General features: G+C 55.7%; 58 protein-coding genes (2 of these 58 running past the window's edge). 14 read left to right on the top strand and 44 right to left on the bottom strand.

The window, feature by feature from the left end; all coding sequences use genetic code 11:
- The 4 genes from BUC32_RS11195 to BUC32_RS11180 form a co-directional block, all read right to left on the bottom strand.
- Positions 1–205: the 5' end (the start) of an ATP-binding protein gene (locus BUC32_RS11195; protein WP_073252598.1), read on the bottom strand. Its footprint begins 635 nt before the window's first position; the window shows 205 of its 840 coding nt (coding positions 1–205); the start codon lies at positions 203–205; its stop codon lies off the left edge, out of view.
- Positions 206–338: 133 nt separating this feature from the next.
- Positions 339–1313, bottom strand: a complete 975-nt coding sequence (gene tatC, locus BUC32_RS11190; protein ID WP_073252596.1) for a twin-arginine translocase subunit TatC — start codon at positions 1311–1313, stop codon at positions 339–341.
- Complete coding sequence (tatB, locus tag BUC32_RS11185; RefSeq protein ID WP_073252594.1) at positions 1310–1813, bottom strand: Sec-independent protein translocase protein TatB; 504 nt, start codon at positions 1811–1813, stop codon at positions 1310–1312. The genes tatC and tatB overlap by 4 nt, the downstream gene beginning before the upstream one ends.
- 17 nt (positions 1814–1830) lie before the next feature.
- Positions 1831–2064, bottom strand: coding sequence for a twin-arginine translocase TatA/TatE family subunit (locus BUC32_RS11180; protein WP_073252657.1), 234 nt, complete (start codon positions 2062–2064; stop codon positions 1831–1833).
- Between the two features lie 204 nt (positions 2065–2268).
- On the opposite strand from BUC32_RS11180, the gene BUC32_RS11175 reads away from it, so the two are divergent.
- Entirely contained in the window at positions 2269–2940 is a 672-nt protein-coding gene (locus BUC32_RS11175; protein ID WP_073252592.1) for a helix-turn-helix transcriptional regulator, read from the top strand.
- A gap of 63 nt (positions 2941–3003) precedes the next feature.
- On the top strand, positions 3004–3555 hold the full coding sequence (locus tag BUC32_RS11170; RefSeq protein WP_073252590.1) for an NADase-type glycan-binding domain-containing protein: 552 nt from the start codon (positions 3004–3006) through the stop codon (positions 3553–3555).
- A 16-nt stretch (positions 3556–3571) separates the two neighbouring features.
- Here BUC32_RS11170 and BUC32_RS11165 read toward each other — a convergent pair whose 3' ends face one another.
- The 3 genes from BUC32_RS11165 to BUC32_RS11155 form a co-directional block, all read right to left on the bottom strand.
- Entirely contained in the window at positions 3572–4690 is a 1119-nt protein-coding gene (locus BUC32_RS11165) for an ABC transporter ATP-binding protein (RefSeq protein ID WP_073252655.1), read from the bottom strand.
- Positions 4691–4813: 123 nt separating this feature from the next.
- Positions 4814–5947 (bottom strand): hypothetical protein, encoded by a 1134-nt coding sequence (locus tag BUC32_RS11160; protein WP_073252588.1) that lies wholly within the window; start codon positions 5945–5947, stop codon positions 4814–4816.
- A gap of 2 nt (positions 5948–5949) precedes the next feature.
- On the bottom strand, positions 5950–6729 hold the full coding sequence (locus tag BUC32_RS11155) for an SDR family oxidoreductase (protein ID WP_073252653.1): 780 nt from the start codon (positions 6727–6729) through the stop codon (positions 5950–5952).
- Between the two features lie 148 nt (positions 6730–6877).
- On the opposite strand from BUC32_RS11155, the gene BUC32_RS11150 reads away from it, so the two are divergent.
- The 5 genes from BUC32_RS11150 (at position 6878) to BUC32_RS11130 (ending at position 12938) form a co-directional block, all read left to right on the top strand.
- Complete coding sequence (locus tag BUC32_RS11150; RefSeq protein ID WP_073252586.1) at positions 6878–7900, top strand: Hint domain-containing protein; 1023 nt, start codon at positions 6878–6880, stop codon at positions 7898–7900.
- Between the two features lie 53 nt (positions 7901–7953).
- Positions 7954–9561 (top strand): peptide chain release factor 3, encoded by a 1608-nt coding sequence (locus BUC32_RS11145; protein WP_073252584.1) that lies wholly within the window; start codon positions 7954–7956, stop codon positions 9559–9561.
- A 31-nt stretch (positions 9562–9592) separates the two neighbouring features.
- Positions 9593–10369 (top strand): hypothetical protein, encoded by a 777-nt coding sequence (locus BUC32_RS11140; RefSeq protein WP_139280699.1) that lies wholly within the window; start codon positions 9593–9595, stop codon positions 10367–10369.
- On the top strand, positions 10366–11337 hold the full coding sequence (locus BUC32_RS11135; RefSeq protein WP_073252580.1) for a glycosyltransferase family 2 protein: 972 nt from the start codon (positions 10366–10368) through the stop codon (positions 11335–11337). Before BUC32_RS11140 ends, BUC32_RS11135 begins: the two co-directional genes overlap by 4 nt.
- Before the next feature lie 158 nt (positions 11338–11495).
- Complete coding sequence (locus BUC32_RS11130; RefSeq protein WP_073252579.1) at positions 11496–12938, top strand: DEAD/DEAH box helicase; 1443 nt, start codon at positions 11496–11498, stop codon at positions 12936–12938.
- A gap of 70 nt (positions 12939–13008) precedes the next feature.
- On the opposite strand, the gene BUC32_RS11125 is transcribed toward BUC32_RS11130, so the two are convergent.
- From BUC32_RS11125 to BUC32_RS10975, 31 genes are all read right to left on the bottom strand, one after another.
- Entirely contained in the window at positions 13009–14676 is a 1668-nt protein-coding gene (locus BUC32_RS11125; protein ID WP_073252577.1) for a ribonuclease J, read from the bottom strand.
- Entirely contained in the window at positions 14673–15449 is a 777-nt protein-coding gene (locus BUC32_RS11120) for a type III pantothenate kinase (RefSeq protein ID WP_073252575.1), read from the bottom strand. Before BUC32_RS11120 ends, BUC32_RS11125 begins: the two co-directional genes overlap by 4 nt.
- A gap of 21 nt (positions 15450–15470) precedes the next feature.
- Positions 15471–16223, bottom strand: a complete 753-nt coding sequence (locus BUC32_RS11115) for a biotin--[acetyl-CoA-carboxylase] ligase (protein WP_175556925.1) — start codon at positions 16221–16223, stop codon at positions 15471–15473.
- A gap of 107 nt (positions 16224–16330) precedes the next feature.
- Entirely contained in the window at positions 16331–17770 is a 1440-nt protein-coding gene (gene nuoN, locus BUC32_RS11110) for an NADH-quinone oxidoreductase subunit NuoN (protein ID WP_073252572.1), read from the bottom strand.
- Between the two features lie 15 nt (positions 17771–17785).
- Complete coding sequence (locus BUC32_RS11105) at positions 17786–19333, bottom strand: NADH-quinone oxidoreductase subunit M (RefSeq protein ID WP_245815168.1); 1548 nt, start codon at positions 19331–19333, stop codon at positions 17786–17788.
- The gene (nuoL, locus tag BUC32_RS11100; protein ID WP_073252568.1) at positions 19333–21474 is read right to left on the bottom strand and encodes an NADH-quinone oxidoreductase subunit L; all 2142 of its coding nucleotides are present in this window, start codon (positions 21472–21474) and stop codon (positions 19333–19335) included. The genes BUC32_RS11105 and nuoL overlap by 1 nt, the downstream gene beginning before the upstream one ends.
- A gap of 5 nt (positions 21475–21479) precedes the next feature.
- On the bottom strand, positions 21480–21785 hold the full coding sequence (gene nuoK / locus BUC32_RS11095) for an NADH-quinone oxidoreductase subunit NuoK (RefSeq protein WP_073252565.1): 306 nt from the start codon (positions 21783–21785) through the stop codon (positions 21480–21482).
- Between the two features lie 38 nt (positions 21786–21823).
- A complete protein-coding gene (locus BUC32_RS11090; protein ID WP_073252564.1) occupies positions 21824–22429 on the bottom strand; it encodes an NADH-quinone oxidoreductase subunit J in 606 nt (201 codons plus the stop codon).
- Positions 22426–22833: a carboxymuconolactone decarboxylase family protein gene (locus BUC32_RS11085; RefSeq protein ID WP_073252562.1), complete on the bottom strand. Its 408-nt coding sequence runs from the start codon at positions 22831–22833 to the stop codon at positions 22426–22428. Before BUC32_RS11085 ends, BUC32_RS11090 begins: the two co-directional genes overlap by 4 nt.
- Positions 22830–23324, bottom strand: coding sequence for an NADH-quinone oxidoreductase subunit NuoI (nuoI, locus tag BUC32_RS11080; RefSeq protein ID WP_073252560.1), 495 nt, complete (start codon positions 23322–23324; stop codon positions 22830–22832). The genes BUC32_RS11085 and nuoI overlap by 4 nt, the downstream gene beginning before the upstream one ends.
- 3 nt (positions 23325–23327) lie before the next feature.
- A complete protein-coding gene (gene nuoH, locus BUC32_RS11075) occupies positions 23328–24368 on the bottom strand; it encodes an NADH-quinone oxidoreductase subunit NuoH (RefSeq protein ID WP_073252558.1) in 1041 nt (346 codons plus the stop codon).
- 6 nt (positions 24369–24374) lie between these two features.
- Complete coding sequence (locus BUC32_RS11070; RefSeq protein WP_073252556.1) at positions 24375–24803, bottom strand: hypothetical protein; 429 nt, start codon at positions 24801–24803, stop codon at positions 24375–24377.
- 3 nt (positions 24804–24806) lie between these two features.
- The gene (gene nuoG, locus BUC32_RS11065; protein WP_073252554.1) at positions 24807–26819 is read right to left on the bottom strand and encodes an NADH-quinone oxidoreductase subunit NuoG; all 2013 of its coding nucleotides are present in this window, start codon (positions 26817–26819) and stop codon (positions 24807–24809) included.
- A gap of 3 nt (positions 26820–26822) precedes the next feature.
- Positions 26823–27260 (bottom strand): DUF5333 family protein, encoded by a 438-nt coding sequence (locus BUC32_RS11060; RefSeq protein ID WP_073252552.1) that lies wholly within the window; start codon positions 27258–27260, stop codon positions 26823–26825.
- A complete protein-coding gene (locus tag BUC32_RS11055; protein WP_073252550.1) occupies positions 27260–27661 on the bottom strand; it encodes a DUF5333 domain-containing protein in 402 nt (133 codons plus the stop codon). Before BUC32_RS11055 ends, BUC32_RS11060 begins: the two co-directional genes overlap by 1 nt.
- 89 nt (positions 27662–27750) lie before the next feature.
- On the bottom strand, positions 27751–28155 hold the full coding sequence (locus BUC32_RS11050) for a hypothetical protein (protein WP_083599310.1): 405 nt from the start codon (positions 28153–28155) through the stop codon (positions 27751–27753).
- Between the two features lie 6 nt (positions 28156–28161).
- Positions 28162–29457, bottom strand: coding sequence for an NADH-quinone oxidoreductase subunit NuoF (gene nuoF / locus BUC32_RS11045; RefSeq protein ID WP_073252548.1), 1296 nt, complete (start codon positions 29455–29457; stop codon positions 28162–28164).
- A 5-nt stretch (positions 29458–29462) separates the two neighbouring features.
- Positions 29463–29690, bottom strand: coding sequence for a DUF5337 domain-containing protein (locus BUC32_RS11040; RefSeq protein WP_073252546.1), 228 nt, complete (start codon positions 29688–29690; stop codon positions 29463–29465).
- A 3-nt stretch (positions 29691–29693) separates the two neighbouring features.
- Positions 29694–30833, bottom strand: a complete 1140-nt coding sequence (nuoE, locus tag BUC32_RS11035; RefSeq protein WP_073252544.1) for an NADH-quinone oxidoreductase subunit NuoE — start codon at positions 30831–30833, stop codon at positions 29694–29696.
- Entirely contained in the window at positions 30833–32056 is a 1224-nt protein-coding gene (locus BUC32_RS11030) for an NADH-quinone oxidoreductase subunit D (protein WP_175556927.1), read from the bottom strand. The genes nuoE and BUC32_RS11030 overlap by 1 nt, the downstream gene beginning before the upstream one ends.
- Positions 32056–32661 (bottom strand): NADH-quinone oxidoreductase subunit C, encoded by a 606-nt coding sequence (locus BUC32_RS11025; protein ID WP_073252540.1) that lies wholly within the window; start codon positions 32659–32661, stop codon positions 32056–32058. The genes BUC32_RS11030 and BUC32_RS11025 overlap by 1 nt, the downstream gene beginning before the upstream one ends.
- The gene (locus tag BUC32_RS11020) at positions 32658–33185 is read right to left on the bottom strand and encodes a NuoB/complex I 20 kDa subunit family protein (RefSeq protein ID WP_073252538.1); all 528 of its coding nucleotides are present in this window, start codon (positions 33183–33185) and stop codon (positions 32658–32660) included. The genes BUC32_RS11025 and BUC32_RS11020 overlap by 4 nt, the downstream gene beginning before the upstream one ends.
- On the bottom strand, positions 33185–33550 hold the full coding sequence (locus BUC32_RS11015) for an NADH-quinone oxidoreductase subunit A (protein WP_073252536.1): 366 nt from the start codon (positions 33548–33550) through the stop codon (positions 33185–33187). The genes BUC32_RS11020 and BUC32_RS11015 overlap by 1 nt, the downstream gene beginning before the upstream one ends.
- A gap of 436 nt (positions 33551–33986) precedes the next feature.
- Entirely contained in the window at positions 33987–34772 is a 786-nt protein-coding gene (locus tag BUC32_RS11010; RefSeq protein ID WP_073252534.1) for a crotonase/enoyl-CoA hydratase family protein, read from the bottom strand.
- A gap of 57 nt (positions 34773–34829) precedes the next feature.
- Complete coding sequence (locus tag BUC32_RS11005) at positions 34830–35687, bottom strand: hydroxymethylglutaryl-CoA lyase (RefSeq protein WP_073252532.1); 858 nt, start codon at positions 35685–35687, stop codon at positions 34830–34832.
- Positions 35680–36339, bottom strand: coding sequence for a glutathione S-transferase family protein (locus tag BUC32_RS11000; protein ID WP_073252525.1), 660 nt, complete (start codon positions 36337–36339; stop codon positions 35680–35682). Before BUC32_RS11000 ends, BUC32_RS11005 begins: the two co-directional genes overlap by 8 nt.
- Complete coding sequence (locus tag BUC32_RS10995; protein ID WP_073252649.1) at positions 36336–38288, bottom strand: acetyl-CoA carboxylase biotin carboxylase subunit; 1953 nt, start codon at positions 38286–38288, stop codon at positions 36336–36338. The genes BUC32_RS11000 and BUC32_RS10995 overlap by 4 nt, the downstream gene beginning before the upstream one ends.
- A 72-nt stretch (positions 38289–38360) precedes the next feature.
- A complete protein-coding gene (locus tag BUC32_RS10990) occupies positions 38361–39968 on the bottom strand; it encodes a carboxyl transferase domain-containing protein (RefSeq protein WP_073252523.1) in 1608 nt (535 codons plus the stop codon).
- Between the two features lie 18 nt (positions 39969–39986).
- The gene (locus BUC32_RS10985) at positions 39987–40490 is read right to left on the bottom strand and encodes a lysozyme inhibitor LprI family protein (protein WP_073252647.1); all 504 of its coding nucleotides are present in this window, start codon (positions 40488–40490) and stop codon (positions 39987–39989) included.
- Between the two features lie 50 nt (positions 40491–40540).
- Positions 40541–41704, bottom strand: coding sequence for an isovaleryl-CoA dehydrogenase (locus tag BUC32_RS10980; protein WP_073252521.1), 1164 nt, complete (start codon positions 41702–41704; stop codon positions 40541–40543).
- Positions 41705–41964: 260 nt separating this feature from the next.
- Positions 41965–43158 (bottom strand): DegT/DnrJ/EryC1/StrS family aminotransferase, encoded by a 1194-nt coding sequence (locus tag BUC32_RS10975; RefSeq protein ID WP_073252645.1) that lies wholly within the window; start codon positions 43156–43158, stop codon positions 41965–41967.
- Between the two features lie 150 nt (positions 43159–43308).
- On the opposite strand from BUC32_RS10975, the gene BUC32_RS10970 reads away from it, so the two are divergent.
- Positions 43309–44619, top strand: a complete 1311-nt coding sequence (locus BUC32_RS10970; protein ID WP_073252519.1) for an MmgE/PrpD family protein — start codon at positions 43309–43311, stop codon at positions 44617–44619.
- On the opposite strand, the gene BUC32_RS10965 is transcribed toward BUC32_RS10970, so the two are convergent.
- Positions 44592–45263, bottom strand: coding sequence for an HAD-IA family hydrolase (locus BUC32_RS10965; RefSeq protein ID WP_073252517.1), 672 nt, complete (start codon positions 45261–45263; stop codon positions 44592–44594). The genes BUC32_RS10970 and BUC32_RS10965 overlap by 28 nt on opposite strands.
- 132 nt (positions 45264–45395) lie before the next feature.
- On the opposite strand from BUC32_RS10965, the gene glmU reads away from it, so the two are divergent.
- The 4 genes from glmU to BUC32_RS10945 are packed head-to-tail and all read left to right on the top strand — an operon-like array spanning position 45396 to position 49802.
- Positions 45396–46751 (top strand): bifunctional UDP-N-acetylglucosamine diphosphorylase/glucosamine-1-phosphate N-acetyltransferase GlmU, encoded by a 1356-nt coding sequence (gene glmU / locus BUC32_RS10960; RefSeq protein WP_073252516.1) that lies wholly within the window; start codon positions 45396–45398, stop codon positions 46749–46751.
- Complete coding sequence (gene glmS, locus BUC32_RS10955) at positions 46751–48574, top strand: glutamine--fructose-6-phosphate transaminase (isomerizing) (RefSeq protein WP_073252515.1); 1824 nt, start codon at positions 46751–46753, stop codon at positions 48572–48574. Before glmU ends, glmS begins: the two co-directional genes overlap by 1 nt.
- A 3-nt stretch (positions 48575–48577) precedes the next feature.
- Positions 48578–49135, top strand: coding sequence for a pyridoxamine 5'-phosphate oxidase family protein (locus BUC32_RS10950; protein WP_073252511.1), 558 nt, complete (start codon positions 48578–48580; stop codon positions 49133–49135).
- The gene (locus BUC32_RS10945) at positions 49125–49802 is read left to right on the top strand and encodes a DNA alkylation repair protein (RefSeq protein WP_073252509.1); all 678 of its coding nucleotides are present in this window, start codon (positions 49125–49127) and stop codon (positions 49800–49802) included. Before BUC32_RS10950 ends, BUC32_RS10945 begins: the two co-directional genes overlap by 11 nt.
- Before the next feature lies 1 nt (position 49803).
- On the opposite strand, the gene BUC32_RS10940 is transcribed toward BUC32_RS10945, so the two are convergent.
- Positions 49804–50253 carry a hypothetical protein gene (locus BUC32_RS10940; protein ID WP_073252507.1) on the bottom strand — a complete coding sequence of 150 codons (450 nt, stop codon included), beginning with the start codon at positions 50251–50253 and terminating at the stop codon, positions 49804–49806.
- 42 nt (positions 50254–50295) lie between these two features.
- Here BUC32_RS10940 and moaA point away from each other — a divergent pair, with 42 nt between their 5' ends.
- The gene (moaA, locus tag BUC32_RS10935) at positions 50296–51303 is read left to right on the top strand and encodes a GTP 3',8-cyclase MoaA (protein ID WP_073252505.1); all 1008 of its coding nucleotides are present in this window, start codon (positions 50296–50298) and stop codon (positions 51301–51303) included.
- Positions 51303–52580: a 3-deoxy-D-manno-octulosonic acid transferase gene (locus BUC32_RS10930; RefSeq protein WP_073252504.1), complete on the top strand. Its 1278-nt coding sequence runs from the start codon at positions 51303–51305 to the stop codon at positions 52578–52580. The genes moaA and BUC32_RS10930 overlap by 1 nt, the downstream gene beginning before the upstream one ends.
- A 171-nt stretch (positions 52581–52751) precedes the next feature.
- Here the strand turns inward: BUC32_RS10930 and BUC32_RS10925 are convergent, their stop codons facing one another.
- The 4 genes from BUC32_RS10925 to BUC32_RS10910 all read right to left on the bottom strand — a co-directional run.
- Positions 52752–54209: an NAD(P)(+) transhydrogenase (Re/Si-specific) subunit beta gene (locus BUC32_RS10925; RefSeq protein WP_073252503.1), complete on the bottom strand. Its 1458-nt coding sequence runs from the start codon at positions 54207–54209 to the stop codon at positions 52752–52754.
- Between the two features lie 13 nt (positions 54210–54222).
- Complete coding sequence (locus BUC32_RS10920) at positions 54223–55794, bottom strand: Re/Si-specific NAD(P)(+) transhydrogenase subunit alpha (protein WP_073252499.1); 1572 nt, start codon at positions 55792–55794, stop codon at positions 54223–54225.
- Between the two features lie 135 nt (positions 55795–55929).
- Complete coding sequence (locus BUC32_RS10915) at positions 55930–56382, bottom strand: methyltransferase family protein (protein WP_073252496.1); 453 nt, start codon at positions 56380–56382, stop codon at positions 55930–55932.
- A gap of 179 nt (positions 56383–56561) precedes the next feature.
- On the bottom strand, positions 56562–57195 hold the 3' portion of the coding sequence (locus tag BUC32_RS10910) for an MBL fold metallo-hydrolase (RefSeq protein WP_073252643.1). The gene runs 320 nt beyond the window's last position; 634 of the gene's 954 nt are visible here — the last part of the coding sequence; its start codon lies off the right edge, out of view; its stop codon occupies positions 56562–56564.

Below are 57195 nucleotides of genomic sequence, written 5' to 3'. Positions count from 1 at the left end.
TATTCTCCAGCAAGGTATCGCGGGACCGGTCCACCCCAATCAACAGCGCAAGATCGACCCGATTGACCTTGGCCACAGGCTCGAGCCGGTCAGGCTCAACATGCCACACAAACGCGTCTGCTGCTGAAAAATCAGGGGCTTCCTGTGGCGCAGGCGACATACGTTCCAGCGCGTCAGCAATGCGGGTCAGAGCGGTTTCGTCCATTGGGCATCTCCGAAGAAAAGGGTGGTGTTTAAAAACCATGTTCCTTGGCGGGCGACAAGGCCACACCAGCCAGCTGCAAAAGGAAAACGCGCCGGAAATCCGACGCGTTTTTGATAATCATAGAAACGAGAGATTACTTACTGTTCTCAGTATCACCTTCGTCATCCTCGTCATCTTCGTCAAAGGTCTTCATCAAAGGATCATCTTCGTCTTCGTCGTCTTCAAACCAAAGACCTTCGGCCTGCAGCTTTTTCTTACGCACCTTCTCAACCCGTTTTACCAGAAAAATGGACACCTCATAAAGGCCGTAAACCACAACAAACAAAATCAGCTGAGTAACAACATCCGGAGGTGTCACAAGTGCCGCCAGCACCAAAATGCAAACCATCGCATATTTACGCACACTGCCCAGACCTTCGGAGCTGACCAAGCCAGCCTTTCCCATAAGCGTCAAAAGCACAGGAAGTTGAAAACACATCCCAAACGCCAGGATGAATTTCAGTGTAATATCAAGGGTTTCATTCACCTTACCAAAGAAGGTAACCTTGATACCCTCTTGAGTTTCAGGAACGACTACGGCGTCAGTCGGCAATTCCTGGGCCGACCCGGGTAGCAGGTTTGCAAAAATCGAGCTGACATCTGCAAAGCCCAGAAAGAAAGACATCGCTAACGGCGTCACGACGAAATGGGCAAAACTCGCCCCCAGCAAAAACATAAGCGGCGACGCGAGCAGAAACGGCAGGAATGCGCCCTGCTCGTTCTTGTAGAGGCCCGGCGCCACGAAACGCCACAACTGAAAAGCGATGACTGGAAATGCCATGGCAAACCCGAACACCATCGAGATCCGGAATAGCGTGAACAAATACTCTTGCGGCGATGTGTACTGAAGGGTCGGAGACGGATCGCCCATGGCCCGCAGAGATTCTTCAATCGGCGCCAACAGGAAGTTGAGGATATGAACCGCAATAAAATCGCCACCGATGGGTATAAAGCAAATGGTGATGCCCGCGACCAAAGCCAATACAGATCGGATCAACCGGGTGCGAAGCTCGGTCAGATGCTCAATCAACGGGGCCGAGCTGTCTTCGATCTCTTCGGTGTTGCTCATGCTTTTTCCTCAGGTGCTTCAGAAGACGTTTCTGAGCTCTGACGTGCAGCCTCTGCACGGGATTTGGCCTCGGCGGCAGCGTCTTCTGCGGCCTTGGCTTCGGCGTCCAGACGCTCTTGGGCTTTCTTGGCGCTATTTTCACGGATTTTGCGGGCATCTTCCGCCCGCTCTGCCGCCAGTTTGCCAGTGTTGCTTGTCGGATCAATACCCAGATCGGTCACAGACTTCAGCGCATCCCGCGCAGAGTCCGCGGTGGCCTTCACCGGGTTTGAGACTTTGCTGAAAGTATCGGTTGTCGACTTGAGCGTATCGGTCACGTCTCTGACCCCTGAGGAATCCGCCGCCTGGTTCATCGCGCTGGAAAACTCTCGGGCCATGCCCTTGGCCTTGCCGACAAACTTGCCGACCTGCTGAAACAACATTGGCAGGTCTTTCGGCCCAACGACAATCAACGCAACAACGCCGATCACCAGAAGTTCTGGCATTCCGATATCAAACATGGCTTTTCAGCCCCCTATCAGGCGTTGTCTTTGTCTGTGGTTTCGCTTGGCGTGACGTCCTTGGCTTTTTCAGCCGCGTCTGCCGCTTCTTGCTCAAGCTCGGCCTGACCTTCGTTGATACCCTTTTTGAAAGACGTGATGCCTTTGCCCACTTCGCCCATCAAAGACGAGATTTTGCCGCGCCCAAAAAGCACCAGCACAACAACTGCAATCAGCAGGAGGCCCGGCAGACCAATATTTCCAATACCCATCGTATTTCTCCTTAGCATCGGGGCGACGAGATGCGCGCCTCCGGAAATGACCAGACCTAAATAGGTCTTCACACCCGGAACGGAAAGCATCAAATCAGTGTCAAACGTGTCTTTTAGGGCAGTTTTTTGCATCTCCATTGTCAACAGCTTGTCAGTTGACAGGTTTTTGTCAGTAATGGGCCTGAAACTTCAAGAGAATCACTTATGAAACGTTCTGACCGGCTCTACTCCCTGATCCAGATTCTAAAAGACGGGCAATTGCATCGCGCCGAAGACATCGCCCGTGATCTCAGTGTCTCTATCCGCACGATCTATCGCGACATGGACACTTTGATCGCCAGCGGCATCCCTGTCGAAGGGGAACGTGGCCTTGGCTACTCGGCGCGCGCGGCGATCACCCTGCCCCCTTTGAACCTAACCGAAACCGAACTTGAGGCGTTGCACCTTGGCCTTGCCGCAGTTGGCAACGGTGTCGAAGGTGATCTGAAAGAGGCCGCAGAATCCCTTAGTGCCAAGATTGACGCGGTGCTGCCCGAGGACCGCCACGGCGCGCCAAAATCATTTGGCTTTGCGGTTTACCCATTTTCTGATGCGGTGCATGGATTTCGCCACCTGCAGACCTTACGTGCCGCGGTCCGCAACCGGCAAAAACTTCAGGTGACTATGCAAGACGGTCAAATCCGCGATGTGCGGCCGCTCAAGCTGGACTATTGGGGGCGGGTCTGGACCTGTCTTGTCTGGTGCGACACAGAGGCCGCGTTTGCCACCCTGCGCGCAGATCAAATGGCAATTGCCGCTGTTTTGCCTGGCCTGTTTGTGGATGAACCCGGCAAGCGGATTGAGGACTACCATTACGAACGTTCAACCGACTCATGACCGGTATCAATGCCCGTTACACAAGGACATGCTAGAATTACCTTATCAATTTGGAGGGAACCGATGGTCCAAGTAAAAGCAGCCCTTTTTTGCCTGATGACAGCCACCCCTGTTCTTGCAGCCGGGTCCGAGTGTGTCACAACAAACGCCACCCAAGCCTTTAATCGCGAGACCGTCTGCACCAGCTCGCATCTCGCCCCCCAGGCGGGCAACCGATACAACACACACTCCATGAGCGACGACGATATGCGCACCGCTTGGTGCGAAGGCGTTTCAGGCAACGGCATCGGCGAAGCGCTTGCGATCGAATGGGACGGCGCAGGGCCTCTGCAAACCCTCTGGATTTCCAATGGCTACGCCAAGAATTCGGGCTCGTTTTCCAATAATGGGCGGATCAAAGACGTGACCGTTGCGCTGTGGCGTGCCGGAGCATCGGACTCTGATTACACCACGTTTCAGTATCAGCTTGAGGATCATGGTGTAGAACAGCCGATCAACATGCCCTTCCCCCAGAACGAATTACGTCGGCTGGTCTTAAGGATCGACAGCGTTTATCCCGGCGCAAAATGGCAAGACACATGTATTAACGAAATCTGGACAGACTTTGGCTTTTAGTCGCAAAGTCGAACGGTTAATCCTTGGCCGGAAACACAAAACAGCGATCACGGCGGATCGTCAGCCACAAAGGCGTGCCCACTGAAGGCAGGAATACATTGGGCACAATCGCTTTCATAATCGAACCATCATAGTCCATTCGAAACTCGACCAAACTTTCGTTCCCCATAAACCGCGCGCGCTCAACCACGCCTCGTGCCGCCGTGCCGTCCGTCATCGTGGGCAAAGGCCCTTTGCCCGCACGGTCAAAATCCAGTTTGAGGTGCTGCGGACGCACCACAATATCCACTTCGGCCCCATCGGCCACACCCGGAGTGAGAAAATGTCCAAAAGGCGTGTCGGTCAACGCGCCTTGGCTTTTACCTCTTATCGCATTGATATCACTGAAAAAGGAAACGGCAGCTTTGTCCAAAGGTGCGTTGTAAATGTTGTAAGGTGCACCTTGTTGCACAATCCGCCCATCGCGCATCAGCGCAATTTCGTCCGCCATGCGCATGGCTTCTTCTGGCTCGTGGGTAACCAGTAAAACGGCCGTATCTTCTTCTTTCAGAACAGACAACGTCTCATCGCGGATGTCATCGCGCAACCGGTTATCAAGCCCGGAAAACGGCTCGTCCATCAGCATGATGCGCGGTCGCGGCGCCAGGGCGCGGACCAGAGCAATGCGCTGCTGCTCGCCACCGGACAACACATGTGGAAACTCATCAATCGCGCGATACAGCCCGACTTTGCGCAAAAGTTCTTCGACGCGGGTGCGCTTTTCGTCCTTGCTGCCTTTCAAACCGAAAGCAACGTTGTCGGCCACTGACATATGCGGAAACAGGGCGAAATCCTGAAACATCAATCCGATATGGCGCCGTTCGGGCGGAATGCGAAAAACCGTGTCACAGACCAGATCACCATCCACGTAAATTTCGCCGGAATCTTGCATTTCCACACCGGCGATCATGCGCAGCGTGGTGGATTTTCCGCAGCCCGAAGGCCCCAACAAGCATGTCACATGCCCAGGCATAATCGTGAGCGAGACATCATCCACCACATCACGATCGCCAAAGCGACGTCTCAGGTTCCGAATTTCAAGTCGGGGAGTGGGTGTTGACACTTTGGCCTCGCGCGAATGTCCGATGGTTTCCATCGGGTTTTTTCTTGCCATACCAGCCCCCTATCCATGTCGCAAGACCAGAGCCCATTCCAAATGGAGTAAACTCCCCTGGGTGAGCATTGAAAAGCCCTGTAGTTTCAACGTGAGGGGCAGCCCCTAATCCTGCTTTTCATACACATCAAAAGTTACCTCACCCAAGGGGCGACCATTGACCTGAACCGCCAGACTGTGAGGCCCCGGGTGCAACCGGAAAGTAGTGGCGTCTCCCTTTAAGACATGTCTTTTTGTCAGATGCAGTGGAGTTTTCTTAGAAACAACCGTTTGCTTTAGTTTGAAGACCTTTTGACCTTCGCGCCCATTTGGGCGGTGAAACCGGATCAAATAGTCGACAATCACTGGCGTATCGGCGTCGGCCTCAAGGCTCACAGACACCTCCAATGCGTCCCCTATACCAACACGTTGATTTGCCAGAGACAAATCGCTCAACCTGACCGGTGCATCGGCATGAAATCCCAACAAGGCCAAAGCCCCCGCATGGCCCTGTTTTACAAGAGTACGCAAGGCATGACGGGTCATCCAGTCAAGCTCCTTCGTGCTTTGGTCGCCGTGCCCACGCCATAGCGCCAGCTGCGCCACAACCGTCTCTGCGTCAATTTTTGCGATATCATTCAAATGATTAGCAATCGACCGTGTCACATATCGGGTTTGGTCGCCGTGCAACTGGTCCAACAAAGGCAAGGCCCGCATCGGATCAAGTGTGATGGCTTTGGCCCATGGCAGCTTGGGGCGGGTACCTTCAGTCACCAGCCGACGGACATGGTAGTTGTCATCTCCGGCCCAGTCATGCAATCGCGCCAGCGTCTCTTCCGGCCACCGATTGAGAAACGGGCGGATATAAAACTCCATCGAAAATCGGCGGGTCGCCGCGTGGAGCAGATCAAAAGCCCTGTCGCGATGCCTTTCAAGCCCATGCCGGACTGCCAGAATCCCCGGCACGGCATGGATAAACCGACCAAAATCGTCATCCTTCAGTCTAGGATCCAATTGTCTGGGCATTGCGGCCTCAAGCTGATCCGCCATTTGCAAAAAATCTGCAGACAGTCGTTTTTCGATACAATCGGCGATCCATTCCAGCCGCTGCATCAGCTCACGGCCCTCAAGGCCCGCGACCACCTCATCATGAAAATCCTTGCCGTCAAAATCAGGTAAGGCGGCAGAATATTCTGCCGCCAAATCACTTAAACTATCAGGATTAAATAGCTGATCCTTAAGAGAAAACCCTTGCGCCATGATCAGATTGTAGCGTTCACATTGCCACCATCCAAAAGGATATTCTGCCCCACCATATAGCCCGCAAACTGCGAGCACATAAAGGCGCAGGTCGCCCCGAATTCCTGACGCGTTCCGTCCCGGCCTGCCGGTATAGTTGCCTGACGAGCCGCACGCGCTTCGTCAACAGAGGCACCGCTGTTTCCGGCCGCTCCAGCGTCTAACGCAGCAATCCGATCGGTTGAGTGACTGCCGGGAAGAAGGTTGTTGATGTTGACCCCAAACTGAGCCACTTGCCGCGAGGTCCCCGCCACATAGCCAGTCAGTCCAGCGCGCGCCGAATTGGACAAACCCAATACCGCAATTGGGGCTTTCACAGACTGCGATGTGATATTCACCACCCGTCCCCAACCTTTTTCAATCATGCCCGGTACCAGCGCAGACATCAGCGCAATCGGTGTCAGCATGTTGGCATTCAGTGCAGACAAAAAGTCCTCGCGTTCCCAATCGGTCCACATTCCCGGAGGAGGCCCACCAGCATTATTGACAAGAATATCAACGCCTTTTGCGGCCCTAAACACCTCGGCCTGGCCTTCTGGTGTCGTTACATCGGCGGCAACGGTCACCACATCAATCCCGAAACGGTCGCGCAGGTCCCGGGCCGACGCTTCCAGCGCCTCAGCACCGCGTGCATTCATCACAAGATTCACACCGGCCTCGGCCAATGCTTCGGCGCACCCCAGCCCCAATCCCTTGGACGATGCACAGACCAGTGCCCGCTTACCTTTGATCCCCAGATCCATTTGTTGCTCCCTTGAGTTTTGAATCATCCGCATCTAATGCACTTTTTTTACCTATAGCCAGTAAAATGCCGACCACACCGCATGAAACCGCCACATTCATAAGGCAATGAGATTGCAAAGAGCAGACAAAAAGTGAGATATTGACCGGATGTCAACGCCCCCCACACCTTCGGCAAACCCGTCCCAACGTCTCCCGGTTTATCGGGCTGAACAGCTGCGCGTGACGGACGGAGCCAATCTTGGGGATTGCCTGTCATATGCAGACGAACTTGTTCCGGATGACGTCTATGAGCTTCGGTATGGTGCCGAAGTACAAAGCCTTTTTTTTGAGGTTGGCGATGGCTCTCATTATCGCATCAGCGACGAAGGTGGGTTGGGCGTAGCCGGCGCCTCATTGGTCGCCGACAGTGTTTTGACCGTGATGCCGCCAACCGGAGAAACCGTTGAAATCCTTGTCCTTGTCGAAGTGGATTCCGAAGGTCATGTGGTTCAGATATATGCAGCTCCGCTCGCCCCGCTAAATGAAAAGACCCCCTATAGCCTGGTCGGTCTGGACAGACAGACCGCGCGTTTGAGGATGGCCCAAATGGCGTGTGTCAGCTTTACAAGGGGAACTCGAATAACGCTGGCGTCCGGAAAACAATGCCCTATTGAAGACTTAAAAACCGGCGACCGGGTGCTCACTCGTGACGACGGCGCACAAGAAGTGCGCTGGATCGGCAGCCTGACCATGCGCGCAGTCGGAGAGTTTGCTCCGATCTTGATCACCGCGGGCACTCTGAACAACACAGGCGATCTGATGGTCAGCCCGGACCACCGTCTGTTCATCTACCAACGCCGAGACCGTATTGGTGCCGGTCGGTCCGAATTGCTGGTGCGCGCCCGTCATCTTGTGAACGGTGACACAGTAAAAAATGTCGAAGGTGGATTTGTCGATTATTTCCAACTTCTGTTCGACACGCATCAGATCATTTTCGCCGAAGGCATTTCCGCCGAGACAATGCAGGCCGATCAACGCACCCGGCCGGTTTTGCCCGCCGACATAAAACAAGCTTTACAACAGCCTGGTCCCGGTCAGATCTCGGATCGACATCAGGCCTTTGAAGTCAACGAGAAACTCCTTAGTCGCCCGGACGCCGCTGACCTTCTGCGGCGCGCGTCGACGAAGTAACACCTTACCAATCACACATTGCACCACAGGCCCCTCACAGCTATACGGCGCCCATGCTAGACGTGACTCCAAACCGCCCCAATCTGCCGGCTGAAATTGCCTGCCGCCGCACCTTTGCGATCATTTCGCACCCGGATGCGGGTAAGACAACTTTGACCGAAAAGTTTCTGCTTTATGGTGGCGCCATTCAGATGGCCGGACAGGTGCGCGCCAAAGGCGAAGCCCGCCGCACGCGGTCCGACTTTATGAAGATGGAGCAGGATCGCGGTATTTCGGTCTCGGCTTCGGCGATGTCGTTTGACTATGGCGAATTTCGCTACAACCTTGTGGACACGCCGGGCCACTCGGATTTTTCCGAAGACACCTACCGCACGCTGACTGCCGTGGATGCAGCCGTGATGGTCATCGACGGCGCCAAAGGGGTGGAAAGCCAGACCCAAAAACTGTTTGAGGTATGCCGCCTGCGCGATCTGCCGATCCTCACGTTTTGCAACAAAATGGACCGCGAAAGCCGCGAAACATTTGAAATCATAGACGAAATCCAGGAAAATCTTGCCATTGATGTTTCTCCGGCCAGTTGGCCCATTGGGGTCGGTCGTGAGTTTATCGGGTGCTATGATTTGCTGAACGACCGGCTGGAACTCATGGACCGCGCGGATCGGAACGTTGTTTCAGAGTCGATCAAAATCAACGGGCTTGATGATCCTTTGCTGACCGAGCACGTGCCCGCCCATCTTCTGGAGCAATTGCTGGAAGAGGTTGAAATGGTCCGCGAGCTTTTGCCGCCTCTGGACCCTCAAGCCGTGCTGGAGGGGCATATGACCCCGATCTGGTTTGGCTCTGCGATCAACTCCTTTGGTGTCAAAGAACTGATGGACGGGATTGGTGCCTATGGCCCCGAACCGCAGCCACAATCGGCCGAGCCGCGACAGATTTCACCTGACGAAAAAAAGGTTGCCGGTTTTGTTTTCAAAGTTCAGGCCAACATGGACCCAAAACACCGGGACCGCGTGGCTTTTGTGCGCATGGCGTCAGGGCATTTCAAACGCGGCATGAAACTAACCCATGTGCGCACCAAAAAACCCATGGCAATCTCTAACCCCGTTCTGTTTTTGGCATCAGACCGCGAACTGGCAGAAGAGGCGTGGGCGGGCGACATTATTGGCATTCCCAACCACGGCCAATTGCGCATCGGCGACACGCTGACCGAAGGCGAAGCGCTGCGCGTAACCGGCATCCCGTCGTTTGCACCGGAACTTTTGCAGGGCGTTCGCGCAGGCGATCCGTTAAAGTCCAAGCACCTCGAAAAGGCGCTGATGCAATTTGCCGAAGAGGGCGCTGCCAAGGTTTTCAAACCGATGATCGGGTCCGGCTTTATTGTCGGTGTGGTAGGACAACTTCAGTTCGAAGTGCTCGCCAGCCGCATTGAGATGGAATACGGGCTGCCAGTGCGGTTTGAACAAAGTCAGTTCACCAGCGCACGATGGGTGAATGGTTCCACACAGGCCATTGATAAATTTGCTGAATCTAACAAACAGCACATTTCGTATGATCATGACGGGGATGTTGTCTTTCTGACCCGCTTGCAGTGGGATATCGACCGCGTCGGGCGCGATTATCCGGACATCAAACTAACTGCGACCAAGGAAATGATGGTCTAATCCAAAGGGCGATTGCACGGGATTTGAAGCCGTGCAATCATACGATATGTCGAGCGACGAACATACATATGAGGCCGGGCTACAGGGACTACGGGAACGCTATAACTCTCGCAGAGAACCCTTTGTTTTTTATAAAGAAGGTCTCCCCTCTGTCGATGTGGATTTGGACGTTCTTGCGCGCAAAACCGTCCCTGAAACGGCCACATCCTGGCAAAAAGGCGAGCCCGTAAAGGGGTCGTCCTGGGCCACCAAGCGACGCGCGATTGCGGCAGAGTTTGTTGGCAATTCGCAGTTGGCCTACCTGAACGCAATGCTGATATCGAACCTGCGCAAAACCGGTGCTCCCGCGCAGGCAGCGCCATTGTTTTTGCGCTTGTGGGAAGAACAGCACGTGCATTTGATCGCAAAGCTGGATCTGCGCTGGCAGGTGTCCTCGATCATGACCTTCGCGGACCATGGCAAAAATGACGTGCAACGCCAGGTCGGACAAGCCCTGCGTATGCTGTTCGGCGTTATGAAGATGTACGAATTCGAACGTCGCTTCAGCGGCTTATCCCCCGAAGTTCCTTTCGATTTACAAGGTCGATCCAGAGCAAGTTTGCCAATGCAAATGGAACCCTTTGCCTTGCAGACTGGTGGATTGGATATCAACATACTGGCCCCTGTCTGGGATTTGGCGTTGACCGATCCGGGTATCGCGCCTTTGGCCAATAATCTGATGGAAGAATTGAATCGCGATCCGCGCACTGTATTTCGCCGCATCAAAACGATGCGACAACAGTACATCAAACAAAAGCGCGGCACATGACAACCTGGGGTGTTGTCGCAACGATCAAAGCCCGCCCAAAGGAAGTGCTGAGCTTTGTTGCCTACCATCTTGAGCAAGGCGCTGATCACCTGTTCATCTTTCTCGACAATGAAAACCCGGTTGCCGAAGCCGCCTTGCGCGCAGATGATCGCGTCACCGTGACCCGCACGCATGACCAGTATTGGCGCGATCGTCAAAGAAAACGCCCGGCCAAACATCAGGTGCGGCAAACCGTTAACGCCACTTTTGCCTATGAAAATGCCGGGCATTTGGACTGGCTGATTCATATTGATGTGGATGAGTATCTGTGTCCTGCCCGGACAATTCATCAAACCTTGTCCGAGATCGCATCAGACGTTGTTTGCGCCCGAGTTCACCCAGCCGAGGCCCTGGCCACCGATGGGATAGATGGGCTCGATCCAAAGGCCACCTATTGCAAGGCCTGGATGCCAGCAGACTTCAAAAGACGCGACCTCGAAGCGCAGATATATCCAAATTTCGGCGGCTATATCCGGGGCGGGTTCGTTAGCCATTTTGTGGGCAAGATTTTTGTCCGTACCGGACAGAAAGACCTGATTTTTCGCATCCACCGCGGCACCGTCCATGGTGACGAGATTGCCCCTCAGATCGCGCTGAAAGATATTGAACTTTGCCATCGTCACATCACCGGCTGGGAGTCGTGGAGAAAAGTGATGGATTACAGGATGAGCAAAGGCAGCTACCGATCTGAACTAAAACCGACCCGCCCTGCCGACGTGGGTGGCATGTCGCTGCATGATCTCTTTACTTTTCTACATACCCAAGGTGGCGAAGCATCACTGAGGGCATTTTTTGAAGAAGTCTGCTTGGCAAGGCCTGAATTGCTAAAAACGTTGCAATCCCATGACCTGCTTCGGGTTTATTATCTGGGTCTCGACGCTGCACGCCGGAAACATTTCCCAGATTGGCGCCGAAATGTTGCCAAATAAGCTACAAAACGCCCGTATTCCTGCAGTTTGATTGACCGCAAGCCGCCTTTCCGCTACATACCGCGCGTGGGTCATATATGTGGCAAACCACGGGACCATCAGGGTCCGACCCCCACCATACGCTACGGGCCAGATGTGTCCGTAAACCACGGATACACATGACAAAATTTTCCGACTTGAACCTTAACCCGAAGGTGCTGAAAGCGATCAGCGAAGCGGGCTATGAAACCCCCACTCCTATTCAGGCGGGTGCGATTCCCCCGGCGCTTGAAGGGCGCGATGTTTTAGGTATTGCCCAAACCGGCACCGGCAAAACAGCCAGCTTTACGCTTCCAATGCTGTCGCTGCTGGCTCGGGGGCGTGCCCGCGCGCGCATGCCGCGCAGCCTGGTTTTGTGCCCGACCCGCGAGTTGGCAGCCCAGGTGGCCGAAAACTTTGACACCTATTCCAAACATCTCAAACTAACCAAGGCTTTGTTGATCGGCGGTGTGTCTTTTAAAGAGCAAGACCGATTGATCGACAAGGGCGTCGATGTTCTGATCGCCACCCCCGGTCGCCTTCTGGACCATTTTGAGCGCGGTAAGCTGCTGCTGACCGGTGTTCAAGTGATGGTTGTCGATGAAGCTGACCGGATGCTGGATATGGGGTTCATTCCTGATATCGAACGCATTTTCTCGCTGACGCCGTTTACCCGCCAAACCTTTTTCTTCTCGGCCACCATGGCTCCCGAGATTGAGCGGATCACAAACACCTTCCTTTCGGCCCCGGCCCGCATCGAAGTGGCGCGTCAGGCAACCGCCTCCGAAACCATCGAACAACGTGTTTTGATGTTCAAAGCCAGCCGTCGTGACCGCGAAGCCAGTGAAAAGCGTCGTGCACTTCGGGACCTGATCGAAAGCGAAGGAACCGGCTGCACAAATGCGATCATCTTCTGCAACCGAAAAACGGATGTAGATATCTGTGCAAAATCGCTCAAGAAATATGGCTATGATGCATCGCCGATCCACGGCGATCTGGATCAGTCTCAGCGCACCAAAACGCTCGATTCATTTCGTAATGGCGAATTGCGTTTTCTGGTCGCCTCGGATGTTGCCGCACGTGGTCTTGATGTTCCGGCTGTGAGCCATGTGTTCAACTTTGACGTCCCCGGTCATGCCGAAGATTACGTCCACCGGATTGGCCGCACAGGCCGGGCAGGCCGTGATGGCAAGGCGATCACAATCTGTGTGCCGCGCGACGAAAAGAACTTTGATGCCATTGAAAAGCTGATCCAAAAAGAAATTCCACGTATTGAGACCGAGGCCAAACCGGAACCGCGCAAGTCTACGCGGAAAAAAACCACCGATAAGCCTGGGGAAGAAGCGCAAAAGCCGGTGGAAGCTGCCGTCGAAGAAAAACCGCGCGACGCACAGCCTCGTAAGGAAAAGCCCCGTCAGGACAAGCCGCGCAATGAACCGCGCAGTGATGAGTCCAAAGCCAAAAACACGCGTGGACGTGGCAGGGGCGGTTCGGACCGTGGCAACGACAATAAGGTTGTCGGCATGGGGGATCACCTGCCCAGCTTTATCGCGCTAAGCTTCGACGAACGCCGCGCCGGATAAATATCTGAAAACAAGCATAAAAAAGCGCGCCCTTTGAGGCGCGCTTTTTTGTTTCCAACGTATGGTATCGTTATCTCAGTCGGCTAATGATCATGGTCACTTCTGGCTTCTTGCCGATTTCATCATTACAGGTGTTGCGCGCTATCCGACGCAGTTCCATTTCCAATTTGTCATCGTCACCCAGCGTCTTTTCACTGGCACGTCCAAGGAATTGGCTTAGGTCTTCTTCCAATACGTCCACCAACGGAGCCTGAGATCGCCCTTGTTCCGGCAGACCTTTGACTTCACACCACGCCTCACCCAACGGTTCATCTTCTTCGTCGAGGATAACCGTCACCACCACATGGCCGTTCAAAGCCATACGAATGCGATCCCGCACAATGCCATCCATCGCGCCGATCTGCGTCGCCCCATCCAGATATGTGCGTCCGGTTTCGACAAAACCACAGACCATCGGGGCATCGCCAGTGATGTCCACCATGGTGCCATTCACGGCCACCACTGACCCGCGACCCCGCTCAAGCGTTAGCCGCGCGTGTTCACGCAAATGGCGGTGTTCACCGTGGTTCGGAATGACCATCTGTGGGTTTACAATGTCTTGAAGGCGCTCAAGATCGGGGCGATTGGCATGCCCTGACACATGATATCGCCCGGATTCATCGTCCACGATATCAACACCCATCTCGGAAAACTGGTTCATGATGCGGATCACGCCACGTTCATTCCCCGGAATTGTTTTGGACGAGAACAGGAACAGATCTCCCTCTTTCAATTGAATGCCGTTGTATTTGCCGCGGGCGAGTTGCGCACTGGCCGCCCGGCGTTCGCCTTGCGAGCCCGTGACCAACAGCATCAGGTTTTCACGCGGAATGGTGCGGGCGTCCTCGGGGCTGACCACTTTGGGAAAACTGGTCAACACGCCAGTTTGGATCGACGCCTCTATCATACGACGCATCGCACGCCCCATCAGGCAAATCGACCGCCCTGCCCGCTCACCGGCTTCGGCCAGCGTTTTCACGCGCGCAACATTCGACGCAAAAGTTGTCGCCACCACCATATTCGGCGCATTGGTGACCAGATCGACGATCTCGGGGCCAACACTGGCCTCTGAACGGCCGGGGGTCCGCGAAAACACATTCGTGCTGTCACAGATCAACGCCTTCACACCGTCCTTACAGACATCCGCCCACAGGTCCGGGTCAAACGGCTCACCCACGACAGGTGTCTCATCCAGCTTGAAATCGCCCGAATGAATCACACGCCCCGCCGGCGTATCAATCACAAGTGCCGCACTTTCCGGGATCGAATGGCTGATCGGCAGGAAGCCCACCGAAAACGGTCCAGCTCTGGTCATCTGGGGCCATGGTGAGACGATTTTGATCTCTTCTTCTGGCTGGCCGCGGTCAGCCATCTTGTGGCGTGCAAGATTGGCGGTAAAGGCCCGCGCATAAACCGGCACACCCAGCTTGTCCCAATAATGGCCCACGGCCCCAACATGGTCCTCGTGACCATGGGTGATGAAAACGGCCTCAAGCCGGTCTTTGTTCTCAGCCAGCCATGTGATGTCAGGAAAAATTAGATCAACACCGGGGCTGGTGTCCATATCGGAAAACGTCACCCCCAAATCCACAAGGATCAGGCGTTCTTTGTCCTGCGCTCCATAGCCATATACATAGGCGTTCATGCCTATTTCGCCTGCGCCACCCAGGGGCAGGTAAATCATTCGGTCACTGCTCACGCGGCGTGTTCCTTATTATAATCATGAATCACGGTCAGACCGTGCATTGTCAGGTCTTCGTCGAAACTGTCGAACAGTTCTACGGATTGCTGGAACAAAGGCGCCAGCCCGCCTGTCGCAATAATCTTCATCGGGCGTTCGCGCTCGGCTTTGATCCGGTCACATATCTCGCGCACAAGGCCCACGTACCCCCAGAATATCCCGGATTGGATACAAGCCACCGTATTGGTGCCAATCACCGCCTGTGGTTTGGCAATATCAACATGCGGCAAGGCCGCGGCCGCGTTGTGCAACGCCTCGAGACTAAGGTTCACACCCGGCGCAATCACGCCGCCGATATAGGCCCCATCTTTGGCCACCACGTCAAAGGTCGTCGCTGTGCCAAAATCCACCACGATCAGATCGCCACCATAGCGGTTATAGGCTCCTGCAGAATTGACCAACCGGTCCGGGCCCACAATCGTGCCCGCATCCACCCGGGCCTCGGTTGGCAACAGGCATTCCGGTTTGCCCACCACCAGAGGGCGACAATCAAAGAAACGATCGGCAAAGACCCGCAGGTTGAACACAACGCGCGGCACAGTGGACGAGATGATCACCTCGGTGATATCGGTCTCGATCCCATAGTGCTTAATCAGTGTGGAATACCAGGTGAAATAGGCGTCTGCCGTCCTTGCGTGGTGTGTCGACGTGCGCAGCGTGCACAGGAAAGTTTCACCGTCCCAGATAGAAAAGACCGTGTTGGTATTACCGCAATCAATGGCCAGAAGCATATCCCGTTCCCTCCGGGGCTCTTAGAAAAACACATCCGCCGCCGGAATGGCGACATATCCTTGCGGGGTTTTCAACACCAGATTGCCGCTGGTGTCCACCGTTTCAAAGGTGCCAACAGTTTCGTCACGCGACGTTCGTGCTGTAATCACCTCTCCCAAACGTGCGGCCCGTGCCAGCCAGGCCTCTCGGATTGGCGCAAACCCATACGTCGAAAACTGCGTCTCATAACGGTCGTAGGACAGCGCCAATGCATTCAAAAATTCCTCGGGCGTAACGGCCGCCCCGGTTTCAGACAACAAGGCCACAGGATGTGTGGCACCTGCCTCTACATTTTCAGGTTCTGGCGCTGACACCAGATTGACACCTATCCCAATCGAAAGGTGGCTCATGCCCCCGCCCACCGCTCCGGCGCTTTCCAACAGAATGCCTGCCACCTTGCCCCCGTTCAGCAACACATCATTCGGCCACTTGAGCGCGAAGGCGTCAGGTCGCCCGCTGACCGCGACAAAAGCATCATAGAGCGCTAGGGACGCCACAAAAGATCGTAAGGCAATCTGATCAGGTGTCTCAACCGGACGCATCACCAAAGTTGCCGCAAAATTGCCCGCAGGATCATTCCATGGCCGCCCACGCCGACCGCGACCTTTGGTTTGGCGCAATCCCAGTATCCACTCCGGCCCGGTCAGTGACGCTGCAATACGTGCCGCCTCTGCATTGGTGCTGTCCACCTCCGCCAAAACCCGTTTTCCATATCCCGATGGCCAATCCTGCAAACGCCCATCCTTCATCTTGCCAAAAATACTCTCGCCGAAGGCACCGCCAAAAACAGCAACGCGCCCTATTAGGGCGCGTCACATTTCAAAACGGGTGGCTCAAAGATCTACTGAACCAGCGTTGCTGCCGCAGCCTGCGCGATCCCTTCGATCCCAAAGAGGTTCACAACCCCCAGAACCATGATCGCAGCCGAGCCCATCAACATCGCCCAAAGAACAGGCGAGCCACCTTTGTCCAGCTCTTCGCCTTCTTCGCCAAAGTACATGTAGTACACAATGCGCAGATAGTAGAAACAGCCAATCACCGATGCGATCACACCCAAGACCGCAAGCCATCCAAGACCCGCGTCATAAGCGGCACGCAACACATAGAACTTACCGAAGAACCCAACCAGCGGCGGCACACCTGCCAGCGAGAACAACAGAACCAGCATGGCAATCGCCTTGCCGGAATGGGTTTTGGAGTACATGTTCAACGCGCGAATATCCGTCACTGGCTGACCGTCTTTTTCCATGCTGAGAATAAAGGCAAAGGTGCCAACATTCATCGTTACATAGATCGCAAGATAGATCAGTAGCGCCTGCACACCAAAGGCTGTGCCAGCGGCAAGCCCCATCAACGCATACCCCATGTGGGCAATCGACGAATACGCCATCAGACGTTTGATGTTTGTCTGACCAATCGCCGCGATCGAGCCCAAGAACATCGACAGAACCGAAAGCAGCGCAATGATCTGCTGCCAGTCTGCCACAACACCGCCGAAGGCATCATGCAGAACACGGGCGAACAAGCCCATCGCCGCCACTTTGGGGGCTGTGGCAAAGAACGCTGTGATCGGTGTCGGCGCGCCTTCATAGACGTCCGGCGTCCACATGTGGAACGGAACCGCAGAGACCTTGAACGCCAGACCAGACACGACAAGCGTCAGACCCAACAAAAGCCCCAACTCAACATGACCGTGGCCAGCCGCCTTGATAATTCCTGCAAATCCCGTGGTTCCCGCATAGCCATAAACCAGCGACGAGCCGAACAGCAGCAGACCGGACGACAAAGCGCCCAGAACGAAGTACTTCAGACCCGCTTCGGACGATTTCAGGCTATCGCGGCGCATTGAGGCCACCACATAAAGCGAAAGCGACTGCAGCTCGAGGCCCATATAAAGCGCCATCAGGTCGCCAGCGGAGACCATCACCATCATGCCGACAACCGCCAGCGTCACAAGGATCGGATACTCAAACCGCAGCATGTTACGGCGGCTCATGTAATCCTGCCCCATCACGAGAACGGCAGCCGCAGATAGCAGCATGGTCACCTTGGCAAAGCGCGCGAACCCGTCGTCGTTGAACATGCCGTCAAAGGCGACGTTCTCGCCCTCACCGGTCAGCCCAATCCACGCCGCGATCAACACAAACAGACCTGCGGTCAGCAATGTCAGCATCGGCGCGATTTTGTCCTTGCCCGTATACACCGCCGCCAAAAGAGCGATCATCGCATAGAGCGCCAGAAGGATTTCCGGCAGGATAATATTCAGATCAGCCTGGATCATTTTCTCAAGCTCTCCTTAGTGCGATGCGGCTTCGGCGCCCGAAGTCGGGAGATGCGCCAGAGCGGTTTCATAGTTTTCGATCAGTGCCTCAACCGATGGCCCGATGATATCGGTGATCAGCGGCGGGTAGACACCCAACAACAGGGTCATGGCCACCAGCGGCGCAAAGATCCACTTTTCGCGGGATGTCATGTCGGTGATCGCCTTGAGGCTCTCTTTGATGAGATCGCCAAAGACTACCCGACGATAAAGCCACAAAGCATAGCTTGCCGACAGGATCACACCAGAGGCTGCAAACAGCGCCACCCAGGTGTTGGCCTGGAAGATACCCAGGATAATCAGGAATTCGCCAACAAATCCGGAGGTGCCCGGAAGCCCGACATTGGCCATGGTGAAGAACATAAAGATCAACGCATAGGCCGGCATCCGGTTCACCAGACCACCATAGGCGTCGATGTCACGTGTGTGCATGCGATCGTAAATCACACCCACACAAAGGAAGAGCGCGCCCGAGATAAAGCCGTGGCTGAGCATCTGAAAGATCGCCCCATCAAGGCCCTGTTGGTTGGCCGCAAAGATACCCATCGTGACGTAACCCATATGGGCCACCGATGAATAAGCAATCAGCTTTTTCATGTCTTCCTGAACCAATGCCACAAGCGAGGTGTAGACAATCGCGATGGCCGACATCCACAAGACCAGATCGGTCATCACAGCAGATCCAACCGGGAACATTGGCAAGCTAAAGCGCAAGAAACCATAGCCGCCCATTTTCAACAGGATCGCAGCCAGAACAACCGAACCGGCTGTTGGCGCCTGAACGTGTGCATCCGGCAACCAGGTGTGCACCGGCCACATTGGCATTTTCACTGCAAAGCTGGCGAAGAAGGCCAGGAACATCAGCGTCTGCATGCCACCCACAACCTGAATACCCAAGAGCGAGAACGCCTCAGAGCCAAACTCGTGGTTCATCAGCGTTGGAATGTCGGTCGTGCCCGCATCAGCAAACATCGCCACCATAGCCACCAGCATCAAAACCGAACCAAGAAAGGTGTACAGGAAGAACTTGAAGCTGGCATAAATGCGATTGGCGCCACCCCAAATCCCAATGATCAGGAACATCGGGATCAGGCAGGCCTCGAAGAACAGGTAGAACAGAACCAGATCCAGCGCCATGAACACGCCGAGCATCAGCGTTTCCAGCAACAGGAAGGCAATCATGTATTCTTTGACACGATGCGACACATTCCAGGAGGCCCCAATCACCAGCGGCATCATAAAGGTGGTCAGCATCACAAACAGAACCGAAATTCCGTCGACGCCCAGTTTATAGTGAAGACCCATCAGCCATTCACGTTCCTCGACGAACTGGAACCCTGTGTTTGACGGGTCAAATTCGAACAGGATCGCCAATGACACCAGAAAGGTGATGACGGTCGCAACCATCGCAACCCATTTGGCATTACGCTGAGCCGCTGCCTCTTCCCCGCGCAGGAAGATCGCAAGGATCGCCGCCGCAAGTGCAGGGATAAAGGTGACTAGGGAGAGCAAGCTGTCGTTCATTAGTGCGCTCCTCCGCTGAGCGTCATCCATGTGATCAGGACCACAAGGCCAATCACCATGGCAAAGGCATAGGTAAAGATGTAACCGGACTGTGCGCGACCTGCGAGGCGTGTGAACCAGGGCACGATGCCCATGGCGACGCCATTCAGGAAGCCGTCAATCACATTGCCGTCGCCCTTTTTCCACAAGAAGCGGCCAAGAGCTTTGGCAGGACGCACGAACAGGTAATCGTAGATTTCGTCAAAGTACCATTTGTTCAGCAGGAACAGGTACAGTGGGCGTTGGTTCTCGGCCAGCCACTTGGGCATGGCAGGGTTCCAGATGTAGAACCACATGGCGGTGATGAAACCAATAACCATGGCAATGAACGGCGAAACCTTGACCCATTTCGGAGCGTGGTGTGCGTCGTCCATCACGTGGTTATCCGGGCCCATAAAGATCGCGCCCTGTGGGGCTTGTCCGTGGTGGGCCGCCATAACCGGCGCGTGCGCTGGATCATCGTGATTGGTCGCATGCTCATCGGTCGCGTGCGCGTCCTCTTCGCTGTGACCGGTATCTGCAGCAGCGTGATCGTCGGTTGCTTCACCGTGATTACCCTCGGCCGCAGCGTGCGATGGAATGCCGTAGAATTTGTTGACCTGATCGTGGTCACCAAAGAACGAGCCATACCACAGCATGCCTGAGAAGATTGCGCCCAGTGCCAGAACTCCCAGCGGGATCAGCATGGTCATCGGGCTCTCATGAGCATGGTCATGCGCATGTTTGTCACCACGCGGCGTGCCATAGAAAGTCAGGAAGATCAGGCGCCACGAGTAGAACGATGTGAACAGCGCCGCGATCACCAGCATCCAGAAGGCATAGCCACCGCTTGTGCCTGCAAAGGCGCTCTCGATGATCGCGTCTTTCGACAGGAAGCCTGCGAAACCAATCGTGGTCAGCGGGATACCGACACCGGTGATGGCCAGCGTGCCAATCATCATCGCGCCGAATGTATAAGGGATTTTCTTACGCAAACCGCCATAATTGCGCATGTCTTGCTCGTGATGCATCGCGTGGATCACCGAGCCCGCACCAAGAAACAACATCGCTTTGAAGAAGGCGTGTGTGAACAGGTGGAACATCGCGGCGGAGTAGACGCCAACACCTGCTGCCACAAACATGTACCCCAGCTGAGACATTGTTGAGTAGGCAATCACGCGTTTGATGTCGTTCTGTACCAGACCAATGGTGGCCGCGACAAATGCCGTGGTGGCCCCAAGGAAGGTGATAAAGGCAGTCGCCTCAGGCGCGTATTCCATCAGCGGCGACATGCGGCAGACAAGGAACACACCCGCCGTCACCATGGTCGCAGCGTGGATCAGGGCAGACACAGGTGTTGGGCCTTCCATCGCGTCTGGCAACCAGGTGTGCAGGAACAATTGTGCCGATTTACCCATGGCACCAACGAACAGCAGGAAGGCCAAAAGGTTGGCGGCATTCCAGTCGGTCCACAAGAAGCGAATGTCCGTTTCAGCCAGCGCAGGCGCGGCTGCAAAAATGTCGTTGAAGTTGATGCTTTCGGTCATAAAGAACAGACCAGCGATCCCGAGGGCGAAGCCAAAGTCGCCGACCCGGTTGACCACAAAGGCCTTGATTGCAGCGGCGTTGGCCGACGGTTTGCGATAGTAAAAACCGATCAACAGATACGAGGCAACGCCCACACCTTCCCAGCCAAAGAACATCTGCACAAGGTTGTCAGCAGTGACCAGCATCAGCATGGCAAAGGTAAAGAACGACAGATAGGCAAAGAAGCGGGCCTTGTAATGCTCGCCATCTTTCCAGTTTTCGTCATGCGCCATGTAGCCAAAGCTATAAAGGTGCACCAGCGCCGAAACCGTGGTCACAACGATCAGCATGATCGCGGTCAGACGGTCAAGTCGGATCGACCAGGCCGTGTCCAGTGTGCCCGACTGGATAAAGTCGAGAACATGAATGATGTGGGTTTGACCGTCGTGGCCAAGGAAAACGACCCACGACAGCAGACAGGCCAGGAACAGCAGCCCGGTGGTGACGTATTGCGCGCCCTTCTCACCGATAAACCGCCAACCAAAGCCGCCAATCAGGCTACCGATCAGTGGAGCGAACAGGATGATCTTTTCCATCTGTCTTAGCCTTTCATCACATTGACATCTTCCACCGAGATCGTGCCCCGGTTGCGGAAGAAGGAGACGAGGATCGCGAGGCCAATCGAGGCCTCAGCAGCCGCCACGGTCATCACGAACAGTGCGAATACCTGCCCAGTCAGATCGCCCGAATAACTCGAAAACGCGACCAGGTTGATGTTGACAGAGAGCAGCATCAATTCGATCGACATCAAGAGGATGATGACGTTCTTCCGGTTCAGGAAGAGGCCAAAGATACCAATGACAAACAGCACAGCCGCCACGGTAAGATAATGTTCAAGTCCGATCATTTTGTCCCTCGGTCCTTATTCTTCCAACAGCGAGCCTTTTACAGACCCTGCCCCGGTTTTACGTCTTTCAATTCCATCGCATCTTTTGGGTCGCGCCACATCTGCTCAAGCACGTTTTGGCGCTTGATGTCTTTGCGGTGGCGCAAGGTCAGAACGATGGCGCCAATCATGGCGACCAGCAGGATCAGACCAGCCAGTTGGAACAGAAGGAAATATTGGTCATAGATGATGAGCCCCAAGGCGGCGGTGTTTTCCACACCCTCCGGCGCCACAGCGGCACGTTGCGCCTCAGCCACTTCGGACACCTGCCAGTTGCCCACGGCCATGCCGAACTGCATCAACAGGATCACACCGATCAGCAGCGCCAGCGGCATATACTGCGCCATGCCTGCCTTAAGTTCGGCAAAGTCCACATCCAGCATCATCACCACGAACAGGAACAGCACAGCGACGGCGCCCACGTAGACGATGATAAGAAGCATCGCGACAAATTCAGCGCCCAAAAGCACAAACAGCCCTGCCGAAGACAGGAAGGCCAGAATGAGCCAAAGCACCGAATGCACCGGGTTGCGGCTGATCACTGTGAACAGCCCGCCGATCACGGCGCAAAGCGCGAACAGGTAAAAGGTCAGAGCAACAATCATGTGTCACTATCCTCGTTTTCGGCCATGACACCTTGGGCAATTTCCATTGCACGGGTCGTGGCGGGTATGCCGGCGAACATCGACATTTGTCCGATGGTCTCGACGATTTCTTGTTTCTTTGCACCAGCCTCAAGCAGGTGGCGCACGGTCATACGGATTTGGGCGTCGCCTTGCGCACCCAGAACGGTCAGTGCAGCCAGCGTCAACAACAGGCGGGTCTTGGCGTCCAGCCCATCCTTGTTCACGGTGTTGCCAAAGAACATTTCCATCACGTCTTTGGGCATGGTCGGCCACAGGGCCTCAAACCCTTTCGGGGTAAACGACTCCAGCGCAGGGTTCATCGCCTTGGCCATGTCCTGATACTGCGCGATCATCGCTTCAAATGGGTTTGAGTTGTCGGTCATCGGTACGGTGCGTCCAGTTCCAGATTGCGGGCAATTTCGGCTTCCCAGCGTTCACCGTTATCCAAGAGCTTGGCTTTGTCGTAAAACAGCTCTTCGCGGGTTTCAGTGGAAAACTCGAAATTCGGACCTTCGACAATCGCATCCACCGGGCAGGCTTCCTGGCAGAAACCACAGTAGATGCATTTGGTCATGTCGATGTCGTAACGCGTTGTGCGGCGGCTGCCATCTTCGCGGGGTTCCGCGTCAATGGTGATCGCCTGTGCCGGACAGATCGCTTCGCAAAGTTTACAGGCAATGCAACGCTCTTCTCCGTTGGGATAGCGACGCAGCGCGTGTTCCCCGCGAAAACGTGGGCTCAGCGGGCCTTTTTCATGCGGATAGTTGATCGTGACTTTGGGTTTGAAGAAATACTTCATGCCCAACCGGAATCCGGCAATCACGTCCGTCATCAGGAAATAGCCAGCGGCGCGTTTATAGTCGATATTCGCCATCTATCAGCCTCCAATCGCCCAGCGGGCATAAGCCCCGCCGAAAAGCTCGAATTTTGCAAGGAACGACACCAACACAACCCAGATCAGCGACATCGGCAGGAACACTTTCCAACCCACACGCATCAGTTGGTCATAGCGGTAACGCGGAGTAATCGCCTTGACCATCGCGAAGACAAAGAACGCGACCAGCATCTTGGCAATCATCCACAGGATGCCATCCGGCAGACCCGGAATTGGCGATAGCCAACCACCAAAGAACAACAGCGATACCAAGGCACACATCAGAACCACGGCCACCAGTTCCCCGATCATGAACAGCAGGAACGGTGTGGACGAATATTCCACCTGATAACCCGCCACCAGTTCGGATTCTGCTTCAGGAAGGTCAAACGGAGGCCGGTTGGTTTCGGCCAGCGCCGAGATGAAGAACAGGATCAGCATTGGGAAGTGCGGGATGAAGTACCAGTTCAACAGCCCCAGATTTCCGTCCTGAGCAGCCACGATGGCCCCAAAGTTCATCGACCCGGTCGAAATGATGATGCCGATAATGATCAGACCCAGGCTAACTTCATAAGAGATCATCTGCGCGGCAGAACGAAGTGAGCCGAGGAACGGGTATTTGGAGTTTGACGCCCACCCCCCCATGATCACGCCGTAAACCTCAAGCGAAGACACCGCCATGACATATAGGATCGCGACATTGATGTCGGCCAGAACCCAGCCATCGTTGAACGGGATCACCGCCCAGGCAATCAACGCCATCACCAGTGAAATCATCGGCGCCAGCAGGAACACGACCTTGTCGGCGCCCGCAGGGTAAACCACTTCTTTCACGATGTATTTCAGGAAATCCGCGAAACTTTGCAGCAGGCCAAAGGTGCCCACAACGTTCGGGCCTCGGCGCAGCTGAACAGCGGCCCAGATTTTGCGGTCCGCGTACATCAGGAAGGCCAAGGCCACCAGAAGCGGAACAACAACCAACAAGACCTGTCCTACGATCAGCAGGAAGATCCCCAAGTTTGTGGTGGTAAAGAATTCAATCATGGGTCCTCACACCGTAGGTATCCGGTTTTCTTTGCAATCCGAGACAATGACTTCTGCATCAATTGTCTTCAAACCGCCGGGCAGAGCAGACGAGATGGTATACGCAGCATCCCCTCGCCAAATTCCCCCGTCATAATTCACATTGGTGCGCACATGGCGCGCAAATCCGAAACCCCGGATCAACGCGTATTGCGCAGCGGCACATTCCGCATACCGGGCGACACCATCTGGCGCCTCCGGATCGTCTTTTTCTCCGCCCATGGCAACCTGGAAGCTGACCAGATCATCCGCAAGCAGTCGGGTTTCCACGCCAAGATACGTGGGCTCTGCCTGTGTGCCCGCACAGTTCACACCATCCTCACAGGTCGGCGCGCAGGCCGATACACTCAGCGCAAGCGCCGAAAGGATTGGGGATATGAGAGCATTCAGGTGCATCAGTTATTCAGCCGCAATCTTGGTTTCGGCGCGGGCCTTGGCATTGGCCGAAAGTTCGGCCATCAGCTCGCTGGCGCGGGCAATTGGGTTTGTCAGATAAAAATCATCGACAGCTGCAAAGAATTTCCCGGCACTCAGGTTCTTCACAGGCAAGGGAGTCCATTCGTTCTCGACAACTTGATCGATCTTGGCCAAATGCGGGACCTCGGCCACCAACGCCTGGCGCAGCTGCGCCAGTGTGTCGTAAGCCAACGTCGCGTCCAGTTCAGCGCTCAATGCGCGCAGGATGGCCCAGTTTTCCTTGGCCTCGCCCGGCGCAAACCCGGCGCGCATCGCCAATTGTGGGCGGCCTTCCGTGTTGACGAACAGGCCGTTTTCCTCGGTGTAGGCCGCAGCCGGAAGGATCACATCCGCGCGGTGTGCGCCGCGATCTCCGTGGCTGCCCTGATAAATCACAAACGGACCTTCGGCGACTTCGACTTCATCCGCCCCAAGGTTGAACACAACCTCAGCGCCCTCAAGAGCGACGTCCAATCCGCCTTCGGTCACAGCACCGACATCCATCGCACCAACACGCGAAGCCGCCGTGTGCAGCACCATCATCTTGCCACCCAGTTTCTCGGTCAGTGCCATGCAAGCACCCAACACCGCGATACCGTCGCCTTCGTTGATGGCACCCTGCCCTACAATAACAACGGCATTGTCAGCCTTTTCCGCACCTTCAATCATGCCCTTGATCATCCGGCGACCGGGACCATGGTCGGTCGTTTCATACGTCAGATCGCCACTCTTGACGCCAACCGAATGAACTTCCGCGCCATTCAACCATGCTTTGCGGATACGCGCGTTCAGAACCGCGGCCTCATTACGAGGGTTGGTGCCAATCAGGTAAATAGCCTTGGCGTTATCAATGTCTTCAATCGCAGCAGTGCCCACATAAGCCGAGCGATTATCCGCCGGCAGAACTGCGCCGTTGGTGCGGCATTCCATGGTGCCTTCCAGACCGTCCACAATCTGCTTTAGCGCAAACACAGCTTCGACCGGGGCGAGATCGCCAACCAGACCAGCCACTTTCTTGCCCTTCATTGCTTCCGCAGCCACGCCAAGAGCTTCGCCCCATGTGGCAGGCTTCAGCTTGCCATCGACGCGTACATAAGGCGTGTCCAGACGTTGACGACGCAGGCCATCCCAGACAAAACGTGTTTTGTCCGAAACCCACTCTTCGTTCACACCATCATGGTTGCGCGGCAGGATACGTTTGACTTCGCGACCTTTGGTGTCGACCCGAATGTTCGACCCCAAACCGTCCATCACGTCGATGGTTTCGGTTTTGGTCAGCTCCCAAGGACGGGCCGAGAACGCATAAGGTTTGGACGTCAGCGCTCCGACCGGGCACAGGTCAATGATGTTGCCCTGCAGGTTGCTATCCAAAGTCTGGTTCAGATAGCTGGTGATTTCCGCATCTTCGCCACGACCGGTTTGCCCCATCTGGGTGATACCGGCGACCTCAGAGGTGAACCGCACACAGCGCGTACAGCTGATACAACGGGTCATGGTGGTCGACACAAGCGGGCCGAGGTTCAGATCATCCACAGCACGCTTAGGTTCGTTGAACCGCGAGTCCGAGATGCCATAGGCCATCGCCTGATCTTGCAGATCACATTCGCCACCCTGATCACAGATCGGGCAATCCAGCGGGTGGTTGATCAACATGAATTCCATCACGCCTTCGCGGGCCTTTTTGACCATCGGCGAATTGGTTTTCACCACCGGCGCCTGACCTTCGGGGCCGGGACGCAAATCGCGCACCTGCATCGCGCAGGAGGCGGCTGGCTTGGGCGGCCCGCCGACAACCTCAACCAGACACATCCGGCAGTTACCGGCAATTGACAGACGTTCATGGTAACAGAACCGCGGAATTTCCACGCCAGCCTGTTCACAGGCCTGGATCAGCGTCATCGCGCCGTCTACTTCCACTTCGGTTTCGTCAATAACGACTTTGCGCAGGTCAGACATTTGTTACTTCACCTTCATAAACGAACCAAGGAGCGTCTTCTTTTGGACTTCCTTGTTCAGTCTTTTACAGAGCTTCTCTGCATCGTTTTTATGCAGAGTCAGCCCTTGGCTGTTTGCATACTGTTCAGCGCCTTCTGGGCCTTTTCTTCGCTCTATCGCGTCTTTAAAGATTTTGTTGCGATCTTTTTCACCAATCCCTGCTTTATAGAGAGATTTGTCGAGCCGCGAGTAAGCTCTATTAATCGCAGATTTATCTTTGCGTAGTTCCGGGCAAGCAAACTGCAGCCAGTAGGCCGAAGAACTTGCATTAGCAAATTGGTCAATCTCTTTTTTCAACGAATCGACGCCAGCTGCGTGCCCCAAAGAAGTGCCTGCAAACCAAAAAGCGAGTACTGTGGCAAGCACCGCAAAAACTTGACGATATGAAACCAAGGCCACCACTACTTCGCCCTCAAAAGCGCGCCGATCGCGCTGTTCTTTGCAATTTCCGCACGGCCGACCGCACAGAAGGTTTCAGGTAGCCCATAGATCGCGCCGTGGGCCTTGAGATAAGCCTCGCCTTTTGCGCGCATCCGGGCCTTTTCGGCCTTGGACTCGACATATTCTTTGATTTCAGCGTCCGTATAGCCAAGCGCGTTGGCGCGTGAGCGCAACTTCCACGCCCGGCTCAGAGCTTTCAGCTTCCTGGGCGAGATGCTGTCGCATTTGTTGGAGATTTCAAAACCAACAGCGGCAGAAAACAAAACGTCTTCAATTTCAGCGACTTGACTCAACGGTGGCTTGGCCGCCGCGGCCCCTGCCAAAACAGACACACCCAGTACAACAGGCAACATAATACGCATATTTCCACTCCTCACGACGCGCGCACGGGGATCGCGCGCGGGTGCGTCATTAGAGGAGCATTCAGCCGCCGTTATGCAATAACACGCCGTCATATCTTGCAAATGCCCTCTAACCAGAGGTCACCGTCGATCAACGTCAAAGTATCATTTTCCTGGTCCGGACCAGCAATCCAGTGAATCTTGGAAGACCCGTATTGTTCGATGCAATAACGTGTCGCGCCGTAACCGCCTGCTTCTTTGGCGCCGTTCAGCGACTGGGTCGCCTTGCGCACTTCGATTTTGAAGTGGCTGCGGTCTTCCTTGTCAACTTTTTCGACTTTGGTTTTGAACTCGATCCCGTCAAAGGCGAATTCAGTCTTTTTGCCGGGGCGTTGAATTTTACCACAGCTGGCAGTGCCAAGAGCAAGGGACAACATAACGGCAACGCCAAACGAGCCACGCAAAATGCTGCGGCCTGTTCGCGGTGTCAGAATGTCTTGCTGCCCCAAATTCATGTTTTTCTACTCCGCCGCCATCGCGCCCATACGGCCGGTTTTTTGCGCTTTGATGCGATCTTCGATTTCATTGCGGAAGTTCTTGATCAGGCCCTGAATAGGCCAGGCTGCCGCATCCCCCAGCGCACAAATGGTGTGACCTTCGACTTGCTTGGTCACGCTGTGCAGCATGTCGATCTCTTCAAGTTCGGCCTCGCCGCGCACCAGACGATCCATCACACGCATCATCCAGCCTGTGCCTTCACGGCATGGCGTACACTGGCCACAGCTTTCGTGTTTGTAGAATTTGGACAAACGCCAGATCGCTTTGATCGGATCGACGCTTTTGTCCATGACGATCACAGCCGCAGTGCCCAAAGACGACCCCACATCACGCAGAGCGTCAAAATCCATCACCGCGTCGCGCATGTTTTCACCGCGCACACATGGTACGGACGACCCACCGGGGATCACAGCAAGCAGATTGTCCCAGCCACCGCGAATACCGCCGCAATGCTTTTCAATCAGCTCTTCGAACGAAATCGACATCGCCTCTTCGACAACACAGGGGTTGTTCACGTGGCCCGAGATGCCAAAAATTTTGGTGCCCGCGTTGTTGGGACGGCCAAACGATGAGAACCACTCAGGCCCCCGGCGCAGGATGGTCGGCACCACCGCAATCGATTCCACGTTGTTCACCGTGGTCGGGCAGCCATAAAGGCCCGCGCCCGCTGGGAACGGTGGCTTCATGCGTGGCATGCCTTTTTTGCCCTCGAGGCTTTCCAGCAATGCGGTTTCTTCACCGCAGATATAGGCCCCTGCCCCGTGGTGCAGAAACAGGTCGAAATCCCAACCGGAACCAGCGGCGTTTTTGCCAAGCATTCCGGCGTCATAGGCCTCATCAATGGCGTTTTGCAGCGCTTCGCGTTCACGAATGTATTCGCCGCGGATGTAGATGTAGCACGTGTGCGCATTCATTGCGAAAGACGCGATCAGGGCGCCTTCGATCAATGTATGCGGGTCATGACGCATGATCTCGCGGTCTTTACAGGTGCCGGGCTCGGATTCATCAGCGTTGATAACCAAAAACGCCGGGCGTCCGTCGCTTTCCTTGGGCATGAACGACCATTTCAGGCCGGTCGGGAAACCCGCACCACCACGACCACGCAGGCCAGAGGCCTTCATCTGGTCAATGATCCAGTTACGGCCGTTCTGGATGATCTTAGCCGTGCCATCCCAATGGCCGCGTGCCTGCGCGCCTTTCAGCGAGCGGTCGTGCATCCCATAGAGGTTGGTAAAGATACGGTCCTGATCTTTCAGCATCTTCGTTACCCTTGCATTCCCTGACGCGCGCGCCAGATCTGATAAATGTTCACGAGCGCCCAGACCAAAGCTGCGATAACAGCAAAGTCAAACAGCAGTGCATAGCGCCCCGGCAAGCCCAGAGACTTGCCAACAACCTGAGCCGCCATCCAGAGCAACATGCTACCGGCAATCACCACGGCGACCATGCGCCCTTTGCGTGCCATCTGCTGCTCTATCTGCTCACCCGTCATGTTTTAGTCCTCGTAGACGTCGCCATCAGCGACTTTTTTGGAGAACTCAGTTTCTTCGCCAGAAGCGAGTGTTTTGGCCTGTTCAACCCAGCCATCACGCTCAATTCGGCCTTTGAACGACAGCTTGTCATCCATATCGACGATATCGTCCGCACCCCAGGCCGCGATCTGCGCAAAAGAGGTCACTCCGTTCTCGTGCAATTTTTTCTCCAACGCCGGCCCGACGCCCTTGAGTTGCTTGAGATCATCCGCGCCAGCTACCGCCGGAGCCGCCTTGGCTTTCTTGGCTGGCTTGGCTTTGGCCTTTTCCGCTTTCGGCTCAGCTTTCGGCGCTTCGGCCTTCTTGGCATCTTCCGCCTGCTTCACCGCCGGTTTGGGTGTTGCAGGTTCCGCCGGAGCGGCAGCAGACGAAGCCCGTCCGGCCACAACACCATCTTCACCAATCCACGGCGTGCGAAGCGGGACTTCGGTGCCGTCGATGCGTTTCACGGTATCGCCAATATCCGTCGCCAGCTGGGCCGACGCGTTATATTTGGTCTTCCCGCTGTCGTATTCCTTCAGCGTGGTCAGGCCTGACAAAGGCTCAGACGCGAACCGACCGTTCATCGGACCCGGAGCAGGCACCTTGCCCGCCGCCAAATCGTCCAAGAGTTGGGAAAACCCCTCGACGGTCATGTCTTCGTAATAATCTTTGCCGATCTGGGCCATGGGCGCGTTGGTACAGGCGCCCAGACATTCGACTTCTTCCCAGGAAAACTTGCCATCCGCCGACACAACATGCGGCTTGTCAGCTATTTTCTCTTTGCAGACGGCGATCAGGTCTTCGGCACCACAGATCATGCAGGACAAGGTGCCGCAAATCTGGATATGCGCGACCGATCCAACGGGCTGCATCTGGAACATGAAATAGAAGGATGTCACTTCCAGAACGCGAATATAGGCCATGCCCAACATATCGGCGATGGCCTCAATCGCAGGCTTTGTGACCCAGCCTTCTTGTTCTTGCGCGCGCCACAACAATGGGATCACGGCGCTGGCCTGACGGCCTTCGGGGTATTTGCTGATTTGCCCCTTGGCCCAGGCCAGGTTGGCATCAGTGAAAGCAAAGCTTTCGGGTTGTTCGGGATGAAGTCGACGAAGCATTAGCGGTCAATCTCTCCAAATACGATATCAATGGTGCCAATAATGGCAGCGACATCGGCCAGCTGGTGGCCAGTGGTAATATGATCCAGCGATTGCAGGTGCAGATAGCCCGGTGCGCGCAACTTGGCGCGGTATGGCTTGTTGGTACCATCGGCCACCATATAAACGCCAAATTCACCTTTGGGCGCCTCAACGGCTGCATAAACTTCCCCCGCAGGCACGTGGAAGCCTTCGGTATAAAGTTTGAAGTGGTGGATCAGGCTTTCCATCGAGGTTTTCATGTCATCGCGTTTGGGCGGAGACAGTTTGCCCCGCGCCATCACGTCGCCAGTGGCTTCGCGCAGTTTGACAATGGCCTGACGGATGATGCTGGTTGACTGACGCATTTCTTCGACACGCATCACATAGCGGTCATAGCAGTCGCCGTTTTTGCCAACCGGGATCTGGAAATCAAACTCGTCGTAGCATTCATAAGGCTGCGCACGGCGCAAATCCCATGCCAGACCAGCCGAGCGCACCATGACGCCGGAATAGCCATGCTCAAGGGCCGTATCCACATCCACAACGGCGATACCGACGTTGCGCTGCTTAAAGATACGGTTTTCCGTCAGCAGACCTTCGATATCATCCAGAACCTCAGGGAACCCGATGGCCCATTCTTCAATATCGTCGATCAGCGCATCAGGCAGGTCCTGATGGACACCGCCGGGACGGAAATAGTTCGCGTGAAGACGCGCACCGCAAGCCCGTTCATAAAAGATCATCAGCTTTTCGCGCTCTTCAAACCCCCAAAGGTTCGGAGTCAGCGCCCCCACATCCATCGCCTGCGAGCAGACGTTCATGATGTGGTTCAGCACACGGCCAATTTCGCAGTACAAAACGCGGATCAACTGAGCGCGACGTGGCACTTCTACGCCACACAGCTTTTCAATGGCCATGCACCATGCATGTTCCTGGTTCATCGGCGCCACGTAATCTAGGCGGTCGAGATACGGCAGGTTTTGCAGGTAGGTGCGGCTTTCCATCAGCTTTTCGGTGCCACGGTGCAGCAAACCAACGTGCGGATCGCAACGTTCCACGATTTCGCCGTCAAGTTCGAGCACCAGACGCAAAACGCCGTGCGCCGCAGGGTGCTGCGGGCCAAAGTTGATGTTGAAATTGCGGATTTTCTGTTCGCCGACCAACGCATCTGTGCTGCCGTCGTCATATCTGGAGCCGTCCATCATTTCGCCTCCCCCTTCTCGTCACCGGGCAGGATGTATTCGGCACCTTCCCATGGCGACATGAAATCAAACTGGCGGTAATCCTGCGTCAGCGACACAGGTTCATAAACCACGCGCTTTTCAACTTCGTCATAGCGCACTTCGGTATACCCGGTGGTCGGGAAGTCTTTGCGCAACGGATGACCACGGAAGCCATAATCTGTCAGCAGACGGCGCAGGTCCGGGTGGTCGGTAAAGACGATGCCAAACATATCGAACGTTTCACGCTCGAACCAGTTGGCGCAGGGGTGAATGTCTGTCACGGATGGCAGCATTTCGTCCTCGCGCACGGCGACCCGAAGGCGAATGCGGCTGTTTTGGTACATCGACAACAGGTGATACACGACCGTGAACCGCTTCGCACGGTCCGGGTAGTCTACGGCTGTGATATCCACCAGAGTTGCGAATTTGCAGGTACGATCCGCTTTCAGAAACTCAACAAACCCCGCGATATTCGCCGGGGCCACGTCTACGTTCAATTCGCCAAAAGCAATATCCCAGCCCAGAACGCAATCCGGGCGCTTCAGCTCAAGATGTGTACCCAGTTCTTTCAGTGCTTCGCTCATCGTTCAATAGTCCCCGTGCGGCGGATCTTACGGTGCAGTTGCAATACGCCATACAAAAGCGCCTCAGCCGTTGGAGGGCAGCCGGGCACATAGACGTCAACCGGCACGATGCGGTCACAGCCACGTACAACGCTGTAAGAATAGTGATAATAACCGCCGCCATTGGCGCATGAGCCCATCGAGATCACATAGCGTGGCTCGGGCATCTGATCGTAAACCTTACGCAGCGCTGGGGCCATTTTGTTGGTCAGCGTGCCCGCAACAATCATCAGATCAGACTGACGAGGGGAGGCGCGCGGAGCAGTGCCGTAACGCTCAAGGTCATAGCGAGGCATCGAAGTGTGGATCATCTCAACCGCGCAACAGGCCAGACCAAAGGTCATCCAGTGCAGCGACCCTGTGCGGGCCCAGTTGATCATGTCCTCGGTCGAGGTCAGCAGAAAGCCTTTGTCCTGCAGTTCGCGGTTCAAAGCCTGGGTAGTGCCGTCTTTATCAGCACCAGCAGCAATGTTTGTGCCGGTCATTACTCCCATTCCAGAGCTCCCTTTTTCCACTCATAGGCAAATCCGATGGTCAGGACCGCCAGGAAGACCATCATGGACCAGAAGCTGACCATTGAGATGTCCTTGAACCCGACAGCCCATGGGAAAAGCATCGCGATTTCGAGGTCGAAAATGATGAACAGGATCGACACAAGGTAGAACCGGACATCAAATTTCATCCTGGCGTCGTCGAAGGCATTGAAACCGCACTCGTAAGCACTCACCTTTTCAGGATCGGGGTTTCTAACGGCTAGGACGACAGCGGCAAGGATCAATACGAGGCCAAGTGCGATCGCGATGGCCAGAAAGACGAGAATGGGAAGGTATTCCCTAAGCATCTCTTCCACGTGGTGGCTCCTTTCATGCACGGATCAAATGACGTGCAGTCAGATGGCTGTTTTGACTAAAGGGGGTTTACCTGCGCCCCTTGTCAGGGTCAACCAAGCCGAAACACATTCAGTTTTTGGAAATCGTTGCATTTACCCCCTGCACACAAAGGTATACAGCCCTTTTGAAGACGCCTGCGTCATTTGGTCTGCATCATTTTTCCACTGTATTTCAGTGAGTTGAAGGGATCCAACCAGCCAAGTCGGACTTCTGCACTCAGGGTAGGCCAGAAAATGGCCCTGTCAGCCGCCAAACACGCGTGCAGGAAATTTTGCAGACAAGAGCGGGGTTTTTCGTCGCAGCATCGCCGAGGCGCCACTCAATGTGTGGCAGAGTCGTTTACAGGCCAAGCGCTTGGCGCTGTCAATGCAGGTGAGTCTTGGGCAGACCCTGGCTCTACGCTTTGCTCCAGTCCGGTTTACGCTTTTCAAAGAAAGCCCCAATGCCTTCGGCAGATTCCGGGCTGTTCCAGCGCGCGACCAGTGCCTCAATCGTATGATCGATTGTCGCCTCGTCAATTTGAGGGCCCAGCGCGCGGGTCAGCGCTTTGGCATCGGCCACCGCCCCCGGTGCGCAGGACAGATAAGGTTTAATCTCAGCTTCTATAGCGGCGTCCAGGTCTTCGGCTGGTACAACGCGGGCCAGCAAATCCAGTCGAACCGCTTCCTCGGCGTCAAACAGACGGGCCGACATAAACACACGCCGCGCCTTGGCCTCGCCCATACGGGCAATCACATAAGGCCCGATCGTCGCCGGGATCAGCCCCAGCCGCGTTTCTGTAAGCCCCATGGTCAGACTGTCCACACCAATCGCGACGTCACAGACGCTGGCCATGCCAACGCCGCCACCAAACGCATTGCCCTGCACCCGCCCAATCAAAGGTTTCGGCAACGTGTTCAGCGCTTGCAACATCTCGGCCAGAATGCGCGCCTCGCGACCTCGGGTCTCAAGATCCATGCTCATCTGCTCGCGCATCCAGCCCAGATCACCGCCTGCGCAAAAAGATTTGCCTGCCCCGGTCAGCACCACAACCCGAACCGCGTCATCTGCGCCTAACGCCGCTGCGGCCTGCTTCAACTCGCGCAACATCTGCCCTGACATGGCATTGTGTTTTTCCGGGCGGTTCAAGGTCAACGTCGCAACGCCCCTTGTGTCGATCTCGGTGGTTATCGTCTCAAACATGTTTTTCTCTTTCTGCGGTGAAAACTCTTCCAGGCAACCTTCTTTAAGAAGAATGTTCTACGCCGTGGTTCTCATTTTCGTTGCCATACCAGCGGCTTGAGTTAACACGCTGGCATCCAGACCGGTGTGATATCCCAAAGTGGTAAGCCGTTCATGCACAGCCTCTGTGGCCACGTTCCCCGCCGCCCCCGGCGCATAAGGACATCCCCCCAAGCCGCCAACTGCCGCATCGAACACCCGCAGGCCCAGCGCCAGGGAGGCTTCGATATTGGCCAGAGCGCGACCGGCGGTATCATGATAGTGCCCGGCCAACATGCTGGCAGGCACCTCTTGCAACACGGCCTCAAGCATAGCGGTGATTGTCTCAGGCGTTCCCTGACCAATCGTGTCGCCCAAGGAAATCTCATAGCAGCCAGCGTCTCGTAACATCGCGACCACGCGGGCCACTTGTGCGGGAGGTGTAGGACCATCGTAAGGGCAATCGGTCACGCAAGACACATAGCCCCGCACCGGAATGCCCGCCGCCTTCCCCGCCTCGGCCACAGGCACAAGACGCTCAAGCGATTCCGCGACTGTGGCGTTGATATTGGCTTTGGAAAACCCTTCAGATGCCGCACCGAATATGGCAATCTCGTCCGCCTTGGCGTCCACCGCCCGTTCGAACCCTTTTAAGTTTGGTGTCAGAGCCGCATAAGAGATACCCTCTTTGCGGTGAATACCCGCCAGAACCTCGCCTGAATCCGCCATCTGCGGCACCCACTTGGGGCTGACAAAGCTCGCCACTTCAATGCGCCTGAAACCGGCTTTGCTCAGACAGTCGACCAAAGCGATCTTGTCTGAGGTCGGAATTTGACGCTTTTCGTTCTGTAGCCCGTCGCGAGGCCCCATTTCAAAGATTTCGACGTATTCAGACATCTGGAACCTCGTAGAACTCTTTCTTGTAAAACTCCTGGATGCCGTCCAAGGCACGCGCCACTTGGTAAGCAGATCGCTGTTCGATCCGCTCGACATAGGCCTGCACATGCGGGAAGCGATCCATATGCACGTAATACGGCGCCGAAAACAGGTTGAACCCCATCATCGTATCCGCCGCCGAAAACCCGCTGTCCAAAAGCCAATCGCGATCGGTCAGCGTATGGTTCATCGCCTTCAATGTCGCGCCCAAACGGGCCGCCTCCAGCTTTAACACCACCGGCGATGCCGGCGTTGGGTCGCCCATAAACAAATGTTGCATATTCAGCGACGCCAGAATGCTGGCTTGCGTTTCGGCAAATCCCAACCATTCAAGAAACGCCACCCGCTCCGCGTCCCCGGCCAACCGCCCGAGCCCGTGTTCCGGGCGGGTCTCGGTCAGGTATTCAACGATAGCGCTGCTTTCGTAGATGGTGATCCCGTCAATCTCGAGAGCAGGCACACGGCCCACCGGAGAAATCGCCTTGAACTCTGCCGCCCGCAGCGATCCGTCGGTGATCGAATAGGGCCGCAAATCGGCCTTTAACCCCATTTCTTCGAGCAACCACAAAATGCGGAACGACCGTGAGAATGGAATATGATGAAGACGGATCATGCGGCGTCTTCCTCTTCTTCTTCGACCAATACGACCAAAACAGCCCCATCCTGCACCTGATCGCCCTCATGGGCCAGAACCTGATCAACCACGCCATCGCGCGCCGCCAACAGCGAATGCTCCATCTTCATGGCCTCAAGAATGGCCAGCCGGTCGCCCTCTTTGACCTCTTGTCCGGACTTGGCAAAAATTGCTTTCACCAAACCCGGCATTGGAGCAACGATCACATTCCCGGCGGCGGCGGAATCCGCTTCAACCTGCAAGGGATCGACGCGCCCATATTCTATCCCATAATGCGCAAATACGGTCACGGTTTCGTTTGCCACAGAAACCGGCGCTGTACGCTTTCCGCTCACATGCCAGCCACCGCCAATGCGCTCGGCCACCACCGAGGTGCCATCAACCACGACTTCAGCCCTGTTGGCCCCCTGCATCATCACTTTGACGGGGTGCAGGTCTTCGCCAATCCGCAAAGCCACACTGCGTTCCAACGGTGCCCAAAGCGAAAACCCTTCTTCTGCTCCAGCCGCCTTGTGCAGGCCCAAAGCGGCCATGCCAGCCCATGCTGTCTGCGCAACAGACGGCACCGGAGCCTGAACCAAATCCTCCAGATCACGCGCGATCAACCCGGTATCAACCTCGCCCTTGGCAAAGCCTGCATGGTCACAAAGTGCGCCAAGAAAGGCCAGGTTGGTGACCGTGCCGCCAACTTGGGTTTCGGCCAGTGCCGTGCGCATTCGCGACAAAGCCACGGCGCGCGTTGGCCCATGCGTGATAATCTTGGCAATCATCGGATCATAAAACGGGCTGATCGTGTCGCCTGCCCGCACGCCACTGTCTGACCGTGCTCCTTGCGGGAACTGCAGATGCGACAGGGTGCCAGTGGCCGGTAAAAATCCCTTGGGCACGTCTTCGGCATAAAGCCGCACTTCAAAGCTGTGACCGTAAATCGTCAACTCTTCCTGCTGGGCTGGAAGGCTTTCGCCAGCAGCCACACGCAATTGCCACGCCACCAGATCGACTCCGGTGATCGCTTCGGTCACCGGGTGTTCCACCTGTAGACGCGTGTTCATTTCCATGAACCAGAACCCGTCGGGGCGCAGCCCGTTAGAACCATCGACAATAAACTCAATCGTGCCCGCGCCGTTGTACCCGATAGCCTCGGCGGCGCGCACAGCCGCGTCGCCCATGGCTTGACGCACATCCAGCGTCATGCCCGGAGCAGGCGCTTCTTCAATGACTTTCTGATGGCGACGCTGCAGCGAACAATCGCGCTCAAACAAATGCACCGCCTGCGTGCCGTCGCCAAAGACCTGTACTTCGATGTGTCGGGGCTGCTGGATGTATTTCTCGATCAATACGTCCGGGTTGCCAAAGGCTGTGGTCGCCTCGCCCTGCGCACTGGCCAGCGCGTCGGCAAACTCTTCTGGCGCTTCGACCAGACGCATGCCCTTGCCACCACCGCCTGCAACAGCCTTGATCAAAACCGGATAGCCGATCTCGCCTGCCTGCACTTTCAGGAAGTCCGCATCCTGATTGGCCCCATGATACCCCGGCACAACCGGCACACCGGCCTCTTCCATCAACACTTTGGCAGCGTCTTTCAGACCCATTGCCCGGATTGCTTTGGCAGACGGTCCAATAAACACCAGACCTGCCGCCTCGACCGCCTCAACAAAATCGGGGTTTTCCGACAGAAACCCATAGCCCGGATGAATCGCCTGCGCGCCAGTCTCCTTGGCAGTGGCAATAATTACATCGCCCTTCAGATAACTCTCGGCAGGTGTGGACCCACCGATATGCACAGCCTCATCCGCCATCGCAACATGTTTCGACAACGCATCTGCGTCTGAGTAAACAGCAACTGTTTTCACACCCATAGCGCGCGCTGTTTCCATCACCCGGCAAGCAATCTCGCCACGGTTGGCTATCAGAATTTTATTGAACATCATACGGCCTCCCGACCTGATCCTTCATCTTGGCAAAAATACTCCGGGGTTGTGGGGGCTGGCCCCCACGCCTTACATCCGGAACACACCAAACTTCGTTTCTTCAATCGGCGCGCACAGCGACGCGCTCAACGACAAGGCCAGCACATCGCGGGTCTTGCGCGGGTCGACGATGCCGTCATCCCAAAGCCGTGCAGACGCATAAAGCGGATGGCTTTGCTCTTCGAACATATCCAGCGTTGGCTGTTTAAACGCGGCCTCTTCCTCTGCTGACCATTCGCCACCCTGCCGCTCAATCGCGTCGCGTTTCACGGTGGCCAGAACGCCGGCGGCCTGTTCGCCGCCCATCACCGAAATCCGGCTGTTCGGCCAGCTCCACAGGAACCGAGGGCTATAGGCGCGCCCTGCCATGCCATAGTTGCCCGCCCCAAAAGAGCCACCAACCACCATGGTGATCTTTGGCACTTTGGTGGTGGCCACAGCCGTCACCATCTTGGCGCCGTGGCGCGCGATGCCCTCAGCCTCATACTTCTGCCCGACCATAAAGCCGGTGATGTTCTGCAAGAACACCAACGGAATGCCGCGCTGCGAGCAGAGTTCAATGAAATGCGCCCCCTTCTGGGCACTCTCGGAATACAGCACGCCATTGTTGGCCACGATCCCGATAGGGCACCCTTTGACATGCGCAAAGCCGGTCACCAAAGTCTCGCCATATCGCGGCTTAAATTCATCAAAGCGGCTGCCATCGACCACGCGGGCAATCACCTCGCGGATATCATACGGCGTGCGCAAGCCCCCCGGCACCACGCCCAGGATTTCTTCCGGGTCATAGGCAGGTTCTTCTGACGCCTGCCATTGCACGGTCTGCGGCTTGCCCCGGTTGAGATGTTCGACCGCGCGACGCGCCAGCGCCAACGCATGCGCGTCATCCTCGGCCAGATAATCCGCCACGCCGGACAAACGCGTGTGTACGTCCCCGCCGCCCAGATCCTCGGCACTCACGACCTCACCTGTCGCGGCTTTCACCAAGGGCGGGCCCGCCAAAAAGATCGTGCCCTGTTCTTTGACAATAATGGTCACATCCGACATCGCGGGCACATAGGCACCACCTGCAGTGCAGGACCCCATCACCACCGCAATCTGCGGAATGCCCTTGGCCGACATATTGGCCTGATTGTAGAAAATCCGCCCGAAATGCTCGCGGTCCGGAAAGACCTCATCCTGCTGCGGCAGGTTGGCCCCGCCCGAATCCACCAAATAGATACAAGGCAACTGGCATTGCTCGGCAATTTCCTGCGCCCGCAAGTGTTTCTTGACCGACATCGGATAATAGGTGCCGCCCTTCACGGTGGCATCATTGCACACCACCATAACCTCCTGGCCCATCACATGACCGATCCCGGCAATCACCCCCGCACAAGGGGCCGCCCCACCGTACATGTCATGCGCCGCCGTGGCGCCAATTTCCAAAAACGGCGACCCCGGATCCAGCAAATTGGCCACCCGTTCGCGCGGCAACATCTTGCCGCGGCTGACGTGACGATCACGCGACCGCACTCCCCCGCCCTGGGCCGCGATTGCCGCCACTTCAGAGACAATGCCCAACGCCTCAAGATGCGCGGCGCGATTGGCCATAAAGTCGTCCGAGGTTGTGAGGGCCTTTGAAATAAGTTTCGACATGATTTCAGCCTTGTAAAGTTAGTGTTCGAGACCGGTTTCTTCTAAGAAGAGCGCTTGTTCGGCGGTCAGGACCATGTGGCAGGACACAGTCGCCGGACCGCCTCCCGTGCCTCCCCCCCATTGCGCGCGTTCGAAGTCACATTTTGCGTCGCGAAAGACGATCCACGCCCGTTGCATTGCCAACAACGCTTCGGCCTGAGACGGGGCCGCAGACCCAAGCTCTTTCATCTCGGCGTCAATCTCTTTGGCATCCCTGCGCACGCGCTTGTAAGCCGCGTTCAGGCGCCCATCCCAGTACTGCAACTCTTTGTCATAGCAGCCGCCCATACCAACTGTTGAAAACCCGCCTTCTGACTCGTTCATGCAGATGTTGGCAGATTCGCCCACGCAATCCATTGGATCGCCAATGTGGCGCTGTTCTTCAATGCAGTGCTCTGTTCCGTACGGAGAAAACTGCAGCTCTTGTGCGCTGGCAGTTGTGCAAATCACCGCTCCCAGACAGAGCGCACTTGCGCCAAGCATCACCGCCGGTCCCTTTGTGATACCGCAAGCAGCACTTGCCCGCATCGCGCTCACGACTGCGCCGTCATCAGTTCGCGGCCAATCAGCATGCGGCGAATTTCGGACGTTCCCGCACCGATCTCCATCAACTTGGCATCGCGGAAAATCCGGCCCACAGGGTTGTCGCTCAGATACCCCGCGCCACCCAGCGCCTGCACCGCCTGATGCGCCTGCGTCATTGCCACTTCCGAGGCATAGAGACAGCACGCTGCCGCATCTTGGCGGGTGATCCGGCCCGCGTCACAGGCTTTGGCACATTCATAAACATAGGCTCGCGCCGAGTTCATTGCTGTGTACATATCGGCAATCTTGCCCTGCATCAGCTGGAAGTTCCCGATCGGCTGACCAAATTGCTTGCGCTCAACCATATAGGGCATGACCTCGTCCAGACAGGCCGCCATGATGCCAGTGCCAATGCCCGCCAAAACCACACGTTCATAGTCCAGACCCGACATCAACACGGCCACGCCGCGTCCTTCTTCTCCAAGGATATTTTCAAACGGCACTTCGCAATCATCAAAGATCAGCTCTGCCGTGTTTGACCCACGCATGCCCAGCTTGTCGAAATGCGGGCTTGTGCTGAACCCCTTCATCGATTTCTCTACGATAAAGGCCGTAATGCCTTTGGCGCCCGCGTCCGGATCGGTCTTGGCATAGACGACAAGAGTGTCAGCGTCCGGACCATTGGTGATCCAATATTTGTTGCCATTCAGGATAAAGCGATCGTTACGTTTTTCGGCGCGCAGCTTCATCGACACAACATCGGACCCGGCAGACGGCTCTGACATCGCCAGCGCCCCCACATGCTCGCCCGAGATCAGACCGGGCAGATACTTTTGCTTTTGCTCTTCGCTGCCGTTCAATTTGATCTGGTTCACACACAGGTTCGAATGTGCGCCATAAGACAGCGACACCGATGCACTGGCTCGCGCGATCTCTTCCACCGCGATCACATGTGCGAGGTATGACATCCCTGCCCCGCCATATTCTTCCGGGGTTGTGATGCCCAGCAGGCCCAGATCACCAAACTCTTTCCACAGCTCATTTGGAAATTCGTTTTTCTGATCCACCTCAGCGGCAATAGGTTTGATCCGCTCTTGGGCAAAGCGGTGCACCATCTCGCGCATCGCATTGACGTCTTCGCCTAGATCAAATTCCATCGTGTGCATGAACATTGTCAGATCACTCCCGTTATTGAACGCTTGTTCATATAACTAGGGGAAAGCATCCCGCCGATCAAGAAATTTCACCACCCCCCGTATTTTTACGAAGGGCTCTCCTGTGAATCAGGGTCTCGGCGAGTCCTGTATGTTTTGCAAAAAGCTATGCATCCGACGAAATTTTGAGCAAAACCTTTGCGCAAACTCGGCTCCGCAAATTGTACAAAACGGATATTTGGCCCAATAGTTTTGTACAAAACGGGCAAAACAGCCTTTTAGGTGGCCTGCCAGACCGCGCTCACCTCGGCCCGGATGATCCGCGCAATCGTTGCGCAATCTTTCACGCTAAAGGTCAAAGGCAACCGCATGTCCACAATGCCTTTCAACACCCGATCGCTCTCTGGCATCCGTTCGGACGGGGCATAGCGCCACGAGTCATAGCGGGATGTAAAACCCGCCGGTTCTGCGCCACCAAACCACTTAAGTTCAACTCCGCGCGCCGCACATCTGCGCAGCACCTCGTTGACTTTTTTTTCATGCCAGTCGAGCAGCAAAAACTGTATCGACGAGCCGACATAAACCTCTTGTTCGGGGCGCTCGACCACGGTCAAACCCGGCGTCTCGCGCAGGCCCTTTTCCGTTTCGCGGTATAACGCATTCCACCGGGCGCATTGCGTATCAAGGTCTCGCAATTGTGGGCGCAGAATTGCTGCGCGCAGATGATCCATGCGCCCCGAAATATTGGGCGTGACATATTTCACAGCCTCAAAAACCTCGACCGGAGGCCGCGCCAAATGGCGCTCATATAACATGTACGACCCGGACAGCATGATGGCACGTGCCATCAAAACATCGTCATCCGAGATCAGCAATCCACCCTCGCCTGAGTTGACATGTTTGTAAGTTTGCGTGGAATAACAGGCCATTACACCATGTCGACCGGACAGAGTTCCCCGCCAGCTGGCCCCCATCGTGTGGGCGCAATCCTCAACCACACGGATGTTGTTGGCATCGCAAATCTCCATCAACCGGTCCATGTCGCACAGGTGTCCACGCATATGGCTCAACATCAAAACATCGGCCTGACCCGCCTTGGCCGTTAGGTCCGCAAGGTCAATCACAAGGCCCTCGGTCACCCCAACAAACACCGGCACGGCACCTACACTGGCGATGGCACCAGGCACCGGCGCCAACGTAAAGGCATTGGTCAGAACCTTATCGCCGGGCTTGACCCCCAAGGCGCGCAATGACGTGGCCAGCGCATACCCACCAGAGGCCACCGCCAGACAGTATTTGGCTCCCATTTGCGCGGCGAATTCCTGTTCCAGCAACGCAGTCTCTCCGGCGTCACCTTCTGCCACGTTATAGCGATGCAATCGCCCGCTCTTTAAAACCTCCAGCGCCGCCTTGATCCCTTCGTCGGGGATCGCTTCCTGCTGGGTGAAATTGCCTGTGAATATCTCTGTCATACCGCGCAGCTTCGTGTGCAGACGCGGATTGGTCAACGCCCAAAACGACCGTGATCCGGCCAAAACACCCCCAAAAACCACTCAAAAATGTCGCGAACAGACCTTTTAGCCCCCACCCACCCGCTAGGCTGTTCTCAAAGGAGCCCAGCCATGACCGACGCACTTAGCTTCATTCACATAATGAAATGGCAAAACCTGCCTGACGCCGTTAAGAAACAGGCCGAATTGAATGTCCTTGATTTGATCGGCGTGGCCGCAGCCGGGTCACAAACCCCACCATCCATGATGACACGTGACCTCGCACATGAGGAGTTTGGTGGGACTTTACCGATGTTGTTTGACGGGCGCACTTCCAGTGCAACCGGGGGCGCAATGGCCGCCGGGATCACTATTGATTCCATTGATGGGCACGATGGCTTTAATCCCGCCAAGGGTCACATCGGCGCTCCGTTGTTTCCCGCCGCTCTGATGCTTGGACATAGTGCCGGAATCAGCGGACAGGCCTTTCTGGAAGCCATTGTTATGGGTTATGAATTTGGCGCGCGTGCCAGCGTGGCCCAGCACGGCACGGTTCCAGATTACCACACCTCGGGCAGCTGGGGCGCTGTGACCGCCGCCGCGGCGGGGTCTCGGATTATGGGGCTGGATCCTGAGACCACGCGCCATGCCCTTGGCATTGCAGAATATCACGGGCCGCGTAGCCAGATGATGCGGGTCATAGATTACCCATCTATGCTGAAAGACGGGGCTGGATGGGGCGCGATGTGCGGCACGTCAGCGGTCAAACTGGCGCAAAAAGGGTTCACCGGTGCCCCGGCCATTACGGTGGAAAACGCGGCCGAATACTGGGACGGGTTAGGCAGCCGGTGGTTTACTCTTGAACAGTATTTCAAACCTTACCCTGTGTGTCGCTGGGCGCAGGCTCCGATTGAAGGCGCGCTGGCATTGCAACGCGCCCATAACATCCCACACGAACAGATTGCCACAATCGAAGTGCACACATTCCACGAATCCGTGCGGCTGGCGATGAAACGTCCGCAAGAGGGTGATGCGGCGCAGTATTCCACGTCATTCCCGGTTGCTGTGGCGCTGGTGCATGGCGATGTTCAGCCGAGACATCTGGTTGGTGATGCTTTGCACGATCCTGAAGTGTTGCGCCTGTCTGACGCCGTGGACATGCGCGAGTCGGATCATGCCAATGACAATTTCCCGGCTCAGCGCCCTGCCCGTGTAACTTTGGTCTTAAAGGACGGAACGCGCCATGATGGCGACTGGACTGAACCGCGCTGGGATCATAACGCCCCTCCAACCGAGGCCGAGTTTCGTGAAAAATTCCACTCGCTGGCTGATCCGGTACTAGGCAAAAGCCATGCCGACGCCATAGAAACGGCTCTGGCACAGTTACAAAACACACCACTTTCGGCGCTGAGTGATCAACTATTGCGACCAATCAGGTCCTGAACCAACGCTGGCAGGTCTGCGTAATCCTTCAACAACGCCTCAGGCTCCAGCGCGGCCATATCCTCGCCGCTGGGGCCAAAAGTGACCAACACAGAAGGCACCTTGGCTGACCGTGCTGTGTCACGATCCGTAACAGAATCCCCGATTAACACGGTTTTCGCTGGATCACCGCCCAACCGACGTGCCGTTTCGAACAAGGGTTCCGGGTCTGGCTTGCGCACAGGCAAAGTATCGGCGCCAACAAGGGCTCCAAAGGCATTCCGCACCCCTAAAGACGTCATCAGTTTTTCTGCCAGAGCTTCAGGTTTGTTGGTGCAGATGCCAACCCCATAGCCAAGCTGCGCCAAACGTTCGACTGCGTCCATTGCACCCGGATATATCACCGTATGATGATCGATCGCCCCACTATAAGCCTCTAGCAACATTGGGTAATATTTTTCGACTAACGCCTGATCTAGTCGCCCAAGGCGGGTCAGGCCAAGTGTCAACATGGCCTTGCCACCACGCAGCGCAGTGCCGGCATCTGTTTCAACCTCCAGCACGTCTCCTTCTCCCATGGCGCGGAAACACGCATTCGCCGCCGCCAGCAAATCTCCACTGGTATCCGCCAATGTGCCATCGAGATCAAAAACCACTGTTCGCATTCTGCACCCTCTAAATGGCATGTTTCCGCCCATTGCTGTTACAACCCGGTAACGCCTTTTGATGGGAACCGACCTTGCGCCGATACTTTGAACGGATAAAACGGGCGCAACACAAATACAAAGAGAAAACACATGAGCATAGCCCTCGTCATCCTTGCCGCAGGCAAAGGCACACGGATGAATTCGGACCAGCCTAAGGTGCTGCACCAGATCGCAAATGCACCAATGCTGGCGCACGCCATGATGTCCGGCGCGGCACTGGAACCTGCGCGCAACGTTGTGGTTGCGGGGCATGGTTTTGATGACGTGCGAAAGTCAGTGGCTGAATTCGCGCCCGAAGCTCAGGTGGTTTTGCAAGAAAGCCAGAACGGCACCGCTCATGCTGTTGCCGCCGCTCAGGAAGCATTGGCTGACTTTGAGGGCGATGTGATTGTTCTGTTTGGGGATACGCCTTTTGTGCGCCCGGAGACGCTCGAAAAAATGGTTGTCGCGCGCGGGGACAATGCGGTTGTTGTGCTTGGATTCGAAGCCGCCGATCCCGGCAAATATGGCCGCTTGGTCATGCGGGGAGATCGGTTGGAAGAGATCATCGAATATGCAGACGCGACAGATGAACAACGGGACATATCATTCTGTAACAGTGGTGTAATTCTGGCTGAAAAATCTACGCTATTTGATTTGATCGATGCGGTAGAAGCCAATAATGCCCAAGGGGAATACTATCTCCCGGACATCGTTGGAATTGCACGCGACCGAGGCCTTTCGGTGACCGCTGTTGCCTGCGATGAGGCCGAGACATTGGGGGTCAACTCGCGGGCTCAACTGGCCGAGGCCGAGGCTACTTTTCAATCTCGCGCACGCAAAGACCTGATGGAAATGGGTGTCACCCTGCAGCAACCTGAAACCGTTATGTTATCCTTTGACACCGTGGTTGGTCGCGACACAGTGATTGAACCCAATGTCTATTTTGGTCCCGACGTCACTGTAGAAAGTGGCGTCCACATTCGAGCTTTTTCGCATCTGGAAGGGTGCCACGTTTCGCGGGGCGGTGTTGTCGGACCATATGCGAGGCTGCGTCCGGGTGCCGAGTTGGCAGAGGACGTCCGGGTTGGCAATTTTGTGGAAATTAAAAATGCCATGATCGACACGGGCGCAAAAGTGAACCACCTGTCTTATGTCGGCGACGCAAGTATCGGGGCGGCCAGCAACATTGGCGCGGGTACAATCACCTGCAACTATGATGGCGTGATGAAGCACAAAACCACGATCGGGGCCAACGCCTTTATCGGCTCAAACACGATGTTGGTTGCTCCGGTTTCTATTGGCAATAATGCCATGACGGGAAGCGGTTCAGTTGTAACAAAAGACGTCCCCGACGACGCTCTGGCCCTTGCCCGAGCACCGCAAGTCAACAAATTGGGATTGGCTCATAAATTGTTCGAAATGTTAAAGCTGAAAAAGAAAAATATGTCAGAAAAGGCAAATTAATGTGCGGAATCATTGGGGTCCTTAGCGACCACGAGGCAAGCCCGATCCTGGTAGATGCGCTGAAGCGGTTGGAATATCGTGGCTATGACAGTGCTGGAATTGCGACAGTTTACAAAGGGGCTCTGGACCGCCGACGGGCCGTCGGAAAACTGGTCAATCTCAGCGACCTTTTGGTACATAACCCTCTGCCGGGTAAATCAGGTATTGGCCATACACGCTGGGCGACCCATGGCGCGCCTTCTATCGACAATGCGCATCCACATCAGGCAGGCCCGGTGGCCGTTGTCCACAATGGCATTATTGAAAACTTCCGTGACCTACGCGCCGAGTTGGCCGAGGTCGGAATCGATTTTGTAACAGAAACCGATACCGAAACCGTCGCCCTATTGACACAAAGCTATCTGGACGATGGGTTTTCGCCAGTTGAGGCCGCCCATAAGACCCTGTCCCGCCTGGATGGAGCCTTTGCATTGGCCTTTTTGTTTGAAGGCGAGGAAGATTTGATCGTCGCTGCACGCAAAGGGTCCCCGTTGGCGATCGGCCACGGTGATGGCGAGATGTTTGTTGGATCTGACGCGATTGCTCTGGCGCCTTTGACCGACCAGATCACGTATCTGGATGAGGGTGACAGTGCCGTTTTAACCCGAACATCGCTGGAAATCCGCAACCAGGCCGGACAGATCGCCAATCGACAAAAACGTACCATTCGTCTTGATCAGGCCCGCGTCGACAAGGGTGGGCATAAGCACTTCATGGCAAAGGAAATTGCCGAACAGCCAACCGTAATTGGTGACGCTATTCAGCACTATCTTTCATCCAATGGAAATTCGGTTGTCTTGCCTGATCCCGGGCTGGATTTCACCAAAATCGAGCGTCTGACCATGGTGGCCTGTGGTACCGCGTATTATGCCTGCGTTACCGCAAAATACTGGTTCGAACAGCTGGCGGGAATTCCTGTCGAAGTCGATGTTGCCTCAGAATTCAGGTACCGTGAGCCGCCGGTGACCAAGGGCACTGTGGCAGTCTTTGTCAGTCAGTCCGGAGAAACTGCAGACACCCTCGCAGCGTTGCGATTTTGCGAGGGGAAGGCCGAACAAATCGTCTCAGTTGTGAATGTTCCCGAGAGCTCAATTGCGCGTGAAAGCGATTTGGTTTTACCGATTTTCGCGGGCACCGAAATTGGTGTGGCCTCTACCAAAGCCTTTACCTGTCAACTGACGGTGTTATTGATGATGGCGCTCAAGGCGGCTTCGGAGCGCGGCGTAATGAGCAAAGACGAAATTCAGGGCAAACTGTCGGCTCTGCGGTCCATGCCAGGTATTCTGAACGCAGCACTGGGTCTCCAAGACCCTTTGCGCGCGGTATCCCGCAAGCTGGCCGAGGCACGCGATATTCTGTTTTTAGGTCGCGGAGTCATGTACCCGCTCGCGATGGAAGCCGCTCTTAAATTAAAAGAAATCAGCTATATACACGCCGAAGCTTATGCTTCAGGTGAGCTTAAACATGGCCCCATTGCGTTGATTGACGAACATGTTCCGGTCATTGTGCTGGCCCCACGCGACCGGTTGTTCGACAAAACTGTTAGCAACATGCAAGAAGTTCTGGCGCGCAGCGGTCAGGTCCTGTTGATCACTGATCAGGAGGGCGCCGTAGAAAGTGGAGAAGACGTTTGGGAAACCATTGTTCTGCCGGAAGTCGACCCCATCTTGTCCCCTATCCTTTATGCTATTCCGGCACAGCTTTTGGCCTATTACACAGCAGTCGCCAAAGGCACAGATGTCGATCAACCACGCAACCTCGCCAAATCTGTGACGGTTGAGTGATCCATGGGCAAACAGTTTCCAGAACTCGAAGACAACCACGTGGCCTTTATCGAAGCACAGCACATTTTCTTTGTTGGAAGTGCAGCTGCTGAAGGCCGCGTAAATATTTCACCAAAGGGCATGGATTCGTTGCGCGTTCTTTCCGCCAATCGCATTTTGTGGCGTAACCACACCGGCAGCGGCAACGAAACAGCGGGCCACCTGCAAAAAGTGAACCGCATGACGCTGATGTGGTGTGGATTTGAAAAACGTCCGATGATTTTGCGCGCCTTTGGCTCGGCACGCACATTGCATCCACGTGACACCGACTGGGACAATTTGAACGCTCATTTTGCGGCCTCTGATGGCGCACGTCAGCTGTACGATCTAAAAATTGATCTGGTGCAGAGCTCTTGCGGGTTTGCTGTGCCGTTCTTTGATTTTGCCGGAGACCGTGACACGCTGACAAAGTGGACTGCAGACCGCGGCACAGAAGGGATAAAAACCTACTGGAAAGATCGCAACCAAAGCACAATTGATGGCATGCCTACCGGTATAATTGGGGACGTTGATGACACCTGAGTCTGCTCTTAACGCATTGAAAATCATGTCAGAACCCGGTCGCTCCGAGCAAATGGCAGTATACCATAAACAAACCCGCGAAGTTCTGGGGGTGCCCAATCCGGCCACCAATGACCTGACCAAAACCTGGCGACAGACTCTGACGGTGGAGGAACGCGTCAACTTGGCGGATGGGCTGTGGCAAAGTGATATCTTTGAAGCACGTATCGCCGCCGCCAAGCTGCTGACACAGGCCCGATTGCGCCCCGATGATGCCGCATGGGACCTCATTCAAAGCTGGGTGCCCGACTTTGACAGTTGGGCCATTGCGGATCACGCCTGCATGGCCGGACAGAAACGGCTGATGGCTGATCCATCGCGTGTTCTGACGGTTGAGACTTGGACGACCTCGGATCATATGTGGACGCGCCGCGCGACACTGGTCATCACCCTGCCCTGGACCAAACAAAACCATCCCAAACCTCAGGATATGGAAATCAGAGATCGAGTATTGGGCTGGGCCGCCATCTATGTTCAGGACACCGACTGGTTCATCCAAAAGGCCGTGGCCTGGTGGCTGCGTGATCTTTCCAAACATGATCCAGACCGGGTGATTGCCTTTCTGGAAACTTATGGCGATCAGATGAAACCCTTTGCGCGGAAAGAAGCAGGTAAGTATCTGAAATAAATCAGATTGCGAGAACCTGAACCTCTGCCAGATCCGTTAGGGGAATACCCAAGGCCTGCATGGCTTGCATCGACAATCTTGACCCCGCAGACGCTTCGCCCTCGATCGCAATCAGCTTAACGTCGATGGTTTTACCCCGAAAACTGACGCGACCTTTGCCTGGCCCTTTGACCAAAGGCGTCTTTATCCAAAGACCGGGCTCTGTGGGCGTTCCCAAGGACACAATTGTTGTGCCCAAAGACCCTTTTGCCTGCGCAACAGGGGCGTCATTGGCAGTCTCGCCGAGGCTTGCCGATCGATCGTCAGGGCGTGCAACCGGCCGCACGATACCCTCTGGTAGCGGCGCAATTTCAGCGGTTTCAGCCGATCGTTTTGGCCACAACGGGTCCCCGGAACACCCCGCCAGTCCAACCGCCACCAAACCTACCATTCCCCAGATATCCTTTTGCATCTGCCCTTGCCCCTGTACCGCTTTGGAACTACCTATATCGTCATGAACACGCCCTTGATCGACCCCTTCCAACGTGCTGTCAATTACTTGCGCGTTTCCGTCACCGACCGTTGTGACTTTCGCTGTGTGTATTGCATGTCGGAAAACATGACCTTTCTACCCAAGAAAGAGTTGTTGACGCTGGAAGAACTGGACCGCATGTGTTCCACGTTCATCCGCCTTGGCGTGCGCAAATTGCGCATCACCGGAGGAGAGCCTTTGGTGCGACGCAACATCATGACATTTTTTGAGGCCATGGGCCGTTATCTTGAGAGTGGTGCCCTGGACGAGCTGACCCTGACCACAAATGGCTCGCAACTCGAACGCTTTGCCGATCAGCTTTATGCGGCAGGTATGCGCCGGGTGAATATTTCGCTCGATACCATTCAAGAAGCCAAGTTTACCGATATCACGCGCTGGGGGCGTTTGCCTCAGGTGATGCGCGGTATTGATGCGGCTCAAAAAGCCGGATTGCGGGTTAAAATCAACGCTGTGGCCCTCAAAGGTTTCAACGAAGATGAAATGATCCCGATCACCCAGTGGTGCGCCGAACGGGACATGGATCTGACATGGATCGAAGTCATGCCAATGGGCGAAATGGGCGAAGAAAACCGTCTGGATCAATACTGGCCCCTGAAAGATTTGCGCGCCACCCTGGCCGAAACCTATACGCTGACCGACCTGCCCGACCGGACCGGTGGGCCTGCACGCTATGTGCGGCTTGAAGAAACCGGCCAGAAAGTTGGCTTTATCACGCCCTTGACCCATAACTTCTGCGAAAGCTGCAACCGTGTGCGCCTGACCTGCACCGGCCAGCTGTTCATGTGTCTGGGACAAGAAGACATGGCCGACCTGCGTGGCGCTTTGCGTGACAATGCCGAGGGAGAAGGCAAGCTGGAAGAAGCCATTCGCGCCGCGATTGCTTTGAAACCCAAGGGCCACGACTTTGACTATTCGCGTCAAAGGGTGGATGGGCAGATGTCACGCCATATGAGCCACACAGGTGGCTAATGGCCCCGGCGCCACTCACATTAACCTACCAGCTTTATCGCCTGCTGACCGCGCTGGGTGCCCCCATCGCGAAACGAACTGCGCGCAAACGGTTTGAGGCGCGAAATGGCCCGGCTGAACGCTTTGACGAACGCTCTGGCCACGCCTCTCTTCCGCGCCCCTCAGGCCGCTTGATCTGGATGCACGCAGTCAGCGTTGGTGAATTTCTGTCAATTCTGGATCTGGTGCAGGATATCACTGCCACAGGCGTTCAGGTTCTGGTCACGACCACCACGTCCTCAGCCGCAGATCTCGCGGCTCAACGTCTCTCTCATGGTGTCCTTCATCAGTTTTCTCCCCTCGACACACCACAGGCCACACGCCGGTTTCTGGATCACTGGCACCCCGATCTGGCCGTGTTTGTTGAAAGCGAGATTTGGCCAAACCAGATTGTCATGGCCCACGCACGTGGCATCCCATTGGCGTTGATCAATGCCCGATTGTCGGCAAGTTCTTTGAAACAATGGCAGAAAAAACCAGACACAGCGCGATCTCTGCTGATCCGGTTTGACGCCATCATGACGCAAACCGATGGCACGCGCACTGCTCTGCAAAGCCTTGGCGTGTTGCCTGATCAACTGGCCGTCACCGGAGACATGAAGGCTGCAGCCGCCGCGCAACCCGTGGATCACGCTGCCGCCCAGACACTTGAATCCAACCTTTCAGGCCGCCCCCTTTGGGTCGCCAGCTCCAGCCACGATGGCGAAGAAGCTGACATCAGCGCGGCACATCGCATCGTCACTGCCAAATCGCCGGACGCCCTTCTGATCCTCGCGCCGCGGCACCCCGAACGCGGCGACGCGGTCGAAGCGCTCCTCAGGGCTGAAGGCTGGACGGTTGCCCGGCGCAGCAAAGCGCAACCGATAACCGGACAAACGCAAATCTACCTTGCAGACACTTTGGGGGAAACCGGCCTCTGGTACAGCCTCGCTCCGATTGTGTTCATCGCAGGCTCATTTACCACCGTTGGCGGACATAACCCTTATGAGCCTGCCCATTTTGACTGCGCCGTTCTTCACGGGCCTCATTATGCCAACTTTGAACTGGCCTATACTGAGATGCACGCAGCTAACGCTTGCCAAGAGGTTCAGGATGGGAGAGCACTTGGCCAGACGGTCTCAGACTTGTTTGGCTCTGCTCAGCTGGCGGTTTTGCAAACAAACGCGAAAACCTTTGTGACAGGTGCCAAAAATGCACGTGGAGCTGTCGTCCAGAAGTTGATCGGCCTCATAAAATAGTATCCGGCCGGCGCGCGTCCCAGTCCATCATCTGGTCAGAAATATCCCGGGGTGAACGGTGCCTTTGCTCGCAAAGGCCGCGCGAGGGGCAGAGCCCCTTTTTCAACCTGATCCTGTAATAGAAAAAGGCGCCCCGACCGGAGCGCCTTTTCCAAACATGTACGATCAAATTCAGCTGATCAGGTTCAACAGGCTGTCCAGTGACTGTTTCGCGTCACCATAGAACATGCGCGTGTTCTCTTTAAAGAACAACGGGTTCTCGATGCCGGAATAGCCGGTACCCTGACCACGTTTTGACACGAACACCTGTTTCGCCTTCCAGCATTCCAAAACCGGCATGCCGGCGATGGGGCTGTTGGGATCGTCCTGTGCTGCCGGGTTCACGATGTCGTTTGACCCGATCACAATGGCGACGTCCGTTGTCGGGAAGTCGTCGTTGATCTCGTCCATCTCCATCACGATGTCATACGGCACCTTGGCTTCGGCCAAGAGCACGTTCATGTGCCCCGGCAGACGACCAGCAACAGGGTGGATCGCAAAGCGAACCTCTTTGCCTTTGGCACGCAAACGACGTGTCAGCTCAGCAACGTTCTGCTGAGCTTGCGCCACAGCCATACCGTAGCCTGGGATGATGATGACGCTGTCCGCTTCCTCCAGAGAGGTCGCAACGCCTTCGGCATCAATTGCGATTTGCTCACCTTCGACTTCCATCTGTGGTCCGGCTGTTCCGCCAAACCCACCAAGGATCACGCTGACGAACGAGCGGTTCATCGCCTTACACATGATGTATGACAGGATCGCACCGGACGAGCCCACAAGCGCGCCCACAACGATCAACAGGTCGTTGCCAAGCGAGAAGCCAATCGCCGCCGCGGCCCAGCCCGAATACGAGTTCAGCATCGACACAACCACCGGCATGTCCGCACCACCGATGCCCATGATCAGGTGATAACCGATAAACAAGGCTGCAATGGTCAGGATAACCAGAGGCAGAATAGCGCCCGAGCTGAGGTACCAAATCAGACACAGCACCGAGACAGCCGCGGCAGTTGCGTTCAGCAAGTGACCGCCGGGCAGTTTGGTTGCGTTTGATGTTACCTTGCCCGACAGCTTGCCATAGGCAATCACAGAGCCGGTGAAGGTCACTGCACCGATCCAGATGCCAAGCGAAGCTTCAACACGAAGGATGTTAATCTCAACGCCTTCTTTCTTGGCCAGCAATGCTGCAAAACCATCAAGGCCTACCGCCAGTTCCTTGGACAAAGGCAGTGTGCCATCCGGGCTCATCGACATGACATTGCCCAGCTCAAAATGTGCGTTGTAGCCGACGAACACAGCCGCCAGACCAACCAGCGCGTGCATGCCTGCCACAAGCTCCGGCATCTGGGTCATCTCGACCTTTGAGGCCAGTTGATACCCAATCATGCCGCCGGCTGCGATCAGGATGACCGACAGCCACCACAGACCCGCACCGGGTCCGATAAGCGTGGCAAACACCGCGAGACCCATGCCGACAATACCGTACCATACGGCGCGTTTCGCGCTTTCCTGTCCCGAAAGACCGCCCAGCGAGAGGATGAAAAGAACAGCTGCAACTACATATGCAGCAGTGGTAAATCCGAATTCCATTATCCTGACCCCCTTACGATTTCTGGAACATGGCGAGCATGCGCCGTGTCACGAGGAAGCCGCCGAAAATGTTGATCCCGGCCATAAAGACCGAAAGCGCGGCAAGCAGGATGACCACGAAGCTGCTCGACCCGATTTGCATCAGGGCGCCCAGAATAATGATCGACGAAATCGCGTTGGTCACCGCCATCAGCGGTGTGTGCAACGAGTGCGCAACACCCCAGATCACCTGGAAGCCCACGAACACGGCCAGCACAAACACGATAAAGTGCTGCATAAAGCTGGCTGGCGCAATAAGACCGACCCCCAGCAACAATGCGCCACCCACGGCCAACAGGGTGACCTGCTGTTTGGTTTGCGCTTTGAACGCGGCCACTTCGGCTGCGCGCTTTTCTTCTGGTGTCAATTCCGGCACCACTTCCTTGGGCTTGGCTGCAATCGCTGCCACCTTCGGAGGGGGGGGTGGGAAGGTGATGTCACCTTCGAATGTCACAGTGGACCCGCGAATGACGTCGTCTTCCATGTCGTGATTGATCTGACCGTCCTTTTCAGGGGTCAGGTCGGTCATCATATGACGAATGTTGGTCGCATAAAGTGTCGACGCCTGAGCAGCCATGCGCGACGGGAAGTCAGTGTAGCCAACAATGGTCACGCCATTCTCGGTCACGATCTTCTCGTCCATAACGGTCAGCTTACAGTTGCCGCCTTTTTCCGCCGCCAAGTCAACAATGACCGAGCCCGGCTTCATGGCTTTCACCATCTCTTCGGTCCACAGTTCCGGCGCTTCGCGGTTCGGAATAAGGGCCGTGGTGATCACGATGTCGACTTCAGGGGCCAGTTCCAGGAACTTCGCAAGCTGTGCTTCGCGGAACTCAGGGGAGGATACAGAAGCGTATCCGCCAGTCGCGGCACCGTCGGCTTGTTCTTCTTCAAAGTCGAGATAGACAAATTCAGCGCCCATTGATTCGACCTGTTCGGCCACTTCGGGGCGCACATCGAACGCCAGAGTGATCGCCCCAAGCGATGTCGAGGTGCCGATCGCGGCCAATCCGGCCACGCCCGCGCCCACAACCAGAACCTTGGCTGGCGGTACTTTACCCGCAGCTGTGATCTGCCCGGTAAAGAAGCGGCCAAAGTTGTTGCCTGCTTCAATAACGGCGCGGTAACCCGCGATATTGGCCATCGACGACAGCGCGTCCATCTTTTGGGCACGAGAGATACGCGGCACCATTTCCATGGCGATCACGTTGGCACCTTTGGCCTTGGCGGCCTCCATGCCATCTTCGTTTCCAGCAGGATTGAAGAACGAAATCAGCGTCTTATCTTTGGTCAGACGCTTCAGTTCTGTTTCATTTGGCTGGCGAACCTTGGCGACAATGTCGACATTTTTCCAAAGCGCAGCCGGGGTCTTGATGACCTCGACGCCTGCGTCCTTGTAAACTGCGTCCGAAAAGCCAGCATTGGCCCCCGCACCGCTTTCAATGGCACACTCGTAGCCCAGTTTCATAAGCTGCTTGGCAGAGTCCGGCGTCATCGCGACCCGGTTTTCTCCGTCAAACACCTCTTTTGGTGTTCCGATCTTCACGTTTGGTATCCCCCTTCAGTCAAAGAGTAAGATTATTGCGCGCAAGCCATGCTGCACTTGCACAATGTTTTATCGCGACCTTCATTGCTGCACAAGCAAAGTGATATCCTAAAGTGATATTTTGTTGTTTCACCCTCAAACCCACCGGCGCACCTTTTCGCAGTAACGGGCAAAATTGGCCCGAAACTTGATCCGTAGCCGGTTTTCTTCCGGGATCACGAAACGTTTTTCGATTATCCAGACAAACACCGGCACTAAAGGCAACGACAACACCGCATCCCAATACAGGATCAGCCCCAAAAGGATCAGGGCGTCCCCAAGGTAGATCGGGTTGCGCGACCGCGAGAAGATCCCGCTTTGCACCAGCCGGTCTGCGTCTTGGTGAGGAATGATGGTGGTTTTTTGACGGCGCATTTCGCTCGCGGCCAGCGCGATCAGGATAACACCCCCTCCCACAAGGATGCCTCCGACAAAATCCGCCCCAATCCCGCCAAGGCTGAGCCCAAGCGGAAAAAATGCGGCCTGACACCATGCCAGAGCAAGGCAACAGGCAAGCCACACCGGAGGGATATCCAACCAGCGCGTCATTTTAACAGTCACTTTTTGTGCAAAATCTGACGTCTTTCACCACCCCGAAACACCGGTTTTGAAAAACCGGCTGCGTCACAGACATGAACAAATCGACAGACATGAAATCGGCTATGGTCGGTTATGCGCCCAAAGGCAAGCGGACACTGCGCCGCATCACGGTTTCTTGGCGCGCGAGATCACTCCCATTCCATCTCTTCAAAGACGCGACCTGCGTTTTTGGTGGCCAACTCTTCGAAAGTATCCAACCCCTTCCAACGCTCCTGATCGACATAGTAGGCCGTCGACAAATCACCGCCCTCTTCGATATGCGTCCCAATTTTTTCTCGCAGATCAACAAGATAATCATGGGTGTACCGACGCACCTGCGCCAGATTGGTTGGATGGCCATGACCGGGGATCAGATAGGTTGGCGCCAGCGGTTCCAATTTGGTCTCCCATGTTTCAATCCAACAGCTGGTGCAGATACCTTCAAAGATCGGCAGCATGCGCTCGTGAAAGGCGATGTCTCCGGCAATCAACATACCCCACTGCGGCAACCAGACCTGCGTGTCACCTGGATCATGGGCTGGCCCCATATGCATTGCGTGAATTTCGACACCGCCCAAGGTCACCTTGTATTCACTTTCAAAGCTAAGGTTCGGCGTCACGGTGCGCGTCCCCTCGGCCTTGTCACGATTATAACGTTCCATGCCTTGCAGAATGAAATCCGCCTCTTCGGTAAAGGCGGCGATGGCGTCCACATGGGCCAGAATATCGACGCCTTGATCCACCCAGTAGGAATTGCCGAGCATGGCATGCCCCTGCCCGTTC

The sequence above is a fragment of the Shimia gijangensis genome (assembly GCF_900142085.1).
GTDB classification, from domain to species: Bacteria; Pseudomonadota; Alphaproteobacteria; order Rhodobacterales; family Rhodobacteraceae; genus Shimia; species Shimia gijangensis.
Note: the sequence above shows the minus strand (reverse complement) of the source record. Positions and strands in the feature narration are given on the sequence as shown.

Bases quoted from the DNA above. Each gene is read 5' to 3' on its own strand.
- BUC32_RS10930 (WP_073252504.1), top strand. From the start codon at position 51,303: ATGGCCCCGGCGCCACTCACATTAACCTACCAGCTTTATCGCCTGCTG.
- BUC32_RS10915 (WP_073252496.1), bottom strand. From the start codon at position 56,382: ATGACGCGCTGGTTGGATATCCCTCCGGTGTGGCTTGCCTGTTGCCTT.
- BUC32_RS11165 (WP_073252655.1), bottom strand. From the start codon at position 4,690: ATGGAAACCATCGGACATTCGCGCGAGGCCAAAGTGTCAACACCCACT.
- BUC32_RS11020 (WP_073252538.1), bottom strand. From the start codon at position 33,185: ATGACCGGCACAAACATTGCTGCTGGTGCTGATAAAGACGGCACTACC.
- BUC32_RS11025 (WP_073252540.1), bottom strand. From the start codon at position 32,661: ATGAGCGAAGCACTGAAAGAACTGGGTACACATCTTGAGCTGAAGCGC.
- BUC32_RS11000 (WP_073252525.1), bottom strand. From the start codon at position 36,339: ATGATCCGTCTTCATCATATTCCATTCTCACGGTCGTTCCGCATTTTG.
- nuoE (WP_073252544.1), bottom strand. From the start codon at position 30,833: ATGCTTCGTCGACTTCATCCCGAACAACCCGAAAGCTTTGCTTTCACT.
- BUC32_RS11040 (WP_073252546.1), bottom strand. From the start codon at position 29,690: ATGACGGGTGAGCAGATAGAGCAGCAGATGGCACGCAAAGGGCGCATG.
- BUC32_RS10945 (WP_073252509.1), top strand. From the start codon at position 49,125: ATGACACCTGAGTCTGCTCTTAACGCATTGAAAATCATGTCAGAACCC.
- BUC32_RS11030 (WP_175556927.1), bottom strand. From the start codon at position 32,056: ATGGACGGCTCCAGATATGACGACGGCAGCACAGATGCGTTGGTCGGC.
- BUC32_RS11120 (WP_073252575.1), bottom strand. From the start codon at position 15,449: ATGCTTCTGGCCATTGATTGCGGTAATACCAACACGGTCTTTTCTATC.
- nuoI (WP_073252560.1), bottom strand. From the start codon at position 23,324: ATGGCGAATATCGACTATAAACGCGCCGCTGGCTATTTCCTGATGACG.
- BUC32_RS10965 (WP_073252517.1), bottom strand. From the start codon at position 45,263: ATGCGAACAGTGGTTTTTGATCTCGATGGCACATTGGCGGATACCAGT.
- nuoG (WP_073252554.1), bottom strand. From the start codon at position 26,819: ATGTCTGACCTGCGCAAAGTCGTTATTGACGAAACCGAAGTGGAAGTA.
- nuoN (WP_073252572.1), bottom strand. From the start codon at position 17,770: ATGATCCAGGCTGATCTGAATATTATCCTGCCGGAAATCCTTCTGGCG.
- BUC32_RS10980 (WP_073252521.1), bottom strand. From the start codon at position 41,704: ATGTTCATGCACACGATGGAATTTGATCTAGGCGAAGACGTCAATGCG.
- BUC32_RS11180 (WP_073252657.1), bottom strand. From the start codon at position 2,064: ATGGGTATTGGAAATATTGGTCTGCCGGGCCTCCTGCTGATTGCAGTT.
- BUC32_RS11150 (WP_073252586.1), top strand. From the start codon at position 6,878: ATGTCAACGCCCCCCACACCTTCGGCAAACCCGTCCCAACGTCTCCCG.
- BUC32_RS11170 (WP_073252590.1), top strand. From the start codon at position 3,004: ATGGTCCAAGTAAAAGCAGCCCTTTTTTGCCTGATGACAGCCACCCCT.
- nuoK (WP_073252565.1), bottom strand. From the start codon at position 21,785: ATGATCGGACTTGAACATTATCTTACCGTGGCGGCTGTGCTGTTTGTC.
- nuoF (WP_073252548.1), bottom strand. From the start codon at position 29,457: ATGCTGAAAGATCAGGACCGTATCTTTACCAACCTCTATGGGATGCAC.
- glmS (WP_073252515.1), top strand. From the start codon at position 46,751: ATGTGCGGAATCATTGGGGTCCTTAGCGACCACGAGGCAAGCCCGATC.
- moaA (WP_073252505.1), top strand. From the start codon at position 50,296: ATGAACACGCCCTTGATCGACCCCTTCCAACGTGCTGTCAATTACTTG.
- tatB (WP_073252594.1), bottom strand. From the start codon at position 1,813: ATGTTTGATATCGGAATGCCAGAACTTCTGGTGATCGGCGTTGTTGCG.
- BUC32_RS11130 (WP_073252579.1), top strand. From the start codon at position 11,496: ATGACAAAATTTTCCGACTTGAACCTTAACCCGAAGGTGCTGAAAGCG.
- tatC (WP_073252596.1), bottom strand. From the start codon at position 1,313: ATGAGCAACACCGAAGAGATCGAAGACAGCTCGGCCCCGTTGATTGAG.
- BUC32_RS10985 (WP_073252647.1), bottom strand. From the start codon at position 40,490: ATGCTTGGCGCAAGTGCGCTCTGTCTGGGAGCGGTGATTTGCACAACT.
- BUC32_RS10940 (WP_073252507.1), bottom strand. From the start codon at position 50,253: ATGCAAAAGGATATCTGGGGAATGGTAGGTTTGGTGGCGGTTGGACTG.
- BUC32_RS11090 (WP_073252564.1), bottom strand. From the start codon at position 22,429: ATGATTGTTGCTCTGACCTTTTACCTGTTCGCGCTTTGCGCCGTGATC.
- BUC32_RS11005 (WP_073252532.1), bottom strand. From the start codon at position 35,687: ATGTCTGAATACGTCGAAATCTTTGAAATGGGGCCTCGCGACGGGCTA.
- BUC32_RS10975 (WP_073252645.1), bottom strand. From the start codon at position 43,158: ATGACAGAGATATTCACAGGCAATTTCACCCAGCAGGAAGCGATCCCC.
- BUC32_RS11160 (WP_073252588.1), bottom strand. From the start codon at position 5,947: ATGGCGCAAGGGTTTTCTCTTAAGGATCAGCTATTTAATCCTGATAGT.
- BUC32_RS10990 (WP_073252523.1), bottom strand. From the start codon at position 39,968: ATGTCGAAACTTATTTCAAAGGCCCTCACAACCTCGGACGACTTTATG.
- BUC32_RS11055 (WP_073252550.1), bottom strand. From the start codon at position 27,661: ATGCGTATTATGTTGCCTGTTGTACTGGGTGTGTCTGTTTTGGCAGGG.
- BUC32_RS11050 (WP_083599310.1), bottom strand. From the start codon at position 28,155: ATGAATTTGGGGCAGCAAGACATTCTGACACCGCGAACAGGCCGCAGC.
- glmU (WP_073252516.1), top strand. From the start codon at position 45,396: ATGAGCATAGCCCTCGTCATCCTTGCCGCAGGCAAAGGCACACGGATG.
- BUC32_RS10925 (WP_073252503.1), bottom strand. From the start codon at position 54,209: ATGGAATTCGGATTTACCACTGCTGCATATGTAGTTGCAGCTGTTCTT.
- BUC32_RS10970 (WP_073252519.1), top strand. From the start codon at position 43,309: ATGACCGACGCACTTAGCTTCATTCACATAATGAAATGGCAAAACCTG.
- BUC32_RS11070 (WP_073252556.1), bottom strand. From the start codon at position 24,803: ATGCACCTGAATGCTCTCATATCCCCAATCCTTTCGGCGCTTGCGCTG.
- BUC32_RS10995 (WP_073252649.1), bottom strand. From the start codon at position 38,288: ATGTTCAATAAAATTCTGATAGCCAACCGTGGCGAGATTGCTTGCCGG.
- BUC32_RS11105 (WP_245815168.1), bottom strand. From the start codon at position 19,333: ATGAACGACAGCTTGCTCTCCCTAGTCACCTTTATCCCTGCACTTGCG.
- BUC32_RS11135 (WP_073252580.1), top strand. From the start codon at position 10,366: ATGACAACCTGGGGTGTTGTCGCAACGATCAAAGCCCGCCCAAAGGAA.
- BUC32_RS11175 (WP_073252592.1), top strand. From the start codon at position 2,269: ATGAAACGTTCTGACCGGCTCTACTCCCTGATCCAGATTCTAAAAGAC.
- nuoL (WP_073252568.1), bottom strand. From the start codon at position 21,474: ATGGAAAAGATCATCCTGTTCGCTCCACTGATCGGTAGCCTGATTGGC.
- BUC32_RS11145 (WP_073252584.1), top strand. From the start codon at position 7,954: ATGCTAGACGTGACTCCAAACCGCCCCAATCTGCCGGCTGAAATTGCC.
- BUC32_RS11085 (WP_073252562.1), bottom strand. From the start codon at position 22,833: ATGACCGACAACTCAAACCCATTTGAAGCGATGATCGCGCAGTATCAG.
- BUC32_RS11155 (WP_073252653.1), bottom strand. From the start codon at position 6,729: ATGGATCTGGGGATCAAAGGTAAGCGGGCACTGGTCTGTGCATCGTCC.
- BUC32_RS10950 (WP_073252511.1), top strand. From the start codon at position 48,578: ATGGGCAAACAGTTTCCAGAACTCGAAGACAACCACGTGGCCTTTATC.
- BUC32_RS11010 (WP_073252534.1), bottom strand. From the start codon at position 34,772: ATGTTTGAGACGATAACCACCGAGATCGACACAAGGGGCGTTGCGACG.
- nuoH (WP_073252558.1), bottom strand. From the start codon at position 24,368: ATGATTGAATTCTTTACCACCACAAACTTGGGGATCTTCCTGCTGATC.